42 protein-coding genes are annotated in these 45895 nt (G+C 38.9%); 26 read left to right on the top strand and 16 right to left on the bottom strand.

Going from position 1 to position 45895, the window contains the following annotated elements; all coding sequences use genetic code 11:
• Window positions 1-111 precede the first annotated feature (111 nt).
• The 5 genes from IRT38_RS03635 to gshA all read right to left on the bottom strand — a co-directional run bounded on the left by IRT38_RS03635 (window position 112) and on the right by gshA (window position 8684).
• Entirely contained in the window at window positions 112-2484 is a 2373-nt protein-coding gene (locus tag IRT38_RS03635; protein ID WP_194596974.1) for a hypothetical protein, read from the bottom strand.
• Between the two features lie 3 nt (window positions 2485-2487).
• Complete coding sequence (locus IRT38_RS03630) at window positions 2488-3114, bottom strand: hypothetical protein (protein WP_001055953.1); 627 nt, start codon at window positions 3112-3114, stop codon at window positions 2488-2490.
• The gene (locus IRT38_RS03625; protein ID WP_194596973.1) at window positions 3101-6421 is read right to left on the bottom strand and encodes a type VI secretion system Vgr family protein; all 3321 of its coding nucleotides are present in this window, start codon (window positions 6419-6421) and stop codon (window positions 3101-3103) included. Before IRT38_RS03625 ends, IRT38_RS03630 begins: the two co-directional genes overlap by 14 nt.
• A gap of 157 nt (window positions 6422-6578) precedes the next feature.
• Window positions 6579-7085, bottom strand: a complete 507-nt coding sequence (locus IRT38_RS03620) for a disulfide bond formation protein B (protein WP_004910048.1) — start codon at window positions 7083-7085, stop codon at window positions 6579-6581.
• A gap of 21 nt (window positions 7086-7106) precedes the next feature.
• The gene (gshA, locus tag IRT38_RS03615) at window positions 7107-8684 is read right to left on the bottom strand and encodes a glutamate--cysteine ligase (protein WP_194596972.1); all 1578 of its coding nucleotides are present in this window, start codon (window positions 8682-8684) and stop codon (window positions 7107-7109) included.
• A 194-nt stretch (window positions 8685-8878) separates the two neighbouring features.
• Here gshA and IRT38_RS03610 point away from each other — a divergent pair, with 194 nt between their 5' ends.
• The 3 genes from IRT38_RS03610 to IRT38_RS03600 are packed head-to-tail and all read left to right on the top strand — an operon-like array spanning window position 8879 to window position 11333.
• Entirely contained in the window at window positions 8879-9418 is a 540-nt protein-coding gene (locus IRT38_RS03610; protein ID WP_005403439.1) for a DUF924 family protein, read from the top strand.
• Window positions 9419-9452: 34 nt separating this feature from the next.
• On the top strand, window positions 9453-10010 hold the full coding sequence (locus IRT38_RS03605; protein WP_136700448.1) for a CC0125/CC1285 family lipoprotein: 558 nt from the start codon (window positions 9453-9455) through the stop codon (window positions 10008-10010).
• A gap of 15 nt (window positions 10011-10025) precedes the next feature.
• Window positions 10026-11333, top strand: a complete 1308-nt coding sequence (locus tag IRT38_RS03600; RefSeq protein ID WP_004910060.1) for a DUF445 domain-containing protein — start codon at window positions 10026-10028, stop codon at window positions 11331-11333.
• Between the two features lie 128 nt (window positions 11334-11461).
• Here the strand turns inward: IRT38_RS03600 and IRT38_RS03595 are convergent, their stop codons facing one another.
• The gene (locus tag IRT38_RS03595; RefSeq protein ID WP_004910063.1) at window positions 11462-11902 is read right to left on the bottom strand and encodes a hypothetical protein; all 441 of its coding nucleotides are present in this window, start codon (window positions 11900-11902) and stop codon (window positions 11462-11464) included.
• Between the two features lie 319 nt (window positions 11903-12221).
• On the opposite strand from IRT38_RS03595, the gene IRT38_RS03590 reads away from it, so the two are divergent.
• Window positions 12222-13376, top strand: coding sequence for a pyridoxal phosphate-dependent aminotransferase (locus IRT38_RS03590; protein WP_194596971.1), 1155 nt, complete (start codon window positions 12222-12224; stop codon window positions 13374-13376).
• 97 nt (window positions 13377-13473) lie between these two features.
• Complete coding sequence (locus IRT38_RS03585) at window positions 13474-14841, top strand: MATE family efflux transporter (RefSeq protein ID WP_039047202.1); 1368 nt, start codon at window positions 13474-13476, stop codon at window positions 14839-14841.
• A gap of 53 nt (window positions 14842-14894) precedes the next feature.
• Here the strand turns inward: IRT38_RS03585 and IRT38_RS03580 are convergent, their stop codons facing one another.
• The gene (locus tag IRT38_RS03580; protein ID WP_004910072.1) at window positions 14895-15722 is read right to left on the bottom strand and encodes an SDR family NAD(P)-dependent oxidoreductase; all 828 of its coding nucleotides are present in this window, start codon (window positions 15720-15722) and stop codon (window positions 14895-14897) included.
• 462 nt (window positions 15723-16184) lie between these two features.
• Between IRT38_RS03580 and IRT38_RS03575 the strand changes: the two genes are divergently transcribed.
• From IRT38_RS03575 to IRT38_RS03560, 4 genes are all read left to right on the top strand, one after another.
• Window positions 16185-16862: a TetR/AcrR family transcriptional regulator gene (locus tag IRT38_RS03575; protein WP_125318802.1), complete on the top strand. Its 678-nt coding sequence runs from the start codon at window positions 16185-16187 to the stop codon at window positions 16860-16862.
• Between the two features lie 250 nt (window positions 16863-17112).
• The gene (gene phoB, locus IRT38_RS03570) at window positions 17113-17823 is read left to right on the top strand and encodes a phosphate regulon transcriptional regulator PhoB (RefSeq protein WP_004679100.1); all 711 of its coding nucleotides are present in this window, start codon (window positions 17113-17115) and stop codon (window positions 17821-17823) included.
• Window positions 17824-17831: 8 nt separating this feature from the next.
• Window positions 17832-19190: a phosphate regulon sensor histidine kinase PhoR gene (gene phoR, locus IRT38_RS03565; RefSeq protein WP_004910079.1), complete on the top strand. Its 1359-nt coding sequence runs from the start codon at window positions 17832-17834 to the stop codon at window positions 19188-19190.
• A gap of 122 nt (window positions 19191-19312) precedes the next feature.
• Complete coding sequence (locus tag IRT38_RS03560; protein WP_194596970.1) at window positions 19313-19777, top strand: DUF2147 domain-containing protein; 465 nt, start codon at window positions 19313-19315, stop codon at window positions 19775-19777.
• Window positions 19778-19881: 104 nt separating this feature from the next.
• Here the strand turns inward: IRT38_RS03560 and IRT38_RS03555 are convergent, their stop codons facing one another.
• A complete protein-coding gene (locus IRT38_RS03555) occupies window positions 19882-20334 on the bottom strand; it encodes a PACE efflux transporter (protein ID WP_194596969.1) in 453 nt (150 codons plus the stop codon).
• A gap of 95 nt (window positions 20335-20429) precedes the next feature.
• Here IRT38_RS03555 and IRT38_RS03550 point away from each other — a divergent pair, with 95 nt between their 5' ends.
• Window positions 20430-21317 (top strand): LysR family transcriptional regulator, encoded by an 888-nt coding sequence (locus IRT38_RS03550; RefSeq protein ID WP_194596975.1) that lies wholly within the window; start codon window positions 20430-20432, stop codon window positions 21315-21317.
• 424 nt (window positions 21318-21741) lie between these two features.
• Window positions 21742-22131, top strand: coding sequence for a tautomerase family protein (locus tag IRT38_RS03545; protein ID WP_194596968.1), 390 nt, complete (start codon window positions 21742-21744; stop codon window positions 22129-22131).
• 103 nt (window positions 22132-22234) lie between these two features.
• On the opposite strand, the gene IRT38_RS03540 is transcribed toward IRT38_RS03545, so the two are convergent.
• The 4 genes from IRT38_RS03540 to pncB all read right to left on the bottom strand — a co-directional run bounded on the left by IRT38_RS03540 (window position 22235) and on the right by pncB (window position 26621).
• Window positions 22235-23263 (bottom strand): IS701 family transposase, encoded by a 1029-nt coding sequence (locus IRT38_RS03540; RefSeq protein WP_007116247.1) that lies wholly within the window; start codon window positions 23261-23263, stop codon window positions 22235-22237.
• A gap of 61 nt (window positions 23264-23324) precedes the next feature.
• Window positions 23325-24176, bottom strand: coding sequence for an archaetidylserine decarboxylase (gene asd, locus IRT38_RS03535; protein WP_004910093.1), 852 nt, complete (start codon window positions 24174-24176; stop codon window positions 23325-23327).
• Window positions 24173-25021 (bottom strand): sulfurtransferase, encoded by an 849-nt coding sequence (locus IRT38_RS03530; RefSeq protein WP_004951163.1) that lies wholly within the window; start codon window positions 25019-25021, stop codon window positions 24173-24175. The genes asd and IRT38_RS03530 overlap by 4 nt, the downstream gene beginning before the upstream one ends.
• A gap of 397 nt (window positions 25022-25418) precedes the next feature.
• Window positions 25419-26621 carry a nicotinate phosphoribosyltransferase gene (pncB, locus tag IRT38_RS03525; protein WP_194596967.1) on the bottom strand — a complete coding sequence of 401 codons (1203 nt, stop codon included), beginning with the start codon at window positions 26619-26621 and terminating at the stop codon, window positions 25419-25421.
• A 149-nt stretch (window positions 26622-26770) separates the two neighbouring features.
• Here pncB and dtd point away from each other — a divergent pair, with 149 nt between their 5' ends.
• The gene (dtd, locus tag IRT38_RS03520) at window positions 26771-27211 is read left to right on the top strand and encodes a D-aminoacyl-tRNA deacylase (RefSeq protein ID WP_004910099.1); all 441 of its coding nucleotides are present in this window, start codon (window positions 26771-26773) and stop codon (window positions 27209-27211) included.
• 48 nt (window positions 27212-27259) lie between these two features.
• Here the strand turns inward: dtd and IRT38_RS03515 are convergent, their stop codons facing one another.
• The 3 genes from IRT38_RS03515 to serB all read right to left on the bottom strand — a co-directional run bounded on the left by IRT38_RS03515 (window position 27260) and on the right by serB (window position 29853).
• The gene (locus tag IRT38_RS03515) at window positions 27260-27739 is read right to left on the bottom strand and encodes a hypothetical protein (RefSeq protein WP_004910100.1); all 480 of its coding nucleotides are present in this window, start codon (window positions 27737-27739) and stop codon (window positions 27260-27262) included.
• Window positions 27740-27889: 150 nt separating this feature from the next.
• On the bottom strand, window positions 27890-28225 hold the full coding sequence (aciT, locus tag IRT38_RS03510; protein WP_004951151.1) for a ciprofloxacin tolerance protein AciT: 336 nt from the start codon (window positions 28223-28225) through the stop codon (window positions 27890-27892).
• Between the two features lie 407 nt (window positions 28226-28632).
• Complete coding sequence (gene serB, locus IRT38_RS03505; protein ID WP_194596966.1) at window positions 28633-29853, bottom strand: phosphoserine phosphatase SerB; 1221 nt, start codon at window positions 29851-29853, stop codon at window positions 28633-28635.
• Window positions 29854-29914: 61 nt separating this feature from the next.
• On the opposite strand from serB, the gene IRT38_RS03500 reads away from it, so the two are divergent.
• The 12 genes from IRT38_RS03500 to IRT38_RS03445 all read left to right on the top strand — a co-directional run bounded on the left by IRT38_RS03500 (window position 29915) and on the right by IRT38_RS03445 (window position 44616).
• The gene (locus IRT38_RS03500) at window positions 29915-31219 is read left to right on the top strand and encodes a hypothetical protein (RefSeq protein WP_194596965.1); all 1305 of its coding nucleotides are present in this window, start codon (window positions 29915-29917) and stop codon (window positions 31217-31219) included.
• Window positions 31220-31592: 373 nt separating this feature from the next.
• The gene (ribBA, locus tag IRT38_RS03495; RefSeq protein WP_004951142.1) at window positions 31593-32714 is read left to right on the top strand and encodes a bifunctional 3,4-dihydroxy-2-butanone-4-phosphate synthase/GTP cyclohydrolase II; all 1122 of its coding nucleotides are present in this window, start codon (window positions 31593-31595) and stop codon (window positions 32712-32714) included.
• Window positions 32715-32725: 11 nt separating this feature from the next.
• Window positions 32726-33196, top strand: coding sequence for a 6,7-dimethyl-8-ribityllumazine synthase (ribE, locus tag IRT38_RS03490; protein ID WP_004637206.1), 471 nt, complete (start codon window positions 32726-32728; stop codon window positions 33194-33196).
• Window positions 33197-33199: 3 nt separating this feature from the next.
• Window positions 33200-33649, top strand: coding sequence for a transcription antitermination factor NusB (nusB, locus tag IRT38_RS03485; protein WP_004679125.1), 450 nt, complete (start codon window positions 33200-33202; stop codon window positions 33647-33649).
• 15 nt (window positions 33650-33664) lie between these two features.
• A complete protein-coding gene (gene thiL / locus IRT38_RS03480) occupies window positions 33665-34582 on the top strand; it encodes a thiamine-phosphate kinase (protein ID WP_194596964.1) in 918 nt (305 codons plus the stop codon).
• Window positions 34560-35081 (top strand): phosphatidylglycerophosphatase A, encoded by a 522-nt coding sequence (locus IRT38_RS03475; protein ID WP_004910111.1) that lies wholly within the window; start codon window positions 34560-34562, stop codon window positions 35079-35081. Before thiL ends, IRT38_RS03475 begins: the two co-directional genes overlap by 23 nt.
• A 22-nt stretch (window positions 35082-35103) precedes the next feature.
• Window positions 35104-36468: a bifunctional UDP-N-acetylglucosamine diphosphorylase/glucosamine-1-phosphate N-acetyltransferase GlmU gene (glmU, locus tag IRT38_RS03470; protein WP_194596963.1), complete on the top strand. Its 1365-nt coding sequence runs from the start codon at window positions 35104-35106 to the stop codon at window positions 36466-36468.
• 12 nt (window positions 36469-36480) lie between these two features.
• On the top strand, window positions 36481-38319 hold the full coding sequence (gene glmS / locus IRT38_RS03465; RefSeq protein ID WP_194596962.1) for a glutamine--fructose-6-phosphate transaminase (isomerizing): 1839 nt from the start codon (window positions 36481-36483) through the stop codon (window positions 38317-38319).
• A 154-nt stretch (window positions 38320-38473) separates the two neighbouring features.
• The gene (locus tag IRT38_RS03460; RefSeq protein ID WP_033523443.1) at window positions 38474-39277 is read left to right on the top strand and encodes a heteromeric transposase endonuclease subunit TnsA; all 804 of its coding nucleotides are present in this window, start codon (window positions 38474-38476) and stop codon (window positions 39275-39277) included.
• On the top strand, window positions 39261-41402 hold the full coding sequence (locus tag IRT38_RS03455; RefSeq protein WP_033523441.1) for a Mu transposase C-terminal domain-containing protein: 2142 nt from the start codon (window positions 39261-39263) through the stop codon (window positions 41400-41402). Before IRT38_RS03460 ends, IRT38_RS03455 begins: the two co-directional genes overlap by 17 nt.
• A 29-nt stretch (window positions 41403-41431) precedes the next feature.
• Window positions 41432-43114: an AAA family ATPase gene (locus IRT38_RS03450; RefSeq protein WP_033523439.1), complete on the top strand. Its 1683-nt coding sequence runs from the start codon at window positions 41432-41434 to the stop codon at window positions 43112-43114.
• A 2-nt stretch (window positions 43115-43116) separates the two neighbouring features.
• Window positions 43117-44616: a TnsD family Tn7-like transposition protein gene (locus IRT38_RS03445; protein WP_033523437.1), complete on the top strand. Its 1500-nt coding sequence runs from the start codon at window positions 43117-43119 to the stop codon at window positions 44614-44616.
• A gap of 53 nt (window positions 44617-44669) precedes the next feature.
• Here the strand turns inward: IRT38_RS03445 and IRT38_RS03440 are convergent, their stop codons facing one another.
• Window positions 44670-44921, bottom strand: coding sequence for a hypothetical protein (locus IRT38_RS03440; protein WP_194596961.1), 252 nt, complete (start codon window positions 44919-44921; stop codon window positions 44670-44672).
• 65 nt (window positions 44922-44986) lie between these two features.
• On the opposite strand from IRT38_RS03440, the gene tnpA reads away from it, so the two are divergent.
• Together tnpA and tnpB are read left to right on the top strand one after the other, a co-directional pair.
• Window positions 44987-45370, top strand: coding sequence for an IS66-like element accessory protein TnpA (gene tnpA / locus IRT38_RS03435; protein WP_005006377.1), 384 nt, complete (start codon window positions 44987-44989; stop codon window positions 45368-45370).
• Complete coding sequence (gene tnpB, locus IRT38_RS03430; protein WP_004691519.1) at window positions 45367-45702, top strand: IS66 family insertion sequence element accessory protein TnpB; 336 nt, start codon at window positions 45367-45369, stop codon at window positions 45700-45702. Before tnpA ends, tnpB begins: the two co-directional genes overlap by 4 nt.
• The last annotated feature ends 193 nt before the right edge of the window (window positions 45703-45895 follow it).

Raw genomic sequence — 45895 nt, 5'->3', positions numbered from 1 at the left:
TAGCTGTATTAGCTGTATTAGCTGTATTAGCTGTATTAGCTGTATTAGCTGTATTAGCTGTATTGAAACATCCAGAAATTAATAAAACTAGTATTAATAATAAAGTATTTTTCATTGGGTTATCTCTATATGCATTGCACCTTCTCCAGGTTCATCCCCAGAAATAAAGCCACTAATGATACCATTAAGCTTAGCATCCTTACAGGCTTGCTTAAATTTTTTCCCTTGTGCATTCAAGTGACTATTAGTACCAAAACCATTACTATTTAATCCTATATCTACTACATTAACCTTGTTATATTGTTCAGTACTGACACAATGTTTGGAAACTTTTTTATTTTGTTTTTGTAATTCAATAATTTTCTCTACCATTTTACTAATAGTTTGTTCCTTCCTCATATTCTTGGCTTTACATTCATCTCTGACTCTTTTTACTTCTTCTCCCGGCGCAGTATACCTAATATTCTGACTATACATTGCATTAGCTTGGGATTCAGCTGTTCGAATTGTGCTTGTTATATATATTTTATTCATTCCCGCTTCTTTAGCTAAAAATGCTAATATTTTTTTGGTTTTTTCAGAAACAATATTTCGTCTCCACTCTTCATTCACGCCGCTAAATAGAACACTTACTCCTTCAACCTTAGCTACTTCTGCTTTTTGAATTTTCAAATTAATCGTTGCCATACTATTTTCAATTTTTCCATCAAAAATAATTTTCTCTTTATTGGATTCCAAAACTATAATTCTAATAGATTCATTTATTACCCCTTTATGAATTTTTTTACCCAGCCCATTTGCACCACTGACATGACTACGTTTTGTTCCTTTATACTCAACAATATAACTACCACCATTAAATAATTGATTAGTTTTAACGTCATAAGTTAAAACTGTAAATTCAACTTCTCTACTATCATTGACCACCATTTTGGGATGACCATCTTTACTTACCGCAGTGTTTTCATCTCTTTTAGGAGTAGAGTCATGAGTTTCAACTGGCTTATCAACTGGTTGTTTATGTTTTGATGAAGGAACTTGTCGTTTAGATTGAGCTATTTCTACAACTTTAGTCCCAGTCTTTATATTTTTTGATGCTTGCTCTATTGCTGACGAGTCAACGTCGATAACACGAAGCGATTTATTTTTATCAACTTTGATAGTCAATAAGTTCCGTTCATCTCTTAATTTATAATTCAGCTCGAATCCTGGCATTGCACTAACAGTTATCTTTCCATTACCATCAGTCTTTTTTTGCTTTATCTGATTTCTATATTTTTGAATTAAATTCAAATTTGTTATAGGTTTTTTCGTATCTTTATGTCTAAAAAGAATATTAAAAGTATGTAAATTAAGCTTTATCGTCTTTTCGCCCATACCTTCTTGTGCTGTAAAACGAATAATTTCTTGTTTTGAGTCTAGCCCACTAATTAAAACCGTAATCTCCTCGCCACTTAATGCTACTAAGTTATTTTCAATACCATTAGCCCCTACACTATGCTTCTTTTCTGCATTTTTATATTTGAGAAAATAAGAAAAATTTGGAATCGCTTTATTTTCACTATCTATGACCTTAATACTAAAATTAACATTTTTTTGTTTAGTATTATTATCACTGACTTCCGCTTTTTTTTCATTATTTACTTCAGCCTTAGAATCTATTTTTACAGATTCTTGCTTTTGACCAGGGATAGGCTCTTGGTTATGTATATCTGTTTTCGACTTAATACCTTTCCCATTATTTACTACAATAACTGATGCATAATTTTTACCATCACCTAATAAAGAGATCTCTTTATTATTCTTATCTTTTACTAAAACACCATTAACCTTAAACCTAGCACCCATATAGTTACAAACCTTAACTTGTTTTATCTTCCCTTTTTGGTCTGTAATTAAATCCTTGAATAAAGGGACTGGTTTTTTATCGTTATATACTACATCAACTGTCACACCAACTAATGGATTTCCAGCATTATCAACAAATGAAACATCAAATATTGAAGTTAAGACTTTATACCAACGCATATCATCCTTTTCAGTCCCTGGTATTTGAACTTGTTGAGTAGGATTCGATTTACTTACTACAAAATCAGGAACTAAAGAAGGGTAATTAGAAGGATCAGATTTATGTAATTGTGCCTGTGCCTTAGGGCTATAATAATACACAACACCGCCTGTAAAATCGGGTTCTGTTCCATTAAATATAGGTTCTACTGCTTTAATCAAACTCATTAATTTAGGTGAAATATCACCTGAATCTAAAGCTTTTTTTGCTCTTTTATAAGGCGAATTTTTCTGGGTGTATGCATCATATCCTGTTTTTGTAACGATTTGGATAATAGTGCTCCAGGATTTCCAGTTTGCGAAACCAACTCTGTTTCTCATTGTATGCGCAATAACTTTCCATGAAGTTTCACTACAATTTTCAGCTTCACCATTAATAGTTGCAACAAATATTTTAAAATCTTCGCTATAGCTCATTTATTACTCACAAGTTTTCTTAATTATTTTATTAAAATACAAACTATTACCATTTTTATCTACATCCGCTAACATTGCTACTAAATGTAATTGTCCTTTATCATCAAAATATGATTTTTCTTGAAATGAATTATATATAGCGCTATCTATTGGAACATTATTAAATTCTTTATTTTTCAAATTAGCTATTATTTTTTTATTTTTATTAAATAGCTTTCTAGCATAGATAATATTTTTCTTGGAATCACTTTCAATTAAACAATTATTTTTTTTATCTAAAGCAATAAATTCTTTAGTTTGATCTTCCTGTATTTTACTTATAAAAAAATGATATTGACATGGTGAACCACAACTACCATAAGCATGAAAAATATTTTCATTTACTTTATCAACTTCAGGGTATCTCATATTTCTTAAAATGAAAGTAGTTTTATTATCAGAATTTTTTACAATATCACAATATTCTTGATCATTCCCTTTGCATTTTAATTCAACATTAAATATATCTTTTGCATAGACAGTCGAACTAATAATAACTCCACAAAAAGCAAGAGCTAAAATGATTAAGCTATTAATATCAAGTAAATAAAATTGTGATCTCTTACTTTGTAAAATTTCAATCATGTTCATGCTCTTCTCCACAACCACAGCTATCAATATCTTCATCATCTAATGACTCAGCTTCCTGTTCAGAAATTAACTCTTTATTTTCTGTTAAATAAACTCCTGGCACTAAAGCGAGTTCTACATTATCAACAGAATCACTATAAACTCTTGCGCTACTTTCTTGCTCAAACTCATATACAGCTTCAATTTTCTTAGAATGATTAATTAATTTATATTCCATATTTTTTAATATTTTAGTATCAAATATTTGACTTAAATCAAATCTCATACTGTACATTCCTGTTTCTGGCATTTTCGGCAACTCAGCATTTACTGTTGCTCCACTCGTAAACAAATGCTGCCCAGCTTTACTTTCAAACTTACCACCTGTTGTTGAAAATACGCCATTGGCATTAATTTTGAGCTGTGACCCACCTGCCGTTAATACAATTTCTTTTGGACTCGTAAGCTCGATTTTATCTTCAGTAGAAATAAGCTTAATCACCTTCTTCGCAATTGCTTCAATAGCATCATCTTGTGCTTGTAGTTCGAGCTTTCCTTTCGCTGCATAAGCACGCAAACCCTTTTGCGCAGCAAACAAACTGATTTTGTCTTGTGCGTGCCCAATAATATTTTTTTGCGCACTTAAATTAATAGAACCGCTGGCACTTTCGGCAATATCTTGCGAAGCTTGTAGAATAATATTTTCAGGCGTCGTCAAAGCAATACCATTTGGCGATGCTAACAACATAAGGGCTTGTCTGAAGATCTTGCCTTGCTCTTGTTGTTTAGTATCGAAACTGCTTTCTAAACCTTGGGTATAACCTTCCATAAAGCCTTGTAAAGAACTCAATGCTTTAGAAGGTGATACTTCCAATTTACTGCCTTTACTAAAAGTTCCGCACGTACTCATCAAATCAAAGTCTTTAATCTCGACATTGGCTAAGACTTTTCCAACCTCTTGAATACTTTCAAATGGATTTTTATGAATACGGTCTTTAATGCTAGCAAGTTTGCATTTAACAATGTCAGGGCCATGTTCTTCAACGTTTTCGATAAATGCTTTTAAGTTTTCCACCGCATCTTTGGCATCGCTAAAGAAAGTATTAAATTCATCTACAACACCTTTTGCAGTTCCCCCTAGCGCACCAATATCTTGAATAAAACCACCACAGTCTTTTAAAGCGTGAATAGGATCGTTATTGATCCCTTCTTTAAACAAGTCCACCGTACTATTTAATGCCTGACCTGTGGTTTTTAACTCAAGTGACTGGATAAATTTGGGTAAGCGATTAATCACGTTCAAAGCATCAGTTTGTTGCTTGGCTGCAACTTCACTGAGCATTTTCATGCTTTCATAACCTTGTGACAGCAAAGATTGTGCTTGAGCGGCTTCTAGATGATCTGCAATCGCCTGTTCTTGTGCATAGGTACTAATGAGCATACCTTTACCCGCACGCACAGCTCCCCAAGCATCTGTTCTTAGCTCAAAGCCTTCACCACGACCTTGGCTCGTCGCTTGTTCTTTAGGATGACTTAAATTACCTAAGTTCAGTTGGGTTGCTGCATGGCTACTTTGCAACTGTGTACTGATTTGTCCTGTTGTATCATCGAAACGTAACTGGTTAAAACCACTACCATTGACTTCTTGACTACGGATACCACTGAGTTTTTTAGTATCTGGAAGCTGCCCTTTGACATCAAATTTGGTTGGAGAACGTTGCGCTTCATGGATTCGTCCTGTCACAAAGGGACGATCAATATTGCCATCAAAAAAATCAATAACGACAACTTCACCGATACGAGGTAAGAAGCGAGCTCCATACCCCTCTCCCGCCCAAGGTGTTAACACATCGACCCATGCTGAATCGGTATCATTGTCATTACTGCCCGCACCGCCATCATGTCCGTGATCATCACTACGGGTAAACAGAAAGCGAACCTTGATACGTCCCCATTCATCTACATAAATAGTTTCCCCTTCTGGTCCAACAACTTTAGCGCGTTGTGGATAGGCGATTGGGCGATGCTGTAGAGGATCATATTCTGGTGTAATTTTGATTTGACGGCGAATCAATGTCAGTTCATTTGCCTGCCGCTCAGCCCCTTCATCTTCAAGTGCATGCCAACGACTTTGTTTTAATAATTGGCGTACCTGTTGCTGTAAATCTTTCGGTAAATTATTTTGATTGTAGAACGTTTTAGCAATAATCAAGAACTCTTGATCTACGACGTCATGCTGATTAATTTCTGGATGATCAATCAGGTTGAACCAATATCCTACTTGGCTGTCACGCACTGAACTATAAGCTTTAAAAAACTTGGCTTGCAAAGCATACCTATCATTTAATATTTGATTTTGCTTTTCTAATTGGCTGTTACCTGAAGCTGTAGCTTGATCTTCACCTTTTAAATCCTGCATCCATGCTGGACTTACATGCCATGCTTGTTCAAGACCTAAACTGACTGAGTCAAAACTTGTGGAATGACTATGTGTGGTGATGACTGAACCAGCGCCTTCGTCTTGTGCTAAAGCATCAGGCTGCCAACGTTGCAAATGAACAGCAGTGGGTTGCAAACTTCGCACTGCGACAAAACCTGTAATACTGTCTTGGTATTCGGTTGCACTACTTCGATGATAGCGAATACTGCGTCGAGCTAAGGCTTGATATTGACTATTATCATCAATCAATCGTAATTTTTGTGATTGAATCGGTATGGAAAAATGCGGAACAAAAAGCTCTGCTTCATCAATGAGCCAACTAATCCCTTCACTACGCCATAGGCGTGTAAGAAAATCATAATCAGATTCATTATGCTGCATCACAAATGGACGCACATCATAACTTTGCTTTAGTCCATTCAGATCAAGACTCAAACTTGCAGCAAATAATGGGCTTTTTTCTTGCCATTCTTTGAATAAAACTTCTGTAACTTCAACGATTGTTTTATTCATAAAAACACGACTATTACGGCGTTTATGCCATAAGTTTGTCGCATCATTCAGAGTCAGTTTATATAGAGTTAAGGCACCATCACTTTGTCCATAGCACGCTTCAGTTACTATGCCAGTCATACGGAACAACTGTCCTGAATCTGTGACTTGATCCACAGCCAGTTGAACACCGATAAATTGTTTTAATGCAATATGAGCATTGGTAGAGAGGCAAATTAATTCCGCATGTAAGCCATCATTCAGTTGATGCTTTCCCTCGATACGCTGTAAAAAAACTTGGTTATTTAATTCTTCATTAGAAAATTGTACGTGTATTGCACGTTTTTGTGCATTTAGCCCTATTTTTTCTAATACATTAGATATATTAAAAAGCATTTTTTTATAATCATAGGATAAAGAAACGGCTGCACTTTATAAAAAAACAGACCTATCTGTCTATAATTATATTTTATTTTTAGCAAATCTTTACATTTTCGCTTATCAATAAAAAAAGAGCCTATAAATTTCGGCTCTTTTTATTCAAAATGGTATTTTAAGCTTTAGTAGAATCATATTTTCTAAACAACTGCCACAAACAAATCAGCAGAATAAAACTAAAATATACCAAAGACCAAACAGGTAACGACTGACCTAAAAAAGTCCAATCGATCAAGGCACATTCACCAGAACCTGTTAGCACTTGCTGTAAAACCGTTTTCATCGGCAAAGCTTCTACCAAATAATCCAAACCAGGACCACAACTTGGTACTTGATCAGGTGGTAGATTCTGCAACCAAACATGACGTGCAGCAACACCCGCAGACCAACCAATTGATAAGGTCGCTAATAATGCATAAAAACGTTTGAAGCCATTCGAAATCGGATTATGAATAAACGCAATCAATGCGATAAATCCCATACCGATCAAACCAATACGTTGGAAAACACAAAGTGGACATGGCTCTAATCCTTGTACGTGTTCTAAATACAAGGCAAATGAGATACCAATAATACTGGTCAGAACAAGTAAAGCACTGACCAAACGGTAATTCCAACGCATGGGAAATCCTCTAAAAAATTTTTAACGGTATTTTGCAAGATATTGGCTAAAACTCATGTCGTTATCTTGTTCAAGTTCAGCCTGTTTTTGCAACGAAGTTTGTGCCAGCTCATCATAATACTGTTTTCTTTCTTGGTTTAATACATGCTGATCATAATATTGCACATGTTGCTGAGCCATAACGCTGCCAAAACTCCATGTACCACCATGCTTCAAGGTATCTTCAATGACATGTGCTGAAAGCGTATTTTCAACATGTGCTAAGCGTTGTTGCATTACAACAATTGCGTCTTGATACAAGTGTGTTTGATTCGCTTGATCGAGTAAAGTCGCACATTGCTGAATAGTTGCTAAATGCTGCTGTGCCCAAGTTTGAAAATTCATTGTTTTCTCACCAAGCTCAATCTTTACATCAGCTGCACGACCTCGATTCACAACCTCTGTTTGATTGCGATCAATCTGTTCTTGTTCATCTGCAAACAACTCTGGACTATCACTCAGTAAACAATATAAAGCTAGACTTTCAAGAAAACCTGCAGCGATCTCATCAATACCGATTGAACTATACGGATTGACGTCAACAGCACGAAGTTCGACATAACCAACACCACGATTTTTCAACGCTTGTGATGGCGTTTCACCGACCTGAGGAACTTGTTTTGGACGGACCAAACTATAGTATTCATTTTCGATCTGAAGCACATGATCATTAATTTGGATAGGTTCACCAGACTCATCGTCTAAGCCCAACGCACTAAACTCTGGATAAGGTGTATGAATTGCTTTCTGCAATCCATCCAAATAGTCATGCAGATCGTTATAATGAATGCCTAATTCTTTCTGTGCTGAGTTTTGGTATCCCAAACGCCCCATACGTAAAGCCGTAGCCTCAGGTAAATACAAAGTGCCTTTAACCAAAGGTTGTAAATGATGTTCACGACCTGTCAGGAAACAACGACAAACGGATGGACTCGCTCCTAATAAATACATCACCAAAGGAGTTAAACGAATAAAATTACGAATTAAGCCAAAATAACGATGGCTACGATAATCTTGAGCACTGAGTTGTTTTAATTCTTGATCGCTCGCTTGCTGTTGTAACTCAGCAAACAATTGATCAGGGAAAGATAAATTATAATGCACCCCTGAAATCGTCTGCATACGGCGGCCATAACGCACACCTAAACCACGGCGATAAAGCGTTTTAAAACGACCAATATTCGAGGTTCCGTACTGTGCTAATTGGATATTCTCTTCATTATCATCCAGCATACATGGCATCGACAGTGGCCATAAGCGCTCACCTTCTTCTAGGTGTTGATGCACCACGGTGTGAATATCTCGCAACTCATCTAATGCCGCTGCAATAGTAGATTGAGGAGTGGTAATAAACTCCATCAATGCTTCTGAATAATCCGTTGTAATATGAGGGTGCGTGAGTGCAGACCCTAAAGCTTTTGGATGATTTTTTTGTGATAAAAATCCATTGCTTTGCATTCTTAAACTTTCACGTTCTATGCCGCGTAACATCCCCTTCAATAGCGAAGCATCTACCCATGTTGGAATCACAGAGGAAGAAAATGTGTTGGGTTGATTCATAATTTATATGCTCGCTTATTCAAGATCGGCCAACAAGATAAGTGTTAGCGACTTCGTTATTCTGCCAATTATAACGACAATTGTGATCTAGTCATCTGATTTAATTTGGCAATTTTTATCACAATCTTGTTACATAAGACACGCTGAATTTGTGATTTTATTAAAATAATCGATCTTTCATTTGGCACTTCTTCATGCAAGCACAAGACATTCTCGACTTTTGGTTTGATCCGAATCATCGTTCACTTTGGTTCGCGAAAAGTGATGCTTTTGACTATAAAATTCGCGAGCAATTTCAAATAATTCACCAGCAAGCAATCCAAGCAGAACTTTGGTCTTGGCGCAAAACACCAGAAGGCCGTTTGGCTGAAATCATTGTACTCGATCAATTCTCTCGTAATATCTACCGTGACCAAGCACAAGCATTTGCTTATGACAGTTTGGCATTGGCACTGGCACAGGAAGCGATTAGCTTACAACTTGATGCGCAATTGAGTCCTGAACAACGTTCTTTCTTATATATGCCGTTTATGCACAGTGAATCTAAATTGATGCATGAATATGCCCTCAAGCTTTTTCAACGCTTGGGTAATGAAATCAATCTGAGTTTTGAAAAGAAACATAAGATCATTATTGATCGTTTTGGCCGCTATCCACATCGAAATGAAATTTTAGGTAGAACATCAACGGCGGAAGAGTTGGAATTTTTAACCCAACCCAATAGTAGCTTTTAAGTCAGTTTTACAGACATTGAAATAGGAATTGCATATGAAAACTGTATTGAAATGCACCCCTCTCCTTGTCGCATTGGCATTTACAGGGTGCGCGACCATTCCACAACAACCCAAAACCTTTGACCAACTTGGTCAATTCACCGCTTATCCATTAAATAGCAAAACGTATCGTATTGGTTTTCAAGCAGGTCAAAATCTAAGTTATGGTACAGCTGAAGAAATTACCTTACTAAAAGCTGCTCAAACAACACTCAAAAATGGATACCGTTATTTTACGGTTGTGGATGACCCAAGTAATGCACGGAATAAAGCACCGCGTCAGGCTGTGATTTATCCAACGCCTAGCTATTATCCATATGGCTACTATCATCGCCATCCAGCCTTTTGGCCCGATCCATTCTATGATATGCCACAAGTGGTCAATATTGATCCAATCCAAGTGTCGTATACTATCGAGTGTTTCAAGACTCAAGATCAATCTCCAGATGCTTTTGACGCACAAATGATTTTGCAATCATTAGGATCAAAGTACGGATTGAGTCCATCAGGAGATGTGTTACAGCCCGCTGTGCCCACTCAAAACAAAAAGTGAATAAAGGATGACTAAATGAATTCAGTCGAAGAAATCCACGTACCTAGCCTCCAGAGAAGTAAATACTTCGCCACGATGGCACTGATTATTGCGGTAGTGTCATGGATTGGCTTAATGGTCGCGGCGCATTTTTTTCCTGAATACAAATGGATCATCCATATATTTATGCTTGGTGCGGAAGCAGGTGTGGTTGGTGGTTTAGCAGACTGGTATGCGGTTACAGTATTATTTCGTAATCCTTTCGGCAAAATGCCTTTACCGAAATTACTCCGTGACCACACGGAAATTATTCCACGTAATAAAGCCCGTATAGCCGAATCGATGGGTCGCTTCGTCCAAGAAAACTTTTTATCACCGCAAATCGTAGAACGTAGTCTCAAAAATGCAGACATGAGTTTGGCAATTGGTGAATGGTTAGCCAATCCTAAAAATAATACGCAAGTGGTGCAGATGATTCAGCACACAGTGCCTAGAATTTTTGAATTTGTCAGCCAAGATCAAATTGCTCACTTTGTACAGAACAATAGTGTGCAATGGGTTCGTAGCACCAAAATCAACAAACTTGCCAGTGAAATGTTACGTGCTGTTTTAGATAATGATTTCCACCAAGATGTATTGCAACGAGGGCTTGATCTAGCACATGAATGGATGGTGTCTCATCCTGAAGAAGCTCGAGACCTATCTCGTAAATTATTTCAAGAATTAGGCGTATGGAAGCTGGCAAAAGGTGCGAGCTGGATTGGAATTGATGTACAACAACGGACGATTGATTCACTGATCGAAAAAGTTGAATCGATGTTAGCTAACCCTGATCACCCATGGCGCCAAGATATTGAAGCCACAACACATACACTGATGTTACAACTTGCTGATAACGATAGCGAAGCCAGTCTACGTCTAAATAGTGGCAAGGATGCTTTGCTCGATAGTCCTCAGGTGCTCAATTTTATTAGTGGTGCCATCGCGATCCTATGTGATGCAATTAAAACGGATTTAATGCAAGAAGATTCAGGTATCGCGACGAATTTAAGAACTGCGATTCAACAGCTTGGTATAAGCTTGATTCAAAATGAAAAAGTTCGTGAAGTTTTGAATGAAAAAATGGTCGGCTTAGCAACCAACTTCAGTGAGCAATATAGCGATAAAATTATTCGTTATATCAGTGAGCGCATCCACGAGTGGGATTCTCGAGAAATGATCGCCAAAATCGAAAGCGAAGTGGGCGGCGATTTACATATGATCCGTGTGAATGGTGTGATTGTCGGCGCATTTATTGGTTTAGCGCTTGGTGTCATTCGTGCAATTGTTGAAAACGTTTTATAAACGATAGAGCCATATACGGTAGAGTCTTTCGACTTTGCCATCTTTTGCCCTAAGCACCCTGTGATTAGGGCTCATCCATCTTCCCAACAAAAACACATAAAGAGAAGGGTCTCTTTTCCTGTCATTCATCAGCAAACCAACTGCTTACTTTCTTGATAATAGCGTGCCAAAGCTTCGGTATCTTGTTTTAAAAAGGCAGTTAAGTACGCTTTTACTTGAACCAATGACAGATGGCTAAAATGAATTCGCTCTTTTGCCTGAAATTGTACTAAACCAAAGATTTGTTTTTTAGCAACGACCACAGGAATATCTGTTTTTACCGTGAAGCTCAACTCTTGAGATGAGGCATAGGGATTTAAAACGATTTCGATGGTGTGTTCTGTATTACCATCTGTAATGGTAAAAGTCGGGCTTGCACCGTCGAGCTGCAGCCAACGATTGAGTTGTTGTTTCCAACCCATTCTGTCAAATCGAGTTAATACCCCAATGGTATTTAATGCTCCACATTGTTCTACATCATTTAAATCAAGATGATGCGGATAGCGTATTTTTAGATCGAAATTGTCCATTGCTTAATGTCCTATTTCACAATTATTCGTATTTATTTTAATCTCTCGATATAAATTATATCGCTTAAATAATTAAATTAAAACACCATATATGATTGAAAAATAATAATTTATTAGACAAATTTAACTAAAAAATGACCAATTCTGTCACTATTGTTTTTATTAAGACACTATTCCACTATTTCTCTTGATATTTAGCACATTATTGAAGCAAGGAAGAGACGTAAATCTCTGTTCGCACCAGTTGCGACGATTTGGATATCTCATCCTTTTACCGATACAATCAACTCAAAACAAAACGTAAATTAGGTTAATCACCATGCTGCAACTTCAGTCAAAACTTCCAAGTCAAGGTGTGACCATTTTTAGTGTAATGACTGAACTCGCTCACAGGCTCAATGCCTTGAACCTATCACAAGGTTTTCCTGATTTTCCTGCCCCACCCGCTCTGTTAGAAGCACTTAGCCAAGCAACATTAGATGGCTATAACCAATACCCAGCAGGAGATGGTGTATTGGCTCTGCGCGAACAGTTAGCACAACAATTTCTGCAACGTGATCAATTAAATTGCGACCCCATCACCGAAGTTACCATTACACCTGGTGCAACCATTGCCATTTTCTGTGCAATCCAAGCCTGTATCCACGCTGGTGATGAAGTCATTATTTTTGATCCAAGTTATGACAGTTATGCACCTGCGGTACAACTCGCAGGTGGTAAGTCGATTCATATTCATTTGGAAGCACCTTCATTTCAGGTAGATTGGCAAAGGGTTCAAGACAGCATCACTGCCAAAACTCGCATGATTATTGTCAATACACCACATAATCCTACAGGAGCAATTTGGTCAGAGCAGGACTGGCAACAACTGATTCAACTTATTGAAGATAAAAATATTGTTGTATTGTCTGATGAAGTTTATGAACATCTGGTCTTTGATGGGCAAAAACATTTTAGTGCTCTAAGTTTTCCCGAACTGCGTGAACGTAGTTATGTCATTGGTTCTTTTGGAAAGACCTATCATGTCACGGGTTGGAAAACAGGATATTGTGTTGCTGCACCGGAATTAATGCGTCTATTTCGACAGATTTATCAGTACGCAAATTTTTGTGGTACTACACCATGCCAAATTGCACTGGCTAATTATATGCAGCAGCATCCTGAGCATAATCAAGAACTTCCTCATTTCTACCAAGCAAAACGTGATCGTTTTAATGCTCAAATCCGAGACTCACGTTTTAAATTTCTACCATCTCAGGGAACCTATTTCCAAAACCTAGACTATAGTGAAATTCGACCTGATCTGAATGATGTGGAGATGTGCCAATTCCTTGCAGAGCAACACAAAATTGTCGCTATCCCAATTTCCGTCTTTTATCAGCAGCCTCCTGAATCACTCAGACTCATTCGATTTTGTTTTGCTAAAACCGATATAACCTTGCAACGTGCGGGAGAAATCCTCGTACAGTGTTGATCAACAAAACATAAACTGAACTCAACCCAAGCTCGTGCTGCATATGTTATTTTGAAGAGATGATTTGCGTTTCCAATAGACGCGTAAAGGAGTTTAAATGACGCCACGCCAAACGTTGGTGATGCAACCCAATCTCTGGAAAACCTTTTTTGTTTTTCTTGTCCCGCTAATCGCCACAAATATTTTGCAGAATCTTTCAGGTACGATTAATACGATTTTTGTCGGTCAGATGATGGGCGTGGATGCGATTGCAGCCGTTTCTGTATTTTTCCCTATCCTGTTTTTTCTCTTGGCTTTTGTGATTGGAATTTCAGCAGGCACTACCGTATTAGTTGGGCAAGCATGGGGAGCACAAAATCTTGAAAAGGTTCGCTGTGTCATCGGCTCAACATTATTTATTACCCTGATTGGGGGCACCTTGATTGCCATTTTAGGTCTGGTATTTGCTGAGCAGATTTTAAATGTGTTGGGCACCGACCCTAAAGTCATGCATCTATCATTACCCTACGTTCAATGGATGCTAGTGGGTAGTCCGTTATTATTTGTTTATATTATTTATACCTCGATTTTACGGGGTGTTGGCGATAGCGTGACACCGCTAATTGCCTTGAGTTTAACCAGTTTAATTGGCTTGGTGGTTACACCTGTTTTATTAAAAGGCTATTTTGGTTTTCCTGAATTAGGCATTATCGCACCTGCAGTTGCCACCATCATGGGTTACGCGGCTGTACTCATTTTTCTAGCTTTCTACTTAAATTATAAAAATCATCCTCTTAAAATTGATCGACAACTGATTCGAAGTATTCGTCACGATCCAAATTTAAGTAAGTTAATTTTAAAACTGGGTATTCCGACAGGCGTACAAATGGTCACCACGTCTTTGGCTGGCTTAGTGATTATTGGCTTAGTTAATCGTTATGGCGCACACGCAACTGCCGCATATGGCGCAGTCAATCAAGTTCTGAACTACATTCAATTCCCAGCCATGTCGATCTCCATAGCGGCATCAATCTTTGCCGCGCAAGCAATTGGGGCTGGAAAATCCGACTTATTGGCAAAAGTGACACGGACTGCCTTAGGCATGAATATCTTGTTTACAGGAACACTCATCACTTTGGCTTATCTATTTTCTAAGTATTTAATGGCACTTTTTATCACCGATCATAGTGTGGTGGTATTAGGGCAACAGCTATTATTTATTGTGCTATGGTCAATTTTGTTTTTTGGTGCAAGCGCTATTTTTGCTTCAATCATGCGTGCCAGTGGTACAGTCAATGTCCCAATGATGATCAATATTTTGACCATCCTTCTGATCGAAGTGCCTTGTGCTTATTGGTTTAGTTCTATGTGGGGCTTAAATGGTATTTGGACAGCTTACGCGCTCGCCTTTGTATGCCTATGTATTTTCCAAGCAAGTTATTATCAATTTGTCTGGAAAAAACGTGATATTAAACGACTCATCTAATAAATAAAAAAGCCATTCAAATCTGAATGGCTTTTTGATCAAGCATATAAAGCTTAAAGCATCTTAGTTGCAAAAGCTGCAATACGTTGATAGCCCGTAGGGAATAGACGTTGGAAAGAATCTAAAATTCGAGCATCTGTTCCAATCAACAAACGGCGTTTATCTTTTAATACCGCATTTAAAATTTGACGTGCAGCTTCTTCTGGTGGTGTACGCAAGAATTTATCAAACTGCTTGATTGATTTGCCTGGATCCATACCTAGGCTCTTTAAGCTGTCGTTCATTTTTGCAGCTTTGGCAATATTGGTACGAATACCACCTGGGTGTACGCAAAGTGAACTTACACCGCTCTTTTCAATATCAAGTTCTTGGCGTAATGACTCTGTGAAACCGCGTACCGCAAATTTTGTTGCGTTATAAGCAGATTGAGTTGGTTGTGATGTCAAACCAAAAATACTTGAGATATTGATGATGTGACCATCTTTAGTTTGTTTGATGAATGGAAGGAATTCTTTTGTTCCATACACCACACCCCAGAAGTTAATTCCGACGATCCACTCTAAATCTTCGTAGCTTGCACCTTCAACGGTAGAACCCAATGCAACTCCTGCATTGTTAAAGATCATATTGACACAACCATGATCTTGAACTGTTTCTTGTGCCCATTGTTTTACCGCTTCGCGATCAGAAACATCCAGCACTTTGGTTGTAACTGTAATTGGATTATCTTTCACAAGCTCAACAGTTTGTGCCAAGCCTTTTTCATTGATATCGCTCAATGACAAGTGACAACCTTGTTTAGCCAATAAAACTGCCAGTTGTTGTCCAATCCCAGAACCTGCACCTGTGATCGCTGCGACTTTATTTTTAAAATTTTTCATTGCCTATCCTTTGTATTGCGAATGAATTGCACACATTTGAGTAGATCATGTGCAGTTTGAGTTATAACCAATATAATTTTGACAATACATATTGTCAATATAGTACAATATCACTTTAAGACAAATGGCAAGAATCAACATATTGCTTGTCATATTAGGTCTATTTACATTTCATGAGTAAGATCTTGGAACGAGACAAAGCATATTGTGTGGAATTTAGTTATGCTAGAGCCGCATAAAGAATCGACAATTGGTAAAAAATGTTATTGTCGAGAGTGTTAGGGCTAAGATGTTTCCCCAAACTTCGTTATAAAATTTAACAAGGGGAATAATTTTATCTACCTTTTGCAAGTTGTGGCATGGATGGTCATCCTCATGATTTTTGATCTGAAATGACAGTAATTCACTGCAAACTTGTCCGAGCCACACGATTTAAAGATTTTTTAGGGAACGGTTTTTCTAATGACGACTCAAGATCAGGCGACACGTAAAAAAAAGAATGTTGACGCGAAAGAACGCCAATTTAAAGGGCTGTCTTTGAGTGAGCGTAAAGAAGCGCGCCGAGAGAAACTGATTGAAGCGGGTATCGCCACTTACGGGACACAAGGTTTTTTCTCTGTCACTGTGAAAGATGTCTGTAATGAGGCAAAACTTACTGAACGCTATTTCTATGAATCTTTTAAGAAAAGTGAAGAATTATTCCAAACCGTTTTCTTAAAAATGATTGGAAAAATGCAAACTTGCTTGACCCAAGCGGTCATCATGGCTGCCCCTGAACCTAAAAACATGGTGACTGCGGGTTTATCTGCATTGCTCACTGCGATTAAAGATGATCCGCGTATGGCACGTATCATTTACATTGATGCCATGCTCGTTCAAGACTTACATAACCAAGCCACCATTCAAGAAACATTAACGCAATTTGACCGCATTATTCAGGCTTTCGTCATGATCACGATGCCGAATGCCCTTCAAGGCAATGATGAAGTGTCGTTAATGGCTACAGGGCTGAATGGATACGTGACCCATATTATTATTCGTTGGGTCTCTGAAGGCTTCAAACAACCACTTGATGAAGTTCTTGCAGCCTGCTGTGCTGTGTTTTTATCCTTTATCGAAACCACATCACAAAAAAATTAAAATCCTTTTACAGTTTTGTTACAAAGTATATGCTTAAATGATGATCCGATTAAACGAATGAATTCATTTGATTTATTAATCAGCAACCTGTCATCATTTGGTCATTGCTCTGCCCCACAATTGTCACAATTTATTGCTAAATTCGACTTTATTAACTCTTTTGCAATGATATTGTCATAATTAATCTTTGTAATAAGCCTGTTATAACAACAAAACGGTTCACCGTTACAGATATTAAGGGTATTGCGCTGTGAAAGATGACTATATTTTAATTGTCGATGATGAACTACCGATCCGCGAAATGATCCATACATCTTTGGATATGGCAGGCTTCCAATGTTTGCAAGCGGAAGATGCTAAACAAGCGCATCAGATTATTGTTGACCAGCGTCCTGCTCTTATTTTGCTGGATTGGATGCTACCGGGTGGTGTGAGTGGTGTCGATTTGTGCCGTCGCCTAAAACGTGATGAAAACTTAGCAGAAATTCCTGTGATCATGTTGACCGCACGCGGTGAAGAAGACCATAAAGTTCAAGGTCTTGATGCTGGTGCTGATGACTACATGACCAAACCATTTTCGACTCGTGAACTGGTTTCACGTATTAAAGCCGTGTTACGTCGTGCCAATGCGCTGAGCGGTGAAAAAGTTATTGATGCCAATGGCTTAATGCTTGATCCTGTCAGCCAGCGTGTGAGTTTTGGAAACAGCATCCTCGAGATGGGGCCGACTGAATATCGTTTGCTTGCTTTCTTTATGACTCACCCTGAACGTGCATATACACGTGCTCAATTACTTGACCAAGTTTGGGGCGGCAATGTATATATCGAAGACCGTACTATTGATGTACATATTCGTCGTTTGCGCAAAGTGTTAGAACCATTTGGTGTTGATCGTTTTGTTCAAACGGTACGTGGCACTGGTTATCGTTTTTCTACACGAGCTGACTTAGCAGCAGGTTAAAACCCTTTATGTATGAACCTTATCCCGTCCCTGAACTGGCACGTGAGCACCAACAATTTCGTTACAGCAGTTTGTGGACGTTTGCAAAACAAGATTTAAGACTGTTGATGTTTTTCTTATTGATTGCAAGCTTAATTGGATTTGGGGTTGGATACTTTTGGAGCTGTATCTTTGTTGCCTTTGTTGTTTTCTTCCTTTTGCAGCTCCGCTCGCTTTATCTAGTCAATGATTGGATTTCAAATCGTCCCTACGATATGCCACCTAATTTAAATGGCATTTGGGGCGCACTATTATTTAATGTCTACCGCGCACAACGCCAAGAACGAATCGTACAAGCGGAGATGGTGGGATTAATAGATCGTGCTCAGTCATCATTAGTTGCATTAGCTGAAGCGGTGGTTTTAATCGATGATCAGCATCAGATTGAATGGTGGAACCCTGCTGCTGAAAAGTTATTGGGAATTAATCCATTAGATCGTGGTCGCAATTTACTCTCTATTTTACGCCAACCTAATTTCATTGAATATTTCAAAAATAGTGATCAAGCACCAGATGGAATTCGTCTTCAAGCACAGATGGACGAAGAGCGTTATGTACAAGTTAAAATCACACGTTTTGGTGGGGAAAGCCGTCTCTTGGTTGCACATGACATTACTCGTATGCATAACCTTGAACAGATGCGTAAAGATTTCGTGGATAATATTTCCCACGAGCTACGCACGCCACTAACGGTATTGAGCGGATACCTTGAAACCTTTACCGATCAAGATGATATTACCCCACGTTGGAAACGTGCATTTACTCAGATGCAGTCGCAAACCAAGCGTATGAATGCTTTGGTCAATGATTTATTACTATTATCCAATTTAGAGAATAATAAAAAAGTCGCTAAAAATCAGATTATTGATATGGCAAATTTGATGAACCAATTATTTGATGATGCACGTGCCTACAATCTCGATTATGGTCATACACTCAACTTAGATATTGATAGCCACTGTGATCTGATTGGTTCGGACATGGAAATTGCTAGTGCTTTCAGCAACTTAATTACCAATGCCATTAAATACACACCCAAAGGTGGAATTATTACCATTGGTTGGCACGAAGATGGTGATCATGCCTATTTTTCTGTCCAAGACAATGGTATTGGGATCAACCCTAAACACCTCCCTCGTCTCACGGAGCGTTTTTATCGGGTTGATAGCGCTCGCAGTCGTCAAACTGGCGGCACAGGTCTAGGTCTAGCGATCGTTAAGCATGTGCTGATGCAGCATGGTGCGCATCTCGAAATCACCTCTAAAGAAAATGAAGGCTCTACATTTACAGCCGTGTTCCCGAAAGAACGCCTTTACCATATGATCTAAAATAATTACAGGGAACTGCCAAGTTCCCTGATTTATGATGTTTTTCTATACTTTTAAATAATATAATAAGTTGTTGTTTCATTTCGCTATTTCTACACTTCATCTCGATGTAAAAACGACTTATGATTATTTCTTTAATTCGCAGCTTTGTGTTACTCCTCGGACTCAGTACTGCTTTTCATATTCAAGCAAGCCCTTTTGATCCTCTAATTGGTACATGGAAAGTTGTCGATGAACGCACTGGTTCTTATGTGTCAGATATTGTGATTCGACGCAATTCTAAAACAGAACAATACAGTGCTGTCATCGTCAAAATGTATCCCTCCGCTAAAGAGGTCGCTCCGACTACTTGCACAAAATGTACAGGTGCTTTGAAAGATCAACCTATCGTCGGTATGGAAGTATTAACTAAGCTCAAAAAACTCAATCAAGATGAGGAATTTGGTCAAGGTGTCTGGATCAACCCTTATGATGGTCATAAATACAGTATTCAAGGACGTTTAAGCAAAACTGGTAAAATGCTAAATATCAGTGCCAAACATCCAAGTAATAATAGCTTTCGTGCTATGACATGGATTCGCTTATAAAAAATATACATCGTTTAGTGTCATAGTTAAAAAAATATGGGGGCTTTTAATAAGTCCCCATGTTTATATGCAATCATGATTGCTTGAATAGGCTTTGATTTAAATTAAAGCTTAGTCGTTGAAGGCAATGGCTTAGTTTCAAGCAAGTGACTTGGCAAGCCAAACAAATGATCAAAAAAGTAATTATAAACAAAGGTATAACATGGGATGATGATCATCAAACTAAAATCTAATAAGAAGGCTTTGACTAAACTGATTTGCACCCACCAAGCAATCAATGGAATCAAAATAGTGACTAAGACCACCTGAAAACCGATAGCATGCACGACACGTCTAAAAATGGTTCGTGTCTTAGAATGCTGTCGTTTTTCCCACCATTCAAAGGCATAGTTGTAAAAGAAATTTACGCTGACAGCGATCACCGCAATTAATAATGACAAAGGTCCAGTGTGACTGATCGTTGAGCCTGAAAGTACAGCCAAAATCATCGCACAAATCAAAAAACTGAGTACTTCATAGAAAAATACATAGGTCACTCTTCTTTTCATTCCTTGCATGACAGCACCTCAAAATCAACAAAACGTGGATTTTACGCACTCTTTCTGATAAAAAAAGTTAATCGTGATCAGTTTTTCTGACAAGCAAGGCAGAGATAAATATGAATAGTGAACAGCTAGAATTAATTCTTGAAGTGATTGATCGAGGCAATTTCTCTGCTGCAGCACGTGCTTTAAATCGAGTACCTTCGGCTGTGAGTATGGCCATTGCGAATTTAGAAGCAGAATTGAATTTAAAATTATTTGACCGTAGCAAAAATCATTTAGAACCTACCGAGATTGCCCTATCTATTGAACCGCATGCACGATTAATTGTGACCAAATTGCGTCAACTTGAAATGCATCTCACAGAGCTTTCTATGGGATTGGAAACAAATCTTAAAATTGGCGTTGCGGCTGATATTAATCAAAAAATCGTATTGGCAGGCATCGAAGATTTAACGCATCGCTATCCGCTGTTAAATATCGAAATGCACTGCGCAGCACAGCAAGAACTCAAAGCACGCCTTAGAAATAATGAAATCGATCTGTATGTTGCTTATAGTTCATCTACGATTGATACCAATGAACGCTTCCGCTTATTGGGTGTTGAAAAATTTGTTGCTGCGATATCCCCTAAAGAAGCACAACAGCTTCGGGCACAACATAAAAATGAACTAACGATGTTATCTGAGCTTCGACAAATTATTGTGGCAAGTAAAAATTATCCTCTCCCTGACCCACGTATTTTGGTCTCAGATGCCTACTGGCATACAGATAATTTATCCATGGCGATTGGGATGGTGGAGCAAGGACTCGGCTGGGGTAATTTTCCGTTGTCCATCGTCCATGAGCATTTTGCTAAACAAAGTTTGGTTCGTTTGGAGTTTAGTGATACCACCAACGGACTAGATATGCCAATCCATGCGATTTGGCCTAGTTATAAACCTCTCACTAAAACGCTTCAATTGCTGATAGAACTTTGGGCAACACAACAGCTTTAACGGAAAAGAAAAAAGCCCGACATCCTGTCGGGCTTTTTCGTATTCCTTTCACTAGATACAACTCCTGTCATATCTCACATCCTGATGCTCAAACTTATTATTATTGTTTTATGTTTTGGAACGTCCTGTTCCTGATGAGTTGATATTAGAGAATTTAACTTAGGCTGAAAATGGGACATTGACGTTAATCGGTGTAGGAAATGGCTTACACGGTTAGTTTTATGCTTGGTCAGAAATATCAAACATGCTTAAAAAGCAGCCGACTTGTGTCTAAGTCAGTTTCTTTATCTTTTTTAGGACGGTATAAAAACCATTAAGGAATTGATTTAATATAATTTTTCCAATATGGTTTCACATAAGCGCCACTATGTTAAATGAATGGGATAAATTAAGCTAAAATTAGGATTTTAATTTAGAGAAAGTAATGTCTCAGATAAAAATTTATGCTTTAGATGAAATAATAGAATTACATCGTGATAATTTAAGTAAAGCTATCCATCAGGCTTTAGTTAGAGAGTTAAAATACCCAGAAGAGAAAAGGTTTCAACGTTTTATTGCACTAGAATCAAAAAACTTTTTATATCCAGCAGATCGCAGTAAATCTTATATAATTATTGAAATTTCCATGTTCGATGGGCGAACAAAAGAGACTAAAAAAGCATTTATTAGATCCCTATTCGAAAATATAAACAATCTATGCGGTATTGATTCAAATGATGTTGAGATAACTATATTTGAAACTCCTAAAGAAAACTGGGGCATTAGAGGGAATAATGCCGATGAGCTACAATTGAATTATAAGGTAAATGTTTAAATTTTCTAAAATTAACATAATACGCCTTATGCGAAATACGTAAAACAAAAAGCCCCTATCTATAGGGGCTTTTTATAATTATATAGATAGGACTTACGCACTATTATTTATAGATTCTCTGTGGTAGCAGATGATTTTTATCGAGAATAAAGTCATCAATGAAGTTTTTGATAACTGGTCTAAATAATTTCTTCTGCCAACGATATACATTTTCAAAGATCCGCTCAAACTGGTTCTTTTGTATCTCGACGTAGGCCATCAAGGCTGAAAAAATATGATTCAAAATCAGTTTAGATCGTCTTACTTGAAACTTTTCAATATGACAAACCTGTTTAATCACCCGGTGATATTGCTCTATTTTCCAATGACTTGAATGTAATTCATGAAAACCCTCAAAGGACAATAAATCATCTTCATCTTGATGCACAATATAAAACCTCTGCTGTTCTTTTAACTGAGTCTTAAATAATTGTACAAAGCCAAAATCTTTGAGCCAGACCACTTGACCCTGATGGAAATTTGGCAATAAACGCAGTTGAAACCATTGTCCTTTTTCTGGGGAAACCTTACGGTTACAGTCGATACCAAACATAAATCGAATACCATATTTTCTTATGGTTTTTAGATTTCCAGTCGATGAATACCAACTATCACCTGTAATAAATTGAATCTTTGCACCCCAACTGAGTACTTCACTTAACATATCCATAAAGTAATCATTCTTGGTTTTACTTTCAGATTTGTCATAAATTCGGAAATTAATTGGAATATTTTGACCATTCTGATCTGTCGCATACAAGGTAATGAGATTAATACCCTTGACGGATCGGTGGTGTTTGCCTGACCAAAAATAGCTAACCAAGTCCATATGTTGACTATAGGGTTTATCTAAAACAGTATCATCAATACTGACTATAAGTTTATTATTATCAATATGTTGAATTGCTTCTTGATATAGGTCGTGAGGTGTGTAGTCTTCACGTTCTAGAAAGCGATTTACACTATCATGCGAGATGTTATAAGTCTCGGCAAGTTGTGTGCAGCTAATAGAGTTCGGTTCTGTCATGAGAAAGCCCATATAAATGGGTAATGTACAAGTTGCTGTAGAAGCATGTTTAATTCGTCTGATCACAGATACTTTATAAAGTATTTTAATACTTTTTTGAATCCGTCAATGCGTAAGTCCTAATAGATTAAATCGAATGTCCTAAACGCTCACCCATCACCACAGTCGAGTTCGCTTTAAACTGCTCTTCCCATACCATTTTATCTTTTTCAAATAAAACCACAGCAGTAGAACCTAAGTAGAAACGACCTAACTCAGCACCTTTATCTAACTGCATTTGATGATGCTGTAATTCAACTTTACCTGAAGGTTTTACCTTACCTGTCGCAACAGTTTCAATCCCAGCCACAATCATCGCGCCAACTAAAACCACTGCCATACGACCAAGTTCTGTATCAAACAAACATACCATACGCTCATTACGCGCAAATAAACCTGGTACATTTTCAGCAGTCGTTTGATTAACTGAGAACAACTCTCCTGGAATGTATAAAGTTTCAGTCAATGTACCTGCAAATGGCATATGTACACGGTGATAATCTTTCGGTGATAAATAAACTGTTGCAAACTGACCATCTACAAATGGCTTCGCAAGTTGCGGATCACCAATCAATTTCTCTACAGAAAAACTTTGACCTTTGGCTTGGAAAATATCACCTGCCTCAATCTTACCCAGCTGAGAAATTGCACCATCCGCAGGACAAACAATACTATCCGCACGCTCGTCCACGCCACGTACACCTTCCTTCAATGCACGGGTGAAGAACTCATTAAATGATTTATATTGATTCGGATTAGTCTGCTCAGCAATGCTCATGTCAATGCCGTATTTCGCTTTGAATGCCTGAATCACAGCAGTTTTTACCAAAACATTTTCACTGGCTGCCACTTTGCCGATGACACGGCTCAGTTGATGTTGAGGTACTAAGTTTTGTGCTTTGATAAAAAGTTGTTTTTTTAGGTCTGCTGAAAAACTCAAGATGGTGACTCCCCTGAAATAATAGGACTATCGAGGCGATTGCCCCATTCACTCCACGCACCATCGTAGGCTCTCACTTGCCAATTGAGTAATTTTGCCAAGATATACGCCAAGCCCGAACGGTGATGTGACTGACAATACACCACCACAGGTTGTTGTAAATTAAAGCCTAATTGTTCCAAACGTTGTTGAGTGCGTTCAAGCGGGTGTAATTTTAGATGATTTTCACGGTTTAGGGCAGTACTCCATTCAAAATGCAAAGCATTTGGGATGTGACCACCGCGTCGCGCAGCAAGACGTAAACCCGTATATTCATCTATGGTTCGACAGTCCCAAAGTTGAATATTCTTATGATTGACTTCATTGAGGAGTTCATCATATTCAATACGATGCTGTTGTACTGCCTGCTCATCAATAGCAACTAACTCTGCAACAGGTTTATATGGTTCAACTTCAGACGTGGTTGGTAAACCTGCACCTAACCAGCCATGAATACCACCATTAATCAAGCTGGTACGTGTGAAACCTAAGCAGTGTAAATTCCAAATCAAACGCCCTGCCCAAGCACCACCCTCGTCGTCATACACCACTACATGATGTTGCGGTGAAATATTTAATTTCTCAATCAAGGTTTTTAAACCATCAACATCTGGCAATACACCATTCGCTTGTTCATTCTGTGCAACTAAATATTTAGGTTGCAAATGAATGGCATGTGGAATGTGCAATTGCTCATAAACCGAAGCTCGGCTTAGATCGATCACTCGAATCAACTCATGACCCAAGTATGGTACAAGTTGTTCAGGTTCAATCAATAAACCTAATTTAAAATCTGTGTCAGTCATTGTTATGGTGTCTTATGATTACAGCATTACATCAAATTTTAGCATAGCTCACTTTTTATCTTTGTCTGATTTTTCATATTCATTTAGCAGAAAACAAGATATAGGAAAAAACCCAACGATTTTAGATTTAAAGCATAAAATTTGCTGACAATTGCGAAAGTTAAGCCATATAAACCTGTCGAAAAAACTTACTGGTGCAGAGGCGGCATCCATGCCGCCTCTGTGGCTGCCTTGCGCTGCTTTCAAAGCGTTGCTTTGAAATTGCTGAGGATGTGCCAACAGTTCAACAAAAAATTGTTACTTTGGATCTTTCAAAAGTAAAGAGTACCTATTACAGATCTCTCATAACATTTGAGCGATTCCACAGCCGTACTAAATTTTGAGTATGAAAGAATAATTAGGCCTCTTCAATCTCAAACACCTGACGCAAATACGCCAAAAACGTTTCATTATCGCTCATGGTCTTGCCTGAACTATCAGAAATTTTTGCTACCGATTGCCCATTACATTCCACCAGTTTTAAAACAATATTAAGCGGTGTCTGTCCCATGTCATTGGTGAGATTAGTTCCAATACCAAAACTAACCTGAAAGCGATCTTTAAAATATTGGTGCAATAACCATGCTTTCTCTAAATTTAAACCATCACTAAAAGTTAACATTTTGGTCTTGGTATCTATTTTTAATTTGCGATAGTGCGCAAAGGCTTTATCACCCCATTCATAAGGATCACCACTATCATGGCGCAAACCATCAAATAATTTAGCAAAATACAGATCAAAATCTCGCAGGAAAGCATCCATCCCAACCACATCGGTCAAAGCGATACCCAAATCCCCTCGATACTCTTGTACCCACGCTTCTAAAGCCGCTTTTTGGAAATTACGTAACCGAACATCCAATGCCTGAAAAGCCTGTAAAAACTCATGTGCCATGGTTCCAATCGGGCTAATGCCTAATTCTTTCGCTAACAGCACATTGCTGGTGCCACGAAAAACTTTGGGTGCAGCTGAGTGAAAGGCTTGAACTACATGTTTTTGCCATTCAAAACTATAACGTCGTCGTGTTCCAAAATCTGAGACTAAGAATGGAGGATCACTTTCTTGCTGTTGCTGAGCATAATCTTGTAGTTGAACCAGCTTCTGCTGTAAACGGCGCTCGCCTTCTACAAAAACGTCATCATTACGGATGCGTTGGAAATACAGCTCATTGACGATAGCTAAAACGAAAATCTCAAACATCATGGCTTGTACCATTGGACCTTCGATTCGAATATCGAGCCGACCTGCCTCATCCATACTGGCTTGGATAAAACGACGTTTAAGTTGAAATAACTCTAAGTAATCAACAAAATCACTTTTAATAAAACGCAAGGAACGTAAATACTGTAACTCATCATCGGTGAAGCGCAGCTCACACAACAAATCAAGTTGATAGTTCAAATCATCCAAAATCTCAACTAGCGGATAAACCGTGTCATCTAAATTGCGGCAACGAAATAAATAAACACTGTGAGTTTGCGGAAACTGATGTAGCACGACTTGCAACATCGTGAATTTATACAAGTCCGTGTCGAGTAAAGATCGAATAATGGCAGGCATAAAGGATGGTTTTAACCAATTTTTATTAGATATCTGTTGTTATACAACCAAACGCTGGAGATTGAATAGTAGACTTTTGCTGCACGACTCATTTTTATCCTTTTGCTCTGCTAAAATTGCGCATCTCCTATCATCCAATTTTTAAAGTTATGCGTGCATTAATTCAGCGAGTTCTTGAAGCAAAAGTGGTTGTGGACGGACAAACGACGGGCGAGATTGAAAAAGGCTTATTGGTTTTTCTAGGCTTAGGGAAAGACGATACTTTAGAAAAGGGTCAGAAACTGATAGATAAGATTCTCAAATATCGAATCTTTGACGATGAAAATGGCAAGATGGGGTGGAATGTGAGTCAAGCCAGTGGCGGTATTTTATTGGTATCTCAATTTACCCTCATGGCACAAACTCAAAAAGGGTTACGACCAGACTTTGGACCTGCGATGCCACCTTCAGATGCCAAAGCACTCTACGAGCAATTGGTTGAATACGCACAACAGCAATTTGAAAATGTACAAACAGGTATTTTTGCTGCGGATATGAAAGTACATTTGGTGAATGATGGACCTGTGACTTTTAACCTAGAGATTGAATAACTTTAGGCAATAAAAAAACTCCCATCTAGGGAGTTTTTCTCAGGCTTGTTATTTACCTGTTTTTTCTTTAATAAACGCACGTGCTTGGCGAATTTTTTCTTTTACAGGTTTTGGTACTTTAGGTGGAATCAATTTCGCTGCTTGGTTGAACCAAACCAATAAGCTAAAGTCACCTTCCATTTTAATGCTACCGTCTTGCATACCTGTCATGAATGCTGTTGGGTCGCCTTTTACTAAAGTTTTTACGCCTTGCTCACTTGAAGCAAATTGCAAAATGAAATCCGCTTTTTCAGGATTGCCCGCAACTGTATCGATCTTACCGTGATTGACAATAATCTGACGCGCCATACCCAAATCTGTACCAATTTGAATACGAAATTCACGATCATGAACTAACTCAATAAACTTAGGGCTAGTACGTGCCAATTGCTTCATACGCAACGCCAAACCTGCCACCAACAAATCCAGTGGATCTGTACTTACATCAACGATAGGTAACTTAACCACAGGTAGAGAAGAAAGCTTCATGACAATTATGCCCACAGTATAATGATGAAAATTAAGACAACCCGTATCCTAGCACAATTGTGAAGAACTCTGTAAAAGCTTTGTTTCAGAAAGTGAATGTAAAAAAGGCGTGCTGAGCACGCCTTTGATGTGATTAGAATTATTATGTATTTATCGACTAGAACATTGTTGTTGGTCATCCTTATAAACAGGCGTGTGTTCAATATACTGGCGATTTGCCAGTTGTTTTTGTGCTTGTTTGTCTTCACGTAAAAGAATAAATGTCACCGTCACCATCGCAAGGCTGAGCGCTGTCAGATAACTGTAAGCGACAGACATTTCGAACATGGTTTGCACACCAAAGCGTACCACTTCGAGCAGTCCCCAACTAATCATACCCGCCAACATAAAACCTAACCAACGACGATAAGGAGAGAAGAAAACAGCAATAACTGCGACAGCGATCAAGCCAAATCCAACCCACATGGTGAAATTCGCTGCTTCCATAGAAACCTCCGTCTTTAAAAGGATGTCTGAATCAACGTTCAGACCTTATATTGTTCTGTAATCTCTAACAGTACTTCGTGTTGCATTAACGTCTTTATGCATTATGGAGCGTTTTTTTTAGAAAAAAAGAGCTTAAAATTAACGATACGACACAAGATGTCGCAATATGCTTTTGTAATTACATTTTTTAAAAATCAAAATTCTGAAATTTCTATATAGCATCAATTACTGAGTGTCATTACAAAAAAATACGCTTAATTTTGACCTCAAAAAAACTTTTTTCTGAATTTTTTAATTGTAGGTTTTCTATACATTTAGACATAAATATGACGAAGTGATGACAGCCAATAAAATCAATAAAGCCACATGATCTGTGGCTTTATTTGATGGCTCAGATCTACATTTATCTATGCTCGATTGAGGTCTTTATCATGCATACCTAAAAGATAAAGCACGCCATCTAAACCCACACTCGAAATTGCCTGATTGGCATTTTGACGAACTAGAGGTTTCGCACGGAATGCCACACCTAGCCCAGCGATTGAAAGCATTGGTAAATCATTTGCGCCATCTCCGACAGCCATCGCCTGCTCTAGTGAGATACCCATTTTATCAGCCAACTGGCGTAACAGCTCTGCCTTACGCGGACCATCAACAATCGCACCTTTCACTTCACCAGTGACAATCCCATCTTGCACATCCAAAATATTGGCATGCACTTCATCAATGCCAAGTTTAGCTTGTAAATACTCTGCGAAATATTGGAAGCCACCTGAAAGAATTGCTGTCTTATAACCTAAGGCTTTCAACGTTGAAATTAAGCGCTCTGCACCTTCTGTCACAGTTAAACGCTCAGCAATTTTAGGCAGAACAGATGCATCTAAGCCTTTTAACAACGCAACACGTGCACGGAAACTTTGTTGGAAATCAAGCTCACCTTGCATTGCACGTTCTGTAATTTCTGCAACTTGCTCACCTACACCCGCTTCTAATGCAAGCTCATCAATCACTTCTTGCTCAATCAATGTAGAGTCCATATCAAAGCAAACCAAGCGACGATTACGGCGATAAGCATTATCTTCTTGTACGGCAACGTCGATGTTTAACTCACCTGATAAACTCAAACAAGCAGCACGCATTGCTTGTGCATCCAGCATTTGTCCACTTAATCCGAACTGAACGCAAGCGCGTCGTGGGAACTGACTTTCTTCTTCTAGTTCTAAACGTCCTGATAAACGTGTTACCGTTTCTATGTTAAACCCTTGACCCGAAACAATTTGAGTCACAGCTTGCAAATGTGCAGCGGTCAGTTCAGGTGCAAGAGCCGTCACGATATAGCGTGTACGTCCGCCCTCACTCACCCATTGGTCATATTCTGCGTTGCTGATTGGTTTAAATCGCACAGTTAAGCCAATATCATGTGCTAAAATCAGAATCTCTTTCATTGCTAATGCTGTTGCAGTCTCGTTATCTGATGCAACAACGATCCCAAGGGTCAGTTGATTGTGAATAACCGCCTGACCGACATCGAGTATTTGCAAAGAATGTACGGAGAGTACCTGCATTAATCGAGTAAACTGATTCGGTTGATCTGGTCCTAAAAAGGATATAAGAATGATTTCTCGCATGAATTGACTCGTGTTAGAGCGACAACTATTGTAAGAATCATAACATAACCCATGAATCTATTTGCCTTGGAAGTTTAACTTGAATGCGCCTCGCCAAGGGCTATTTGCTAGCCTACTGATCGTTAGTTTTGCCTTGCATACCTTTTTATTGGTGATTGCAACGACTCATCAACTCAATGAAAACCGCGCCAGCCAAGGACAACTGATGACCAGTCAGTTAGTGGCAGATACTCTTTCTGAAATGGAACCCGCCAATACTGTTTCTTTAGCATTGGTTGCTAATCGCTATGCGACCAATCCAAGTGTTGCCTCAATCCGTATTTTGGATGCCAACAAACAAGTGTTAGCAACTAGCGGTATGGCTAAAACTCGTCAAGGCGAAGTATTTGTCCGTGATGCTTTACAGAATGAAAAGAAAGTGGGAACAGTCGAAATAACGCTGATACAACCAAGTATTGGTGAAATTTTGCGTACACAGTGGTTGGCGATTCTATTGTCTCTCTTGATTCATGGATTAATTTGGTTAGGCTACCGTGCTATTGCACGCCCAACGCGAACCGAATATCTTGCTCGTATCAATCAAGAAAATCATCTCAAGCATGAAATTCAACGTTTAACTCAAGCTTTGGCATTAGAAAAACTAAATACCGTTACTTTGGTCGCTCAAGCACAACAACAAGCAAAAGTACAACCCAAAACGCGAGTTGAAAAAGTCAGTACTGAAACACCTCAAGTTGATCAGCATACATTGGCGCTTAACATCCAGTTTTATGATCCAAAACAACTTTTAAATAGTGTTAACCAATCCGTTTCATTGCCTTACTTTAAGCTATGTCAGTTATTTTTGGATAAAAGTATCGATCTATGTGCTAAACATTATCAAATTGATCCATCTAAAATTTGTGTTGAACAAGAGTTTAATGCTGAAGGGGCAACCTTAAGTACTCAGTCAGATCAAACACATGCTTTAGAATGTATTATGATGATTGGTGCTGTTTTCCAACTGCTCGCAGAAGTACTGTATAAACGTTATCGCGAAGACAAACGCTTTGCCTTGCAAACGCGTGGTTCTGTTGCTAGCCCTGTAGATGCCATGCAGCTCGACGCAATTGAAGCTTCGAAACGCCTAACTCAACATTTACATGCAAAAGAAGCTGCCTTGCATTTGAATCACGAGCAATTAAAAGCGATTCAACATAGCTATGAATTAGTTGCAATGCCAAACCCAAGTAATATCATGACACGTCATGCATTTATGATTAATGGTATGAATGAGCAGTGTGCAACTATAGCTCAAAATCTGCGCACTGAAATTTTAATGGGTAAAAAGGCAAAAGTATCATCTGAATCATCCAGCCTTTCGTAATTCACCTCGATAAAATATCCCCATTTTTTAAGTATAGAATGGGGTTTATTATTTGAATAACGATAAAGTTCATTCCATCAAAAAGTGCTTGATTTGCATAAAACATCAACACACTCAAACTATATTCTTAAATCGATTCAGCGCAGCTTGAGTTAAAAAATTATTGCAAAGCAATGAAATTTTTAGAAAAAACAAAATATTATATTCTGAATCAAAACCAAATATTTAGATCAATAAAAGCGTTTACTCAGCATGATGTATAAATTCGTCACGTGCGATAAGAAGCACAGGCGAAAAGTTTTAAAATGCGGTAAACTATGCCAAATTTATCGAATACTAATGCCTTAAAAGGCTGCTTAAAAGGTGAAAGCGAATGCCGCTGAGTCGTGTTGAAGAACTTGTCGCAGATATTCGTGCAGGCAAAATGGTTATCCTCATGGATGACGAAGATCGAGAAAATGAAGGTGACTTAGTCATCGCTGCTACCCATGTTCGTCCTGAAGACATTAACTTCATGATTACACATGCACGTGGTTTGGTCTGTCTGACATTAAGCCGCGAACGTTGTAAGCAACTCAACCTTCCGCTTATGGTTGATCAAAACGGCGCTCAACATGCCACGAACTTCACCCTTTCAATCGAAGCAGCTGAAGGCATCAGCACAGGTATCTCAGCAGCAGAGCGTGCACATACCATTCGCACAGCTGTAGCTGCCCACGCGAAACCAAGCGATATTGTTCAACCTGGTCATATTTTTCCATTAATGGCTCAACCAGGTGGTGTCTTACATCGCGCAGGTCATACCGAAGCTGGATGTGACTTAACACGCTTAGCAGGTTTAGAGCCTGCTTCAGTGATCTGTGAAATTATCAATGAAGATGGCACTATGGCGCGCCGTCCTGATTTAGAAGTATTTGCAGAAAAACATGGTCTCAAGATTGGTACGATTGCGGATTTAATTCACTACCGTATGACCAATGAGCAAACTGTTGAACGCTTATCTCAAGAAACCATTCAAACTGAATACGGGACTTTTGATCTTTATAAATACCGTGAAATCGGTAACCCAGACATTCATTTAGCTTTGGTAAAAGGTGAGCCGAAAGAAGGCGTGACCACTGTTCGTGTTCATGGATTCAATCCTGTTCGTGATCTTTTAAAGCTCAATAAAGCTGATGGTTCTCCAGCATGGAATCTTGATCTTGCAATGAAAACGATTGCTGCAAGTGACCGTGGTGTATTGGTTTGGATTGGACAAGATCACTTGGAAGATTTAGGTCATGCCATTCATCATTTGAACCAACCAAAGCCACTGAAATCAAATGCAGCTCTATCGCAGCAATATCAAACAATTGGTGTCGGTGCACAAATTTTACGTGATCTTGGTGTTGAGAAAATGAAGTTGTTGAGTTCTCCGCTTCGTTTCAATGCTTTATCAGGATTTCATTTAGAGGTGGTGGAATACATCACTGCCGATCAAATCACAGCAAAATAATCGAGGTTGCTATGGCAATTCGCCGAATTGAAGGTTTATTACATCTCGCAAGCGAAGGTCGTTATGCGATCTTAGTTGGTCGTTTCAACAGCTTCGTTGTAGAACATTTACTTGAAGGTGCGATCGACACATTAAAACGTCACGGCGTTGCAGAAGATGCGATCACCGTGATTCATGCACCAGGTGCATGGGAGCTGCCGATCGTTGCGAAGAAATTAGCGGCTTCAAACAAATTTGATGCCATCATTGCTTTAGGTGCAGTAATTCGTGGTAGCACACCTCACTTTGACTTCGTTGCTGGTGAATGTGCTAAAGGTCTAGGTGTTGTAGCACTTGAAAGCACAATGCCTGTGATCAACGGTGTTTTAACTACCGATAGCATCGAACAAGCGATTGAACGTTCAGGTACGAAAGCAGGTAATAAAGGTAGCGAAGCTGCACTTACTGCTATCGAAATGGTTAACTTATTAAAGGCAATTTAAAGCATGTCGCAAACACTTCAGGCCGCTTATGCAGCGAAACGCAAAGCACGTCGTTTTGCTGTACAAGGGATTTATGAATGGCAAATGAGTCAAAATCCTGTTCATGAAATTGAAGCACGTACACGTGTTGAAAATGCCATGCACAAGGTTGACCTCAACTACTACCATGAATTACTCACTCAAGTGGTTGCTCAACATGAAGCTTTAGATGAGTTACTCATTCCTGTACTTGACCGTGAGCTATCTGCACTTGATGGTGTAGAACTTGCAACCTTACGATTGGGCGCTTATGAATTACGAGATCACCTCGAAGTTCCTTATCGCGTTGTACTTGATGAAGCAATTGAGCTAGCAAAACACTTTGGTGGTGCAGACAGTCATAAATACATCAATGGTGTATTAGATCGTCTTTCTTCAAAGCTTCGTGAAGCTGAAAAACAACAAGCGAAATAATAGGCTTGATGTTTCATGGCTGAGTTTTCAATTATTGACCGTTACTTTAAACGAGCATCTCATCAGGATGTCAGTTTAGGCATTGGTGATGACTCAGCCATCCTCACCCCTCCTTCCTCGCAACAACTCGTTATTTGCACAGACACTCTAGTCGCTGGTCGCCATTTCCCTTTAGACACCTCAGCTCATGCTGTGGGTTGGAAAAGTGTAGCCGTGAATTTATCAGATATCGCGGCAATGGGAGCTCAACCACACAGCATCTTACTTGCACTCAGTTTACCAAGTGTAGATGAGGCATGGTTGGCTGAATTCAGTCGAGGACTCTTTGAATGTTGTGACCAATTCAATGTTGCATTAATCGGTGGAGATACAACACAAAGCTCCCAATTAACGATTACAGTGACAGCGCTAGGTTGGATCGAACAAGGGCAAGCAATTACGCGAGCTGGTGCGCAAGTCGGTGACTATATATGCGTGAGTGGGCAAGTTGGTGATGCTGCGTATGGACTGCACCATTTAGGTCATGCACTACAACAACGTTTAGATTATCCAACACCACGTTGTCAGTTAGGTCAGCGACTGAAAGGTCGAGCGACCAGTATGATCGATGTCTCAGATGGTTTAGCACAAGACTTAGGGCATATTCTGGAAGCCTCTGGCGTGGGTGCGACTTTATTTTTAGATCGTTTGCCAATAGATTCAGCGCTAAAAGCATTAGATCAACAACAAGCTTGGCAATATGCGCTCGCTGGTGGGGATGACTACGAATTATGCTTTACAATATCACCGCAAAAATTCGAAGAACTATCGCGACATCAATCTGATGTACCGTTTACAATAATCGGCGAAATTACCCAACAAACTGGATTGTTATTTAAGTATATGGGCGAAGTTTACCCATTACATGTTCATGGATATCAACACTTTGCATAAACCCCCTATTCACTTTAGCCAAATGACTTGGTTTGACCGCTTTATTGTGTTCTGCGGTGTAGGATTTGGCTCTGGTCTCAGTCCCAAAGCCCCTGGTACTTTTGGGTCAGCATTTGCTCTTCTTTTCGTCCCCCTGTGGCTAATACTTGGCTTCAATGCCAGTGTTTTTGCAATCCTACTTATGTCGATTGCAGGCATTTATATTTGTGGCCACACTGCCAAAGTGATTAATGTTCATGATGATGGTCGTATCGTTTGGGATGAATTTGCTGGACAATCGATTACCTTTTTACCTCTGCTTTACTTACAGCAAATGAATTGGTTATGGGTCATTGCAGGTTTTGTCTTATTCCGTATCTTCGACATCTGGAAACCATTTCCAATTAATTGGGCTGACCAAAAAGTTTCTGGCGGCTTTGGTATTATGCTTGATGACCTGATTGCAGGACTTTGGGCTGCATTATGTATTTTTCTTATTCAATTTTATTTTTTGACCTAACACATTAATATTAGGGTTAATTATGTCAACAACCGTCATTATTCTAGCTGCAGGGAAAGGAACGCGAATGCGTTCAAAGCTTCCTAAAGTATTACAACCACTTGCAGGTCGTCCACTTTTGGGACACGTCATTGAAACCGCAAAAAAACTCAACGCCCAAAATATTATTACCATTTATGGGCATGGCGGTGAACTTGTTAAACAAAGCTTTGCACAAGAACAGATTGAATGGGTTGAACAAGCTGAGCAATTAGGTACTGGTCATGCTGTACAGATGACATTACCAGTTTTACCGCAAGATGGTATCTCACTCATTTTATATGGTGATGTGCCTTTAGTTCGACTCAGTACTCTTGAACAATTACTAGAAGCATCTAGCCAGTCTGGTATTGGGATGATCACACTCGATGTCGAAAATCCAACGGGCTATGGTCGTATCGTTCGTCAGGTAGGAAAAGTTCAAGCCATTGTTGAGCATAAAGATGCCAATGAAGAACAACGTCAGATCCAAGAGATCAATACGGGGATCTACTGCGTTAGCAATGCAAAATTACACCAATGGCTACCAAAGCTGTCGAATAACAACGCACAAGGTGAATATTATCTTACCGATATCGTAGCGATGGCGGTTGCAGATGGTCTAGAAATCGCTTCCATTCAACCTGAACTGGCATTTGAAGTTGAAGGCGTAAATGATCGTCTACAACTCGCTACGTTGGAACGTCAATTTCAACAACAACAAGCCAAAGAATTAATGCAACAAGGCGTTCACTTAATTGATCCAAATCGTTTTGATCTACGTGGCACATTAAAATGTGGGCAAGATGTTCAAATCGATGTGAATGTTATTATTGAAGGTCACTGTGAGCTCGGTGATAACGTACAACTTGGTGCAGGCTGTATCTTAAAGAACACGCGTATCGCAGCAGGCACTAAAGTTCAGGCTTATAGTATTTTTGAAAATGCCGTAGTAGGCGAAAATACTCAAATTGGTCCTTTTGCTCGTTTACGTCCAGGCGCAAATCTTGCAAATGATGTGCATATCGGTAACTTCGTAGAAGTTAAAAATTCTAATATTGGTGTAGGTTCTAAAGCCAATCATTTCACTTATCTTGGTGATGCTGATATTGGTGCGGATTGTAATATCGGTGCAGGTACGATTACTTGTAACTATGATGGCGCAAATAAGCATAGAACTATTATTGAAGATCATGTATTTATTGGCACCAATAATTCACTGGTTGCTCCGATCAAAATCGGTACTGGTGCTACAACTGGCGCTGGTTCAACCTTAACACGAGATGTTGCTGACCATAGTTTGGCTGTCGAACGATCTAAACAGTTTGAAAAAGCAAATTATCAACGTCCCCAAAAGCTGAAAAAATAAGAGGATAAAATTATGTGTGGTATTGTTGGAGGCGTTGCTGAACGTTGCGTAACTGATATTTTGATCGAAGGACTTAAGCGTCTTGAGTATCGTGGTTACGACTCTGCTGGTTTAGCATTACTCAATAATCAAAAAATTCTACGTGAGCGTCGCGTAGGGAAAGTTGCCAATCTTGCCGAAGCTGTTTCAGAACAACATTTAACGGGTAATATCGGAATTGCACACACACGTTGGGCAACTCATGGTAAACCAACTGAAAATAATGCACATCCACACGTTTCTGGAAATGTCGCTGTCGTACATAACGGTATTATTGAAAATTACCAAGAATTAAAAGACGATCTACAAGCCTTAGGTTATGTATTCACCTCTCAAACAGATACCGAAGTTGTTGCTCATCTCGTACATGACGCATTAAAACATACTGATAGCTTACTTGAAGCCGTACAAAAAGTTATTCCACAACTGAAAGGTGCTTACGCTCTTGGAATTATTCATACTGAACATCCAGATGAATTAATCACTGTTCGTGAAGGTTCTCCTCTCGTGATTGGTGTGGGTATCGGTGAAAACTTTATCAGTTCAGATCAATTGGCTCTTCTTCCAGTCACGAATCGCTTTGTTTATCTAGAAGAAGGAGATATTGCTCGCTTAACTCGTACGAGCATTGAAGTTTTTGCGCAAGGTGAAGCTGTTCAACGCCCAGTGAAAGAACTGGATGCTACGGTTAGCAACGCATCTAAAGGTGAATATAAGCACTTCATGCTCAAAGAAATTTATGAGCAGCCAGAAGCGATCCAGCAAACCATTTCACAAGCCTTAAATGGCAATTATTTGCGTGAAGATTTTCTTCAATATGCCAATGCTGATTTTGCTAAAATCCAACAGGTACAAATTATTGCCTGTGGAACCAGCTATCACGCAGGTATGATTGCAAAATATTGGTTTGAACAATTAATCGGCGTACCTTGCCAAGTCGAAATTGCCAGCGAGTTCCGCTATCGTACGCCTGTCATTGTGGCAAATACGCTGTATATCTGTATTTCTCAATCTGGTGAAACGGCAGATACCCTAGCAGCCTTACGTGAAACCCAAAAACGCGCTAAAGCCAACTCGATTGACATTAGCACGATGACGATTTGTAACGTTGCGACATCATCGATGGTTCGCGAAACAGATCATCATTTACTCACCCTTGCTGGCCCTGAAATTGGTGTTGCTTCAACCAAAGCATTTACCACGCAACTTGCTGCATTAATGTTACTGATTCTAAAAATCGGTCAAGTGAAGCAACGTCTCTCTGATGCCCAGTTAACAGAAATTACTGAAGCTTTATGGCATTGCCCGAAAGTAATTCTAGATACTTTGCAGCACAATACTTCGATTCTTCGTTTGTCTGCGTTATTTGTAGAAAAGAACCACTGTTTATTCCTTGGTCGTGGAACACACTTCCCAATCGCACTAGAAGGTGCTTTGAAGCTCAAAGAAATTTCATATATTCATGCTGAAGGTTATGCGGCAGGTGAACTCAAACATGGTCCATTGGCATTAGTTGACAATGAAATGCCTGTGGTGATTTTGGCACCAAATGATGACATGCTCGATAAATTAAAATCGAATATGGAAGAAGTACAAGCGCGTGGCGGCGAGCTTTTTGTTTTTGCTGATGAAAATAGCGGAATCCAAGAAAAAGATCGCCAACACGTGGTTCATATCCCAGCAGTCAATGAATGGTTAGCACCTATTGTTTACAGTATCCCTGTACAGCTTCTGTCATATCATGTCGCTGTATTGCGTGGTACTGATGTGGATCAGCCACGTAACCTTGCAAAAAGTGTAACGGTCGAATAATAAAAAAATGGAAGAAAGGTTCGCCTGTATGAGAGCAATAAAGTATCATCCTAAGTAATATAGTTTCATCTTAGGTAATAAAGTATCATCTCATATTGATCAAATAACAATCGCCTGCTATTCTTAAATTAATGAGAGTAGCAGGCGATTTGCTATGGCGACTGAAAAACAACAAGACAATTGGATAAAAGAAGGTCGTGGTCAAGGCTACCTAAAGAACTATAAACCTTGGGTAACTGTGCGTGATTTTGGCTCAAAAGGTCGCTCACATCGTGTATATGGACATACAACCAAACGTACACATCATTTATTGTCTGATTTAGAACTTGCAACCTTTCTACTTTTAGACTGGAATCCATCAGTTACTGATATTCGGGAACAGTTTCCTTTACCGCTTCAAGCCACAACTCAAATTGCAGAACAAGCTCAAATTACTCATCCTAGAGTTCGTAATGCCCTACAAATTATGAGTTCAGATTTTTATGTAGATCGTAAAGATTTCAGGCAACCCAATTTTGCTCTGCAAACAAAATACGTAGCAGATTTAGAAGATATTAGAACCATTGAAAAACTTGAGTTGGAACGAAGATATTGGGAAAGTACAAAGACACCTTGGTACATCCTGACAGAAAAAGATATTCCTGCGACTGTACTTCACAATATCAAATGGCTCTATCCTGCTATGAGGGAATCTTCTCTTCCTGTTTATGAAAAGCTCGATGACTATATGCAGAAATTTGCTCAATATCCTCATCTCACATTAATTGAGTTAAGTAAAAAAGTAGATCAGGCATATGATTTAGAACTGGGTTCATCTTTATCAGAAATTCGGGAGCTTCTTGCTCAACGTTATTTTATTTTTGATATAACCAAAGACTATAAAAAGCTTAAATTATCTGAAATTACATTAGGTGATATTGAAGTGTGGGAGGACATTCGCCATGTTTCGAATCAATGATGTTTATAAACTGCACGATACATCTTTTCGTATCCTTAAAATGACACTTTATCACATCGTATGGATTGATATTGATAGTCAGAGTGCTAACCCCTTTCTTATCGAAAAAAATGAGTTAACTAAATCTATAGAAGCAAACGAAGCTGAATGGATTGAAGACCCCTTTGCAGATATCGCATTGCTAAAAGTTGTTGAGGGTAGTATCCAGCAGCAAAAGCGTGATGCTGGAATGGCGTTAATCAGACCGCTCATTACACATGATCAATTTTTTGATCCATCTATTCGCTTTGATCTTGTTAAACGTATATTGGAGCAGCAGAAATCTACTCACCAGACGATTTACAGGCTTGCCCGCAGGTATTGGCAACGAGGGCAAATACCTAATGCACTTATTCCAAGTTATCAAAATTCTGGTGCCAAAGGTAGTAAACGAATTGCCAAAGATAAAAAGCTGGGACGCCCCAGAAAATCTATGCCAGGTACAGGGGCACTTATTGATGTAAATATTGAGCGATTATTTAGAATTAATATCAATAAGTATATGTTAACCAAGAATAAACATTCTTTAGGTTATGCCTATCGTAAGTTCTATACGATGTATCATTCATTATTTCCTGATGTGCCAGATACTGAAATTCCATCAATATGGCAGTTTAAACATTTTTATGAACGTGAATTTCCTAAAGTTACCCAGCTTACTGCCCGTAGCAATCCTATTCTCTATAACAAGGACATTCGGGCACTTCACTCAACAGTGAATACCCAAGTCTTAGGGCCAGGATCACGTTATGAGATTGATGCAACGATTGCAGATATTTATCTTGTTTCAGATTCTGATCGTGCCTGTATTGTGGGAAGACCAACGATTTACTTTGTTGTTGACGTATTTAGCAGAATAGTAGTCGGTTTTTATATTGGTTTTGAGAATGCTTCATATGTAACCGCAATGCAGGCTCTACAAGTCGCTATGACCGATAAAGTTGAGTTATGCAAACAATATGGTTATGAAATTACCAGTGAAGAGTGGCCTTGTATTGGATTGCCTGATGCGATTTTAGCGGATCGTGGAGAATTATTAGGTCATCAGATTGAGGCCCTCGAACATAGTTTTTCAATTCGGATTGAAAATACTGCGCCATATCGTGGGGATTTAAAGCCTATTGTAGAACGTTATTTCAGAACTGCTCAGGCAAAATTTAAACCTTTTGCTCAGGGTGTGGTACAACCCTTTAAAGAAAAAAAACGAGGTGGCTCAGATTATCGTCTAGATGCTACTTTAACAATTCATGATTTTAAGCAGATTATTATTGGTTCAATCCTCACCTACAACCTGACCCACCAATTAAAAAAGTATGATCGTGATCTTGATATGCCAACGGATTTACCTTTAGTTCCGATTCATCTCTGGAACTGGGGTATACAAAACCGAGTGGGCAGATTAAAACAGGTTTCCGAAAAGGCATTACGTGTTGCACTGCTTCCTAAAACCAAAGCAACCTTATCTGATCTTGGGCTCAAAGTTTTTGGTGTATTCTATTATTGTGCTGAGATTAATCAGCAAGGTTGGATGCACCGTAAAAAATCAATCTCAAGACCAGATACTTTACAAGTTGCGTATGACCCGAGTAATGCCGAAATAATTTATGTTTTTTATCAAGATGATAGTCTTCACTATTGGGAAGCCGCACTTGCACCAAGATCAAGAGAATTTGTTGGTTGTAGTTTCTGGGAAGTTTGGCAGGTTCAACAGGAACAGAAGCAAACCCAAGCTATTCAAGAACTGGAAACCAATAAATCTAAAGCTGCTCTGGAAGAACATATAGAGTCTATTATTGCTCAGGCCAATGCTCAAAAACCAAAGACAGCATCAAGCAGAAAACAACGTGTTACAGGCATTAGGGAAAACCGTCAGCGGGAAAAGAATCATGAACGTTTGGCGGGGAAAGCAGATCATCTGAAAAATCCACTTCCTGAACAACCAACTGAAAAAGTCTCTGAATCAACAAATAACATTATTCAGATGCCTAAGCCCAAACAGAAGCTGGAACATGATGAGGATTACCAACTTACTTTTGGTATTTATCAGGACTTGCTGGAAGATATTGATCACTCAGATGATGATTAATACATCCAGCTCTACTCTAGGATATGTTTATGACAAATCAAAATGATTATGCAGTATATACACCTAGCCCAGTTTCAGATTATCAGGGAAATCCTTTTATCGAGGCTTTGCCACCCATTTTTGAGGCACAGGACACGATTCAAGCGATAAAAGGTTCAATCGAATTTAAACAATCTGATCGGCAGTTACCGAATAATACTCGTGCCCATATTATTTCACAGTTATTTAATAACTTTTTTCATCCTATCCGCAGACACTTAGAATTAGAGCAGAAAATCTCCATCATGCTGAGAAAAGGCTATGTGGGGAGGAATATTGTGACTGGCGACTTTAATCGAATTCTAAACCGTAGTCATCAAATCGCTTTATCCAATAATTTTGAACCAACACCCTCTAATGATGTACGTTCTACCGCACAGAGCCTTACTTTTATTGGTTTTTCTGGCAGCGGAAAAACCACAACACTAAACCGAATCTTAAAAAACTATAAACAAAAGATTTACCACCCTGAGCATAACTTCACCCAACTTGTCTATTTAAAAATCGACTGCCCTTATAATGGTTCACTTAAGTCTTTATATTTAAATTTCTTTAGTGCCGTAGATCGTGCATTGGGAACAACTTACGAAAAACAATACACGCAGAAACGCCATAATGAACAAAAGCTATTACAGCTTATGGGGCATATTGCCCATCTTCATGCCATTGGCTTATTAGTCATTGATGAAATTCAACACTTGTTGGCAAATCGATCCAAAAATTCGGATGAGATGCTCAATTTCTTTGTTACCTTAGTCAATATTTATAGTCTCCCCATCGTCATGGTCGGGACACCTAAAGCAATTCAAATATTTGAGCGGGATCTCCGTTCATCACGTAGAGCGGTAGGTTTGGGTTCAATTCATTGGGAACCAATGAAAAATGAGCCTGCAATCACTACACCAGATGGAAAAGTCAGAAAATCCGAATGGATGACATTTACTGATTCGCTCTGGAAGTATCAATGGTTGAGAAAATCAGACCCTGCATTGTCTGAAGAATTACGCCAATGCTGGTTTGATCTGAGTCAGGGTATTCTGGACATTGTAGTTAAACTATTTGTTCTGGCACAGATACGAGCAATTGAATCGGGTTTGGAACGCATTACGGTTAAACTACTTAAAACCACATTTCAGGAAGATTTTAAACCGATTCATAAAATTATAGATGTTTTACGCTCTGGTGATGCAAGACGAATTGCAGAATATTCCGACTTGATTACGCCTGAAGTAGATCGACAATTATTAAAACTGATCTCCCGAATTGAAGAAAGTAGCCTAGATCAAAATGACCAACTGGCAGAATATCGGGGTCATACTGAATCCATACGTTTGCATAATTTATTGCTTGAGCTTGGTTATGATTCCCAGCTTTTAATTCCCCTTGTTAAAAAAGTATTTAAAGAACACCCAAATCGAAAATTAACTGAGCTACTCCCTATTATTATGCGTTGGTTAAATCAGGATGTTACGCAAGACTCCAGTTCATCGTCATCAAAACCGAAATTATCACAAGCTAAAAGTACCAAACCTGATCAATGGCAAACCTTGGATACGGTAGACTTACGTTTCCAATTCTCACAAAAAGAAAGTGAACATAGCTTTTATGAGCATTTAAAGGCTCAAACCAATATCGTTTTTGATATTGATCACTGGCTCAAACAGGTCAGTTAGCCATGCTAAACTTTCCCATGCCGTACCAACACGAGCTGATTTACAGTACTGTGGCTCGGGCAGGGACTCGTTTGGCTTTGGATAGTCCTAAACAATTACTAGATGAAGTCTTTAAAAATCGTAAGGTGATTGCAACGGTAGATTTGCCTTGTCACCTAAACGCTATTATTCATCAGCTTTCGAATCATCAGTTTACCGTTGAGGATATCGCCTATCAGCATACGCTGTTTCCAATCTATGCACCTTTTGTCCCTGAAAAAAGACGGCAACAATGTTTAAAATGGATGGCTGATATTTCTCAAGGTTCGATTCATCTGGCTTTAGGCATTAATGCCTCACGTATCCCACCTATTCATAAATTACGTTATTGCCCACAATGTTTAGCAGAACAATTAGAGAAATATGGCGAATATTATTGGTTCCGCTTATGGCAAATACAAGGAGCTTGCTGTCTCCAACATGGTCAACTCATTGACTCAGAACTGGATTTAAGATCATTACATCGGCATGATTTTTTAGTTCCATCTCATCAATCATGTCCTAAAACAGAACAAACCATCACCAATCCTGACGATATTTTTATTACGTCCAAATTGTTAGAGTTATTGACCTTGCCTCCCTTTGAGTCACCCAGCTATGAACAATGGACGATGTTTTATTATGAACTGGCTCGGCAGAATGACTGTATTCGGGGGCAAAACCAAATCTTGCATGAGCGTATTCTAGAAAGAATAACGATCCGTTGGTCAAAGAAATTTTTAGAGCAGTATTGTTTAGCCGATTTAACTTCCGAGACCTCTTGGTTAAACAACATTTTTAGAAAACATCGAAAAAGCTTTAGTTATCTGGAACATATCATTGCCATTGAGGCTTTAATCAACAGAGAATGGCCTTTTGCTGAAATTCTCAACCAAGTCCGCTCTTTCCGTAAAATAAATCAAAATAATCATATGGATGTTCATAACAACCATATTACTGGTCTCACCATAAAAAACCGAGAAAATTGGCTGAGCTTGATCAAAAAAAATGGTGTAAAGCCTGCTCGGCTTTTAAATGCTGCTTTATATGCTTGGTTATACCGTAACGATAAACATTGGTTATTAGAGACCAATCAGGGTTTTCACCAAAAATATATCCCTCAAGGTACTAAAGTGGATTGGCATAGCCGTGATTTGTCCTTTGTAAAACAGTTGATTAAGCTCAACAATGATTTACTCTGGGATTTGGATAATCCTAGACGTTCAGCAAAATGGTGGATGAAACAAACCTCCCATGTATCAACCATTGAGAAAAATCTAGATATGCTACCTTTAACCAAGTTATTTTTAGAGAAATATAGTGAAGATATTGGGACATACCAGATTAGACGTTTAACTAAAACTTTCATTGAGATGAAAACAAAGGCAGAAGTTCTACCTCGTTGGAGAATTTTACGTAAGGCAGGTCTAAGTGATGAACGTATGGTTTCGGAAGCTGCTCGATTTCTGCTCAAAGTATTTTAAAAAGTTGGAACGAAACAAGAGTCCACCATTAAATAGCGTGGACTCTTTTTTTGTTATAGCTTATTTGGTGGCATCCAACCATGACGTTCTGCCAAAATTTGCCATTCAGGCTTCTTTTCACCAATCATATAGTTACAATATTGAATAAGATTTTGAACAATCTGATTATTCCATCGTTCTAAAGATATAGGGCCAGCCTTTCTAGCATAAGGATTTTCATATCTTTTTTGCAGATCATATGCAACATACCTAATCATTGTTGTCACGATTTCATCATCAGAAATGTAAGCGTCCGCTGAACACACCTTATGAATTCGTCCTATAAGCCTTAATTTAGTCCTCACTTAAAAACAAGTGAGGACTTAAATTTATGACTACAAATAACCAGACATCCATCGCATCTCTTGCGAAAAAACGAAGAACATACAGTGCTGAATTTAAACAGCAGATCGTTCAGGCGTGTAAAGCACCGGACGTTTCAATTGCTTCAGTCGCTTTGCAACATGGATTGAACACAAATCTTGTATCCAAATGGATTCGCTTAATTGATGGTAAGCCAGGGAATGATCGCTCACCACTACCGAATAAACCTGCATTTATTGCCTTATCTTGCTCTGCACCATTAGATCCTACTCCTACTGACATGTTAACGGTTCAAATTACTTTACCCCACTCAAAAGCAGAAATTGGCTTGAAATGGCAAGTATCAGAAATATCTGCTTTAGCAGAATTACTCAAGGCACTTGCAACATGATCCGCATTGATGAAATCTGGCTTTCTACCCAACCTCTGGATATGCGAGCAGGGATGGATACTATCATGGCTCAGGTGGTGAGAGCCTTTGGCTACATTAAACCGCATTGTGCTTACCTGTTCTGTAATAAACGTGGCCATCGCATGAAAGTGCTGGTACATGATGGACTGGGCATCTGGCTGTGTGCCCGGCGGCTGGAACAGGGAAAATTCCACTGGGCGCAGGTTCACCAGGGTGAAAGCATGGCGATCAGTCCGGAACAGTTACAGGCACTGATCCAGGGTTTACCTTGGCAGCGCATTGGACGACAGCAGGTGGTGACGATGCTCTAAACTAGGCTGGTCCATTCTGCTATTCTCCAAACGTTCTATTTCCTCTGCGTCATGACCTCAGGCATACTGCGGTCATGAATACGCTGCCAGACTTAAGCCAACTGACCCATGAACAACTGCTGGAATTTATTCGCAATCAGAAACCTGCTAAAGATCTCATTGTACATTCAGACAGAGGCAGCCAATATTGCAG

This window comes from Acinetobacter sp. SK-43 (genome assembly GCF_015351505.1).
In the GTDB taxonomy this organism is placed as follows: domain Bacteria; phylum Pseudomonadota; class Gammaproteobacteria; order Pseudomonadales; family Moraxellaceae; genus Acinetobacter; species Acinetobacter junii.
The sequence above is the reverse complement of the archived record's forward strand: the minus strand, read 5'-3'. Positions and strand labels throughout refer to the sequence as shown.

Bases quoted from the DNA above. Each gene is read 5' to 3' on its own strand.
- IRT38_RS03560 (WP_194596970.1), top strand. From the start codon at position 19,313: ATGATTATTTCTTTAATTCGCAGCTTTGTGTTACTCCTCGGACTCAGT.
- IRT38_RS03475 (WP_004910111.1), top strand. From the start codon at position 34,560: ATGGATATCAACACTTTGCATAAACCCCCTATTCACTTTAGCCAAATG.
- IRT38_RS03455 (WP_033523441.1), top strand. From the start codon at position 39,261: ATGTTTCGAATCAATGATGTTTATAAACTGCACGATACATCTTTTCGT.
- IRT38_RS03450 (WP_033523439.1), top strand. From the start codon at position 41,432: ATGACAAATCAAAATGATTATGCAGTATATACACCTAGCCCAGTTTCA.
- IRT38_RS03595 (WP_004910063.1), bottom strand. From the start codon at position 11,902: ATGGACAATTTCGATCTAAAAATACGCTATCCGCATCATCTTGATTTA.
- IRT38_RS03530 (WP_004951163.1), bottom strand. From the start codon at position 25,021: ATGACTGACACAGATTTTAAATTAGGTTTATTGATTGAACCTGAACAA.
- IRT38_RS03620 (WP_004910048.1), bottom strand. From the start codon at position 7,085: ATGCGTTGGAATTACCGTTTGGTCAGTGCTTTACTTGTTCTGACCAGT.
- ribBA (WP_004951142.1), top strand. From the start codon at position 31,593: ATGCCGCTGAGTCGTGTTGAAGAACTTGTCGCAGATATTCGTGCAGGC.
- IRT38_RS03545 (WP_194596968.1), top strand. From the start codon at position 21,742: ATGTCTCAGATAAAAATTTATGCTTTAGATGAAATAATAGAATTACAT.
- nusB (WP_004679125.1), top strand. From the start codon at position 33,200: ATGTCGCAAACACTTCAGGCCGCTTATGCAGCGAAACGCAAAGCACGT.
- glmU (WP_194596963.1), top strand. From the start codon at position 35,104: ATGTCAACAACCGTCATTATTCTAGCTGCAGGGAAAGGAACGCGAATG.
- thiL (WP_194596964.1), top strand. From the start codon at position 33,665: ATGGCTGAGTTTTCAATTATTGACCGTTACTTTAAACGAGCATCTCAT.
- IRT38_RS03580 (WP_004910072.1), bottom strand. From the start codon at position 15,722: ATGAAAAATTTTAAAAATAAAGTCGCAGCGATCACAGGTGCAGGTTCT.
- glmS (WP_194596962.1), top strand. From the start codon at position 36,481: ATGTGTGGTATTGTTGGAGGCGTTGCTGAACGTTGCGTAACTGATATT.
- IRT38_RS03610 (WP_005403439.1), top strand. From the start codon at position 8,879: ATGCAAGCACAAGACATTCTCGACTTTTGGTTTGATCCGAATCATCGT.
- IRT38_RS03585 (WP_039047202.1), top strand. From the start codon at position 13,474: ATGACGCCACGCCAAACGTTGGTGATGCAACCCAATCTCTGGAAAACC.
- ribE (WP_004637206.1), top strand. From the start codon at position 32,726: ATGGCAATTCGCCGAATTGAAGGTTTATTACATCTCGCAAGCGAAGGT.
- IRT38_RS03515 (WP_004910100.1), bottom strand. From the start codon at position 27,739: ATGAAGCTTTCTTCTCTACCTGTGGTTAAGTTACCTATCGTTGATGTA.
- IRT38_RS03445 (WP_033523437.1), top strand. From the start codon at position 43,117: ATGCTAAACTTTCCCATGCCGTACCAACACGAGCTGATTTACAGTACT.
- serB (WP_194596966.1), bottom strand. From the start codon at position 29,853: ATGCGAGAAATCATTCTTATATCCTTTTTAGGACCAGATCAACCGAAT.
- aciT (WP_004951151.1), bottom strand. From the start codon at position 28,225: ATGGAAGCAGCGAATTTCACCATGTGGGTTGGATTTGGCTTGATCGCT.
- dtd (WP_004910099.1), top strand. From the start codon at position 26,771: ATGCGTGCATTAATTCAGCGAGTTCTTGAAGCAAAAGTGGTTGTGGAC.
- IRT38_RS03625 (WP_194596973.1), bottom strand. From the start codon at position 6,421: ATGCTTTTTAATATATCTAATGTATTAGAAAAAATAGGGCTAAATGCA.
- IRT38_RS03590 (WP_194596971.1), top strand. From the start codon at position 12,222: ATGCTGCAACTTCAGTCAAAACTTCCAAGTCAAGGTGTGACCATTTTT.
- IRT38_RS03600 (WP_004910060.1), top strand. From the start codon at position 10,026: ATGAATTCAGTCGAAGAAATCCACGTACCTAGCCTCCAGAGAAGTAAA.
- IRT38_RS03460 (WP_033523443.1), top strand. From the start codon at position 38,474: ATGGCGACTGAAAAACAACAAGACAATTGGATAAAAGAAGGTCGTGGT.
- phoR (WP_004910079.1), top strand. From the start codon at position 17,832: ATGTATGAACCTTATCCCGTCCCTGAACTGGCACGTGAGCACCAACAA.
- pncB (WP_194596967.1), bottom strand. From the start codon at position 26,621: ATGCCTGCCATTATTCGATCTTTACTCGACACGGACTTGTATAAATTC.
- IRT38_RS03575 (WP_125318802.1), top strand. From the start codon at position 16,185: ATGACGACTCAAGATCAGGCGACACGTAAAAAAAAGAATGTTGACGCG.
- tnpB (WP_004691519.1), top strand. From the start codon at position 45,367: ATGATCCGCATTGATGAAATCTGGCTTTCTACCCAACCTCTGGATATG.
- IRT38_RS03555 (WP_194596969.1), bottom strand. From the start codon at position 20,334: ATGCAAGGAATGAAAAGAAGAGTGACCTATGTATTTTTCTATGAAGTA.
- IRT38_RS03635 (WP_194596974.1), bottom strand. From the start codon at position 2,484: ATGAGCTATAGCGAAGATTTTAAAATATTTGTTGCAACTATTAATGGT.
- IRT38_RS03605 (WP_136700448.1), top strand. From the start codon at position 9,453: ATGAAAACTGTATTGAAATGCACCCCTCTCCTTGTCGCATTGGCATTT.
- gshA (WP_194596972.1), bottom strand. From the start codon at position 8,684: ATGAATCAACCCAACACATTTTCTTCCTCTGTGATTCCAACATGGGTA.
- IRT38_RS03630 (WP_001055953.1), bottom strand. From the start codon at position 3,114: ATGAACATGATTGAAATTTTACAAAGTAAGAGATCACAATTTTATTTA.
- tnpA (WP_005006377.1), top strand. From the start codon at position 44,987: ATGACTACAAATAACCAGACATCCATCGCATCTCTTGCGAAAAAACGA.